The sequence below is a fragment of the Aggregatibacter sp. 2125159857 genome, from assembly GCF_017798005.1.
Lineage (GTDB): Bacteria > Pseudomonadota > Gammaproteobacteria > Enterobacterales > Pasteurellaceae > Aggregatibacter.
This window is the reverse complement of the sequence record NZ_CP072548.1, coordinates 288358-346028: the sequence shown is the minus strand read 5'-3', so window position 1 is coordinate 346028 and position 57671 is coordinate 288358. Positions and strand designations below refer to the sequence as shown.

The window sequence follows — 57671 nt, the reverse complement described above, 5'->3', positions numbered from 1 at the left end:
ACATCTAAGAAAGCTAGATTACTAACTTGCCGTGATGTTCGTTGTAAGCGATGGGCTAATTGTGCGGTCAGATACATTAAAATATCGGGGCTAACTTGAATTAATTGACGAAATTTCCGATAGGAAATTTCAGCAACCTCACAAGCGGTCTTTGCTTTAACCCATGCAGAACGCAGTTGACCATCTTCAAATAGTCCTGCCTCACCAAAGAACTCGCCCTTGCCTAAATAGGTCAAAATCATTTCCCTGCCGTCTTCATCCTTTACCATGACGGAAACCGAACCGCTAATGATGTAATACAACGTATCCGCTTCTTCTCCGGCGTTAATCAGTATGCTTTTCGCTGCATATTTTTTGATGTGACAATGTGATAAAAACCACTCCAGCATCGGATCCGTCGGTTGTGTGGCTTGTGCGTCCTGTTCCTGCACGTAAAACCTCCATCTAATTATGAAAAACTAAAAAGTTTATCTAACAAAGTCCGTTTTATTTTTTATATCGATAGATTCATGTAGTTCAGACCAAACAATCACCGCACTTCCTTGGCGGATTTTGTTCAGTAGCGCTTTCTTTTTTTGTTCGAAAGTCTGTTCATGTGAACCATAATCGGTTCCTTCACGTAAAATGACGCTTTCCACAATGTTAATTAAGGTGTCTTCCGCCAGTTCTTGCCAAGGAATAATCACGACATATTACCTAAATAAATAAATTATGCAAATAAGCTTTCAATGAGCTGCCATTGCTGGCTAAACCCTTGATTTGGTGTGTGTCGGAAGTTGGAACGCACATAGCGCATAAACTGCCCTTCACAGAGGGTAACGAGGTGTGCGGCGATAATGCGTTCGTCTACGTTAAATCCGCGTCCTTCGCGCAATTTTCGCATTTGCAGAATATTCACAAACTGCAATTCCAGCCTGTCAAAAAAGGTGGCAACGCGGGCTTGTAGTTTGGCATCTTCAAACATCAACGCATGGCCGGTTAACACACGGGTTAAACCGGGATTTTTTCGGGCAAAATCCAAGATCATCTGTAGGATGTCTTTTACCCGTTGCATGGTGTTGGTTTCATTTTTGATAGATTGTGAAATGCGATTCAGCAATGTGCTTTCGATATTCTCAATTAAGGCTTCAAAAATCTTGGTTTTGCTCGGGTAATAACGGTACAACGCCGCTTCTGATACGCCCACTTCTGCGGCTAAACGCGCTGTTGTCATACGCTCCATGCCGCGTTCGGAATGCAACATGTGTGTGAGCACCGTCAACACTTGTTGGCGGCGTTCTTTAATACTGCGTTTATTGGTTTGTTCCATTAGTGTTTACCTGAATGACCGAAACCGCCTTCGCCACGTTCTGTGGCATCAAATTCGTTGACGATATTAAATTCCGCTTGCACAACGGGCACGAAGACTAATTGCGCGATGCGATCGCCTACTTCAATTTTGAACGGTTCATTGCCACGATTCCACACGGAAACCATGAGCGGACCTTGATAATCAGAATCGATTAAGCCGACTAAATTGCCCAACACGATGCCGTGTTTATGGCCTAAACCGGAGCGAGGTAAAATGACGGCGGCTAAATTCGGATCGGCAATATAAATAGAAATCCCGGTGGGAATTAATTTGGTTTCACCCGGTTGAATTTCAATGCCATTGTCTAGGAGCGCACGTAAATCCAATCCTGCGGAGCCTTCGGTGGCATACGTTGGCAGGGGAAATTCGCTGCCAAGACGGCTATCTAAAATTTTAACGTCAATTTTTTTCATTGTGATCTTTTCCTTTCACAAAATCTGTCATGTTTTTAATAAAGTGCGGTAGTTTTTTGAGATGTTTTTTATTGACGGTAACGCGCCATAATTTCACTGACTAAGGCGTCTGCCAAGGTATTTTTATCCGCCTGCGGCAAGGCTTTTTCGCCATGCTTCCAAAAGAGGTGCAGCGCATTGTGATCTTGTCCGAACACTTGCCCGCCGGAAACGTCATTGGCACAAATCATATCCAAATTTTTGCGCGTCAATTTATCTTTCGCGTAATCGGCAACATTCTGCGTTTCAGCCGCAAATCCCACCGTGAACGGGCGCTTTTCCGTAAGATGCGCTACATCCGCGATGATGTCCGGGTTTTTAACGAGCTTTAACATCATTTCTTCAGCTGATTTCTTGATTTTCTGTTCAGCAACGTCTGCGATGCGGTAATCCGCCACCGCGGCACAACCAATAAAAATGTGATTTTTGACCGCACTTTTTAAGGCGGTTTTCCACATTTCTTGCGCGGAAGTGACATCAATACGATGAATATTGGGTGAGGCGGTGAGATTCACCGGGCCGGCAATTAGTGTCACCTGTGCACCACGTTTGGCAAAAGCCTCTGCAATGGCAAAGCCCATTTTACCGGAGCTGTGATTGGAAATGTAACGCACCGGATCGATGGCTTCACGCGTTGGGCCTGCCGTAATGGCAACGTGGATGCCGAGTAAATCTTGCTGCACGGAAAAATGACGGCAAAGTGCGGTGATAATTTCAGAAGGTTCGGACATCCGCCCGGCACCCACATCGCCACATGCCTGTTCGCCACTGTTCGGGCCAATAAGTTGTATGCCACGGCTTAAAAGTGCAGTCAGATTTTGCTGTGTTATTGCTTGACGATACATTTGCTGATTCATCGCCGGCGCAAGAAAAATCGGTGCACTGGTAGCAAGACAAATCGTAGAAAGTAAATCGTTCGCGATGCCGACAGTTAAGCGCGCAATAAAATCTGCGCTGGCTGGCGCGATTAATACGACATCCGCCCATTTCGCCAATTCAATATGTCCCATTGCCAGTTCTGCTTGCGGATCCAATAACGATTGCGCCACGGCATTGCCGGAAATCGCTTGCAAGGTGAGTGGGGTCACAAATTCTGCGGCAGCAGGCGTGAGCACCACGCGAACCTGCGCATTGGCTTTGCGTAATAAACGAATTAATTCGATGGTTTTGTACGCGGCAATGCCGCCGGTAATGCCCACAACAATGCGTTTATTTTCTAGATTAATCATGCTTGAATCCCATGAATTGACTGACTCGGAGATGAATCCGTTTATTCTACTTGAATTATGATTTAATCAAAAATCTTATTTTGCGATCCCAATCCCATCTTTTGAATGTACTTTTTGGATTTTACGACGCCCTGTGAATGAATAGCGAATCTATTATTTTTTGCGAGGTTAAAGAAATGGATGAAGCCCTAATGCCTAGGGAAAAACTCTTAAAATATGGCGCTGCGGCATTGACGGATGCTGAACTTTTGGCCATTTTCTTGCGTACGGGGATTAAAGATTGTCCGGTGATGCAGCTATCGAAAAATGTGTTGCAACATTTTGGTTCGTTGCGCGGGCTTATTAGTGCTAATCAAAAACAGTTTTGTGCCGTGAAAGGTATCGGTATTACGCAGTTTATTCAGTTGCAAGCTTGCACGGAAATGACCCGTCGTTATTTATTGGCGGAACTCAAAGAAGGGTATTGTTTTAGCTCGTCAGAGACGGTAAAAATGTACTTACAAACAGAGTTGGAAAATACGGAACGAGAAATTTTTTTAGTGCTTTTCTTGGATAACCAGCACCGATTGATTAAGCAGGAGCGCTTGTTTCTCGGCACAATTAATAAAGCGATGGTGTATCCGCGCGAAGTCATCAAAGAAGCCTTGGCGTGCAATGCGGCGGCGATTATTCTGGCGCATAATCACCCTTCCGGCGTGGCGGAACCCAGTTTTTCCGACCGACAAATTACGGAGGCGATCAAACAGGTGGCGGAGTTGGTGGAAATTCGAGTGCTGGATCATTTTGTGATTGGCAAAGGCGATTATTTTTCCTTTGCGGAACAAAATCTTCTCTAAAACGCACCGCACTTTGGGATAAATTTTCGTTTTAATGTCAGCAAATTCAGGATTTAGGCTTGAGAATGCAATATAAAGTGAGTATAATGCACGACCTTTAATATAGTATGCGGGTCGGGTTATACGACCTGACGAGGTCATTCAAAAGTTATTTTTGAAGTATTCCGAACCGTAAGCTCGAGCTTAAATTTCATTATTGGAGATTAATATGTCTAGAGTCTGTCAAGTAACAGGCAAGCGTCCGGCAGTGGGTAACAACCGCTCTCACGCAATGAACGCGACTCGTCGTCGTTTTCTTCCTAACCTTCACACTCACCGTTTCTGGGTTGAAAGTGAAAACCGTTTCGTAACATTACGCTTAACTGCAAAAGGTATGCGTATTATTGATAAAAAAGGCATTGATGCAGTTTTAGCTGAAATCCGTGCTCGTGGCGAGAAAATCTAAGGAGCTAACAAATGGCAGCAAAAGGTGCTCGTGAGAAAATCCGTTTAGTTTCTACCGCAGAAACTGGTCATTTCTACACAACTGACAAAAACAAACGTAATATGCCTGAAAAAATGGAAATCAAAAAATTTGATCCAGTTGTGCGTAAACACGTTATTTATAAAGAAGCAAAAATCAAATAATTTTGCATGAATTGAAAAACCCGACATTGTTCGGGTTTTTTTGTATCCATTGCCTATCGAAGAAAGAGAATGCCTGAACTACCTGAAGTCGAAACCGCACTGCGTGGTGTGAGCCCTTATTTGAAAGATTACGTGATTGAAAAAATCGAGGTACGTCAGCCGAAACTCCGCTGGGCAGTATCACCGGAATTAGCGACATTGCATCAAGTAAAAATTCTGGATCTGAGCCGCCGCGCCAAATACCTCATTATTCACACTGAAAAAGGCTATATCATCGGGCACTTAGGGATGTCGGGAACCGTAAGAATCATACCGCATGACTGCCCGATTGATAAACACGATCATTTAGATATTGTGCTAAACAATGGTCGATTATTGCGTTATAACGATCCGCGCCGTTTTGGCGCTTGGTTGTGGACGGAAAAATTAGATGAGTTTCATTTGTTTTTAAAACTGGGGCCGGAACCGCTATCAGAGGAATTCAACGCAGACTATCTTTTCAAAAAATCACGTAAAAAAACGACCGCACTTAAAACCTTTTTAATGGATAACACCGTGGTTGTTGGCGTCGGCAACATTTATGCCAATGAAAGTTTGTTTTTATGCGGATTGCACCCATTAAAACTTGCCGCGAATCTCACCCGAAAACAGTGTGAACGTTTGGTCGAAACCATTAAATCGGTGCTTGCCAAAGCCATTGAACAAGGCGGAACGACACTCAAAGATTTCTTACAACCTGATGGCCGGCCAGGTTATTTTGCGCAAGAATTACTGGTTTATGGCAACAAAGGTAAACCTTGTCCAAAATGCGGTACAAAAATTGAAAGTTTAATCATCGGACAACGGAATAGCTTTTATTGCCCGATGTGTCAGAGGAAAGGATAGGAACAACTAAATATATTAAATTATTATGAGCGATATAAAATATCTAGCAGTTCTTCTACATGAGCAGATAAACAGGGATTATAAGTTATACAATCAAGTGGGGTGCTTATCCTATTCTTAAGAGAACTGAATTGTCTAACAGAATTTTGAATAACTTTGTCTAAAGTGTCTATATTATTTCGGCAGAATGTATAACCAAAATCATTTTCTAAAACTTCTAAACACCCCATATTATCTGAAAATATAACTGGTGTTCCGGATAAAATAGATTCAATTCCTACAAGTCCAAATGGTTCATATATTGATGCCATAATTGTATAATCTACTGCTTGATACAGTTCAGACATATTTTTGCAATAACCTAATGATGTAATATTTTTACTTTCCGTAACTGGTGAGCCTGCAACAACAAGGCGAATAGGAAGATCTGATTGATTAAAATAATTTTTAAGGATATTGAAACCTTTTCTTTCATGTCCAGTAGAGGGAAATAAGAAGATAATTTCATGATCTTGAAAATTAAATTTTTTTCTTAAACTTATACGCTCGTCATCATTAACAGGTTTAAAACACTCAGAATTTACTGGTGGATAAATTACTTCTATTTTATTTTCTGGTACTTGATATAGAGTAATTAATTCATTTTTCATTAATTTAGAATGAGCAATAATAGTCTTAGCATAGTCAAAGCATCTTTTTTCATTTTTAATTTTTATTAGATCTAAAAAAGTTGGTTTTTTATTTAATGCTCGTAAATATCCTATATGGTTCCCTCCACATATAACTATATCTGATTTTGTATATGTCGTTGTGATAGAAATTTCTCTCTCTTTTGAGCGAGACTTTATCCTATTTGAAAAATAAGATAGGAAATAATTTCTAAGAGGCTTAGGGATAAGAGACAGGTTAATTTCTATAGGATTTATAAAGCTATATTCTAATATATCTTTATCAAACTTGGCAGAATAAACATTTGGGAGAATATTTTTTTCGTGAAAACCGTTTACCAGATCAATTAGATAACGTTCTATACCACCGCCATATCTGAATTTTGAGCAGACAAGAGAAATTTTCATTATATTTACTCTAATTTATTTTTAATTATAGAAATCCCCCCGTAATATCGAGGGCTGAAATTAAAATTACTTTATACCTGGAATTTTGAAATAGCTCTTAAAGCGTTCAACACGACCACCTGTGTCAATAACACGTTGTTTACCTGTATAAAACGAATGGCAGTTACCCATCAAGGTTGATGTCTTTGCCTAAGGTTAAACGGGTTTTGATCACCTTACTGCAAGAACATTATATTCAGGATAAATACCTTGTTTTATAGAAAACCTCAAATTTGAAGCTATGCCGCTATCAAGCTAATTGCATAAGCAATCCCTGACACCGCACAAGATCAATATTACGCCATTATAAAATAACACGTTTGTGTGTAAGCTTACGGAGTTTACAGAAAGAGAAAATGATATTCAAGCTAATCCAGCCCCCAAATACACAACAATCCTCTCAGATACTATACTCCTAGTCCATTTTATTCAACCCAGATTATCTCTTCAAAAAATCACGCAAAAAAACGACCGCACTAAAAACCTTTTTAATGAATAACGCTGTGGTGGTGGGCGTTGGCAACATTTATGCCAATGAAAGTTTATTTTTATGTGGTCTGCATCCTATGAAACTTGCCGCCAATCTCACTCGAAAACAGTGCGAACGTTTGGTAGATACCATCAAATCCGTGTTAGCCAAAGCCATTGAACAAGGCGGAACGACACTCAAAGATTTCTTACAACCTGATGGCAGACAGGGTTATTTTGCGCAAGAATTACTGGTTTATGGCAACAAAGGCAAACCTTGTCCAAGGTGCGGTACAAAAATTGAAAGTTTAATCATCGGGCAACGAAACAGCTTTTATTGCCCGACGTGCCAGAAGAAAAGTTAACGATGTGATCACTTCAACTGTTGCTCGATGATACCACCGCCAAGGCACACCTCATCCAAATAGAACACCGCAGATTGTCCCGGCGTAACCGCAATTTGTGGTTCATCAAAAATGACTTTAATGCTTTCGTCATCAATAGGCTCAATGATACAAGGCACATCCGTTTGGCGATAACGGGTTTTCACCGTACAACGCAACGATTCACGAATCGGTTGACGATCGACCCAATGCAATTGTTGCGCGATTAAGCCGGTAGAAAGTAACGCAGAATGATCATGACCTTGTGCGACAATTAACTCGTTATTGACAAGATCCTTTTCCACCACATACCACGCTTCTTCACTGGCACCCTTCACGCCACCAATGCCCAAGCCTTTGCGTTGCCCCAATGTGTGATACATCAAACCATCGTGGCGACCAATAATGTCGCCCTCGACTGTGCGAATATTGCCCGGTTGCGCCGGCAAGTAACGGGCTAAGAAATCTTTAAATTTACGCTCACCAATAAAACAAATACCGGTAGAATCTTTTTTCTTCGCCGTGATCAAACCTAAATCTTCGGCAATCGCACGTACAATCGGTTTTTCAATGTCGCCCACCGGAAACAGACTCTGACCTACTTGTTTTTTACTTAACGTGTAGAGGAAATAACTTTGGTCTTTGTTGGCATCCAAACCGCGCAACAATTGCGCGTTATCATCAGTACCGCGACGACGGACATAATGTCCGGTAGCGATATAATTCGCGCCTAAATCTTCCGCAGCGTATTCTAAAAAGGCTTTAAATTTAATTTCTTTGTTACACAGAATATCCGGATTCGGAGTACGACCAGCCTTGTATTCGCTAAGGAAATGCTCAAACACATTATCCCAATATTCCGCCGCGAAATTGATTTTATGTAGCTTAATACCAAGCTTGTCGCACACAGCCTGAGCGTCAGCTAAATCTGCGGCGGCTGTACAATAATCGGTGTCGTCATCCTCCTCCCAATTCTTCATAAACAAGCCCTCCACTTGGTAGCCTTGTTGTTGAAGAATAAAAGCAGACACGGAGGAATCCACTCCGCCGGACATGCCACAAATCACTTTTTTCATTGCATTTTGGGCAAGTTGTTCAGCACTTAATTTTGCAAAGTGTTGATTATAGGTATTTGAAATTAACATAAGTCTCCCGTAACTTCGGTTAAGGCGAAGCACATTGGTGATAATGATGAAACATCGCAGAATGGCTTCCGCGCCATAAATTAAAATCGCCGCACATTAAAATCACTATATAAAGTGCGGTGGATTTTCAGTGAATTATTTCACTTCGTAAAATTGAGCTTTCTCTTTTTGCGCAAATTTTTGTTCATATTCTGCCTTGGCGTTTTCATCGCCTGCATCCAATTTTTCTTGGAGCGTATCGCAAGGCTTGTCACAGTCGCAAGCCTTTGCAATGCCTAGGGAAGATAAACCGCCGCAACTGCCTTTGAGGGCTTGACGCTTAACAATGTACCCCAATGCCATGGCGAAAATAATTAGGATGAAAATCCCAAAAGTGACTAAAAATAATTTCATATTCGCTCCATAAAACGATAAAAATAGACACCGCACTTTGGTCTTTCCTGAACCGCATTATAGAATACGTCCTGTGCAGCGTATCTTAAGTGTCATTCTACAATGACTGACACAGATTAGACTAGGTTTTATACCTATTCAAGCAATAAGGAAGCAATTATGTTACCCCAAAAACGGTTAGAACAAATTCAAGAAATGGAAACCCTTCTAGGTCAATCGGAAGCCTTCTTACTTGAGGCGGAACAATTTTTAGAAAAATGGCAACAGATGTTACCAACGATAACTCGGCTGGAACATTATTATTTTGACGGCGACTGGCGACAAGATTATCAAGCCTATGAGCAAGGTGAAATCCCGGAGGAGATGCCTTGTGGCGTATTAACCGAAGATGCGATATTCGATGTGGGTGTGACACAACGCTCATTAGCCATCAGCTACTTAAAACTGGTGGCACAAATTTTAGATACGCCAAAATAAACAACCCTAATCGCTGCGATGTAGCCTCGCACGCTTAAGCGATATACCGTAGCACCTTAAAAACCGACCGGCGCAGTGAATTCCATCGTTTCCCCGGTAATCGGATGTTGAATCTGCAGGCTTTCTGCGTGCAAGCAGAGGCGAGGCGATAACGCTTTGGCTTGCGGATGTGCGTAGAATTTATCACCTAAAATCGGATGCCCAAGCGCCAGCATGTGCAAGCGTAATTGATGGGAACGCCCTGTAATCGGCGTAAGTTTTACGCGTGTGGTGTTATTGGGATAACGTTGTAAAACATCGCAAAACGTAACCGCTCTTTTGCCTCGTTCAAAGCAAATTTTTTGGCGAGGGCGATTTTCCCAGTCGCAAATCAGTGGCAACTCCACAACCCCATGATCTTGTTCCAGATGTCCCCAAACCAACGCCTGATAATACTTTTTCGGTTCACGCTCACGAAATTGGCGTTTTAACTCGCGATCCGCTGCTTTGCTCAACGCAAACAACAAAATCCCGCTAGTAGCCATGTCCAGCCGATGCGCAGGCTCGCAAAAGCCGTATTTTTCTTTCACTCGCGACATGGCGCTGTCGTAATATTGTGGTTGATTGCCCGGCACGGAAAGCAAACCGCTCGGTTTATTTACCACGGCGATATAGTCATCGCGATACACCAAATCCAACCAAGGTTCCTGTGGCGGGTTATAGTCAATGAGAGCCATATTTATTCCTTATTGGTCACAATCACGCGTAGGCAATCCAAGCGCCATGTGGCTTGCTGTAAGCATTGTCGCATTTGTTGTCGTTGCATCTGCAAGGTGTCAATTTCATCCTGACGGATATTTTTATTCACTTTTCGTAAGGCGATGAGACGAGTTAATTCTTCGTCAAGGTGTTGCAGTGCCTGTTGTTCGGCATTCGCGATAATCTGCTTGCTTTGCTGTGCCATCACCTTTTCGCCTTGCGTAATGAGTCTTTCGATATTCGGTCGCAACATTTTCGCCACTTTATTCGCCATGTTGCGGTCCATCGGTTTGAGCTTACGTTGTAAATGATCAAACGCCACCTGTTGCGCTAAGTCATTACCTTTGCTATCTAATAATAAACGTATCGGTGTAGGTGGCAGGAAGCGCGTTAATTGTAACCCTTGCGGCGCTTGGGTTTCCACCACATACACTAATTCTAATAACAATGTGCCCGCCGGCAGATGTTTATTCAGTAACAACGCCACGGCACTTTTGCCGATGTCGCCGGAGGTGATTAAATCTATGCCGTGGTAAATCATCGGGTGGTCCCACGTGAGAAATTCCAACTCTTCGCGCGCTAACGCCAGTTGACGGTCGAACGTGACGGTGACGCCTTCTTCTTTTAAGCCCGGGAATTCCGGTACCAACATGGTGCCTGTTGGCGTAATCACAATGGATTTTTCCCCTAAATCTTCTTGCTCCACCCCAATGACATCAAACAGATTTAAGGCAAAATCGACCAATTCCGAGCTACCATCTTGTGCGGCAATCTCTTGTGCCAGCTGCTTCGCCGGCTCGCCACCATTAGAATTCAGTTCTAGCAACAGATCTCGGCCTTGTTCTAACTGCTGTTTTAAACGTAACCGTTCCTGTTGGGTATGTTCGATTAATGCCTTTTGAGCTTCAAGTGCGGTCGTATTTTCCAATGTTTTTTGTAATGCTTCACCGAACTGCTCGAATAACAACGCGCCCATCGGACAGGTTTCGTTGAAGGCATTTAATCCCAAGTGATACCAATCCGCCAACACCGCTTGTGCGCTGTCAATAAAATAAGGTAAATAAATCTGAATATCGTTGATTTGCCCAATACGATCCAAGCGGCCGATACATTGTTCCAACAAGTCAGGGTTTTCCGGCAAATTGAATAACACTAAACGGCTGGCAAATTGAAAGTTTCGCCCTTCGGAACCAATATTGGAACTGAGCAACACCTGAGCACCGTTTTCTTGTTGAGTAAAATACGCCGCCGCACGATCGCGTTCCACAATAGCCATTTTTTCATGGAATACGGCGCTGCGAATACCTTCTTTTTCACGCAGAATCTGCTCCAACTGAATCGCCGTTCCGGCATAACGACAAATGACGAACACTTTTTCTTGCCGATGTTGTTTTAAAAAATCGATCAACCATTGCACACGCGGGTCAAATTCCCACCATGCCGTATTGGCATTAAGTTCGCGCATGAAATGTTCGGGGTAAAGGGCGCATTGCACAAGATGTTCACCAAATGCTCTGAGGGTTTTAACGGCGTTTTCGTATTGTTTCGGCTGCGGTAGCGCGATCGGATGATAAACCCGTTTCGGAAAACCTTGTACGCTTTGGCGGGTGTTGCGAAATAGCAAACGCCCCGTACCGTGGCGGTCAATAAGTTGTTTAATGAGCGTTTCATTATTCGTCGAATTGAAATTGATGTCTTCACCCAACAAGGCAGAAATAGTATTTTTTTCCACCGCACTTAAAGGCTTATCCGCCAATAAGGATTGTGCGGCTTCAGCAATCGGTTGGTAATGCTGTTGTTCTTCCAAAAAAGCGTGGTAATTGTGGAAGCGGTGCGGGTCGAGTAAATTCAGACGGGCAAAATGACTTTGCTGACCAAGCTGCTCCGGTGTGGCGGTGAGTAATAACACGGCGGGAATTTGTTGCGTGAGTTGTTGCACGAGTTGATATTCCAAACTCGGATTGATTTCGTCATACACCAAATGATGCACTTCATCGGCAATTAACATATCAAATTCCGCCGCCAAGAGTTGTTGTACTCGCTGCGGATGCTGTACCAACCAATCCAAGGCACAAATAATCAGTGATTCGGTGGTAAACGAATTCACTTCTTTCTGCTCTTCTGTCGCGGCAAAATCAGCGCAACGTTCTTCATCAAACAGCGAAAAATGCAAATTGAAACGACGCAGCATTTCCACCAACCATTGATGTTGCAACGTTTCCGGCACAATAACCAGCACGCGGCGTACTTTTTCGGCAAATAATTGCTGCTGCAAAATCATGCCGGCTTCAATCGTTTTACCTAAACCCACTTCATCCGCCAACAACACGCGTGGCGCAATACGCTGCCCCGCTTCTTTTGCAATGTGTAATTGATGAGGAATCAACCCGGCGCGGATACCACGTAAGCCCCACAAGGGCGATTGAAATTGCGCTTTTTGGTATTGCAACGCTTGGTAACGCAACACGAAATGGTCGTTACGATCAATCTGTGCGGAAAACAGGCGTTCTTGCGGTCGGCAAAAAGAAATGCGATGAGCCAGGTCCATTTCACTGACGACACGGTCTTCCTTGCCCTCTTGTTGTACCAAATAGAACAGCAAGCCATTATTTTCCGCCACATTGAGCACTTCACCATGCCAACCTTCTACATGTTGAATCAAATCACCGATACGAAATTGCACACGATTTAACGGCGCGTTTTGCACCGAATAAATACGTTGTTCTTGTGCCGCAGGGAAATCAATTGTCACTTGCCGAAAATCCACAGCGCGAATGACACCCAAGCCTAAATTATTTTCTGTTTCGCTGATCCAACGCTGCCCAACCGCAAAAGTCATAATGCTCTCTCTACTGATAAAAAAGGCGCTATTTTAGCGGTGTTATTATGAAAAATAAACGATAAGAAAAACAACGATTGAACATAAAAGGCAAATTTATGTGATCCACTCCTCAAAAAATGTAGCAAATAATTTACATTTTGGAAAATGCTACCTAAAATGACCGCACTTTATCCATTCGTGAGGTCACTATGAATCTACAACCGTATTTACATCAACTAAAAAAAGAACTTTTTTCCGATTGGAAACCTTTTGAAGTGTTTTGGCTATTTCTCTTTATTGCCGCGCAAATTGTTGCTTTTGTATTAGATCCGCAATCGCCTTTAGCCATGATTTCCGGTATTGCCGGCGTGATTTGCGTGGTGTTCGTCAGTAAAGGGAAAATCAGTAATTATCTGTTCGGGCTAATTTTTGCCTATACTTACTTCTATGTAGCATGGGGCGAGAATTTCATCGGCGAAATGAATACCGTCTTGTATGTTTATATTCCAGCGCAATTTATCGGTTATTTCATGTGGAAAACCCATATGCAACAAGAAAAGAGCGGTGCAGAAAGCGTTATTGCGAAATCACTGACGCTGCAAGGCTGGCTCATCCTTGCCACTACCGTGATTGTCGGTACGTTATTGTTCGTGCAAGCTCTTAATGCAGCAGGTGGCAGCTCCACAGGATTAGACGGTTTAACCACCGTGATTACTGTTTCAGCCCAATTATTGATGATTTTACGCTACCGGGAACAATGGCTTTTATGGATTTTGTTAAATATTCTTTCCATTGCCTTATGGGCGGAAACCCCAGCCATGTATTTAATGTATAGTGCCTATTTATTGAACTCATTATACGGTTATTACAACTGGACGAAATTAATGAAACAAAAATAATCGTCTATGACTTGTAGCATACTAATGATTTATGCATAAAAAAATGTCGCAATATACTCTATCTATTGCGACATTTTTTTCTTCTGCTTACCACTAAAAATCACTGTAATTTTTGACCGCACTTTGGGTGAAATAGCGCTTATCTTCCCAGCGCAACAGGGTGAGGCGATTATTCCAAACACAGCCGGTATCGAGGGCATAAATATTCGGTGGCGTAGTTTCATCCACTAAGCTCGCCCAGTGACCAAAAACAATATTTTCGGTTTGATACAGCGGATTGTCTAAAGCAAACCAAGGGACAAGGTTCTCCGGTGCTTCCTTGAGTGGCAATTTACATGCAAAATCCAAGCGATGATCCCGATAGCAAAAACGCATACGGGTAAACGCATTAATAATGTAGCGCAGACGATCTAGCCCTTGTAACTGCGGTAACCAGCGATCAGGCTGTTCCGAATACATGTTTTCAATGAGGTGGCGATAATTGCCATGGCGAAGCACATTCTCCACTTCATTGGCACAGGCTTTGGCAGTGGCTAAATCCCAATCGGGCGAAATACCGGCGTGTGCCATAACGAAATTCAACTGTTCATGATGGATAAGTAAAGGCTGCTCACGTAACCAATGGATCAATTCAAAAAAATCCGGTGCAGCAAAAATCGATGCAACGCGATCGCGCGGTTTGATTTTCTTAATCCCAAGTGCGGTGGAAATTAAATGTAAATCATGATTGCCCAACACCGTGTAAGCGGCACACCCCAAGGATTTAACAAAACGCAGACATTCCAAGGATTTATCACCGCGTGCCACCAAATCGCCGGTTAAATAAAGGGTATCTTGTGTTGAATCGAATTTCACTCGATCCAATAACATCTGCAATTCGTCATAACAACCTTGTAGGTCGCCTACTAAATATGTCGCCATTTTTGACCGCTCTTTTTATTCTTCTGAATCCACCACATCCGCTTTGCTCACCTCTGCCGGTGGGTTATCTGCCAACCAATTCGCTAAACGGGCATAATCCGCAATGCTAAGATTTTCCGCACGTGCGTTTAAATCAATGTTAAGTGCGGTCAGATTTTCAGGTAAAAATAAGCCGGACAAGGCATTACGTAGCGTTTTACGACGCTGGTTAAACGCTTGCGAACAAACGCGATTAAGCCAATATAAATCTTTCACCGGATGCGGCAATGTGGCATGCGGGATTAAACGAACCACCGCAGAATCTACTTTCGGCGCAGGCTTGAAGGCACTTGGTGGCACTTCCAACACCGGCATGACTTGGCAGAAATATTGCGCCATGATAGTCAATCTTCCGTACGCCTTGCTGTTCGGGGCTGCACACAAGCGTTTCACCACTTCTTTTTGCAACATGAAATGCATGTCTTGAATGATGTGATGGTAGTTAAACAAATGGAACATTAACGGCGTAGAAATGTTATACGGCAAATTACCGAACACGCGCAGTTTTTGCTCTTTTTCTGCCAAATGCTCTTGTTCATAAAGGGAGGAAAAATCAAACTGCATGGCATCGGTTTCGATGACATTGAGTTTTTGATGTAAAAATGGATGATGGCGTAAGCGTTCCGCCAAATCGCGGTCAAGCTCTAATATGGTCAAATGCTCCACTTGCTCCGCAACCGGCTCTGTCAATGCGCCCAACCCGGGACCGATTTCCACTAAAAATTGATTGGCTTGCGGATAAATTGCTGCCACGATATTTTGAATCACATTGTTGTCGTGCAAGAAATTTTGCCCGAACCGTTTACGCGCCGTATGACCTAAATGCTTTTTTGAATTCATTGAATAAGATCTTATAAAAATAACGAAAAGTGCGGTGTATTATAAAGCAAAATCCCGACCATTGGGTCGGGATGATGATTAATTTAAGTATTTAATGTCGGCACGTTTACGCAAGGCTTGCACCCAATCACGGGCAGAATCTTGTAATTGTTGATTCACAATTTGCTCATAGGCCTTTTGACGATATGCTTCTTCCGTACGATCCCCTTGACGAGTATTCGTCACCTCTAAAATATGCCAACCGAATTCGGTTTTAAACGGCGCACTGATCACCCCTTTCTTAGCGCTACGAATCGCTTGACTGAATGGACCTACATACGCTTCCGGAAAGGCATAACCTAGGTTTCCGCCGTTAGCGCCAGATAGATAATCTTTAGAATATTTCAGAGCTGCCTCAGCAAATGTCATTTTGCCGGAAACAATATCCGCTCGAATTTGTGTTAATTGCTTTTTCGCTTGCGCATCATTTAATAATGGATTTAGTTTCAATAAAATATGACGGACTTCATATTGTGTTCCCTTCACATTTTCCATTTTTCCTTTCGCTTTTGCTTCTTTTTGCATTTTCTCCGCCAGTTCTTCCACTTGCTCACGCGTTACATCAACGCTTTGGCTAATAGCATGGTTACGAACCTCTGCCATTAACACTTGTTGAGCAATCTGTTGGCGATATGCGTGGTAGTTAATCCCTTGATAATCAAGGGCATCCAACAACTGACCAAACGTTAATCCGTTTTGCGCAGCAATGCCTTCGATAATCTGATCAATTTTCGCTTCATTGACTTTAACACCGGACTCTTTTACCGCTTGATTGACCAGCATATCATTAATCACTTTATCAATGGCCGCTTGACGACTGGTTCTCTTATTGAGTATCGGCTTAATTTGACTTTCCAATACCGGCACACCATTAACAGTTGCCACCACTTTTTCTTCGGCTTGCACCTGTGTCGCCATAGTAAAGAAAGCCAGCGCAACAGAAAAAATAGACTTAAAATTCATAGAGTAATATTCCTTAATCAGATTAAATGATGCTGTTTAGAGTATTAATTGACTTAAAGGTTCACGAAGGTTATTTAGACAATAATGCGACTTCGTAACATTGATCAAACTGTTTTGTACGAACTTGAATATTTTCATTACGGCTGGTAGGGACATTTTTGCCCACATAATCCGCCCGAATAGGCAATTCACGGTGACCACGATCCACAAAGATGACTAACTCAATCCGAGATGCTCGTCCAAAATCTGTCAGTGCATCCAATGCCGCACGAATAGTACGACCGGTAAAAAGCACGTCATCTACAAGAATAATCTCTTTATTCTGAATATTCATTTGCATTGATGCACCTTTATAAATTGGAGACATTTCCTCTTCTATCAGGCTAAGATCATCACGATAAAAGGTAATATCTAAATCAAACGATGGCACATCCACTTGTGTTAACGCCATAATCTTTTGCCGGATCAATTCGGCAATTTCGGCACCACGGCGTTTAATCCCAACAATCACTAAATTATCCAGCGTTTGATGCTTCTCAATAATCTCATGAGAAATCCGTGAAATCGTTCTTAAAAACTGATTTTCATCAACAATAATTTTTTCCATAAGTTGTTACATAAAAAGCGTAGTTAAAACGGGCGCTATCTTAACATTTTTCAATAAAGTGCGGGCAAAAAATATCCTCATTTTTAACCGCACTTCATATGCTTTAAGTTTAATGATCAATGATAAGTCTACCTTAATCAGACACCTTCTTGTACAATGCGAAGAATCTTTAACTTTTCATTACGTTGTTTGGCTAAAATGAGCTAAACATCATCAACTCGAGGATTACGATGCAACTTACCCCTATTATGTATGGATTATTCGCCGCAATGACTATCACGTTAACGGCTTGCGATAAACCACAAACACCGGTAGAAAACACATCACTATCAACCCCAAAAGCTGAACAAATTGTTGCCCTTGCCGGGAAAACCATGGGAAGTACCTACCATATCAAATACTTAGAAAAAAATAATTTTCCGGCTTCGCCTAAACAAGTCCATGAAGATATTGAAAAAATTCTTGGGGATGTTAATGCTAAAATGTCTACTTATATCAAGACCTCTGAGCTAAGCCAATTTAACCAAAATATACAAACCCAAACACCAATCGAAATCTCTTCTGATTTAGCCAAAGTGATCAAGGAAGCAATTCGGCTTAATAAGCTCACACAAGGGGCTTTAGATGTTACCGTTGGACCGGTTGTCAATCTTTGGGGATTTGGCCCAGAAAAACGCATAGAAAAACAACCCACAGAAGAACAACTTGCAGCACGTCAGGCTTGGGTGGGTATCGACAAGTTAACACTTACTGAAAAGGCCGGAAAATTTTACCTTACTAAAGCCATTCCAGAACTGTACGTTGATCTTTCTTCCATCGCTAAAGGATTTGGTGTTGATCAGGTTGCAGATTATTTGGAAAGTCTTCAGATAGAAAATTATATGGTCGAAATCGGTGGGGAAATTCGTGCCAAAGGACATAACAGTGAAGGTAAGCCATGGCAAATTGCAATTGAGCGACCAAGTTTCGATGGATCACAAATTGCTCAGCAAATTATTGGCATAAAAGATTTAGCTATGGCAACTTCCGGTAATTATCGTAACTATTTTGAACAAGATGGTATTCGCTTTTCCCATGAAATAGATCCGCATACCGGTCGTCCAATTCAACACGCGCTCGCCTCAATAACTGTTTTAGCTCCTAGCTCCATGACCGCAGATGGTCTTTCTACGGGGTTATTTGTTCTTGGAGAAAAAAAAGCCATGGAGATTGCTGAACAAGAAAATTTGGCAATATTTATGATCATTAAAGAAGGTAAAGGCTACCGCACAGAAATGTCGAGTGCATTTAAGACGTTATTAGAACAATAGTAAAAACAAAATCAATCTTGACCTCAACATCATCTTTCTTATCAGAGGATGATGTTGATTGATTCCCTCTCCAAATCGTTCTACATCCCCCAGTTTCCCCGAAAAATCAAAAACCCCCGACGCTCTCACATCAGGGGTTAATATTAGGCTTGGCGGTGACCTACTCTCACATGGGAACATCCCACACTACCATCGGCATAACAGCGTTTCACTTCTGAGTTCGGTATGGAATCAGGTGGGTCCACCGCATTATCGCCGCCAAAAATCGGTCGATGATATTCTTCTCTTTCTCTCTTATCTCTTTCTTTTTATTTCTCTGTCTTCTTCAAACTAAAACAAGCTGACTCTCCACTTTCTCTTCTTCGTCTCGTCTCTTAACTGTTACCTTCTACTTCGCTCCATGCTCCAGGTCTCCCCAAAACACTTGAGCGTTGTATGGCTAAGCCTCTCGGGCAATTAGTATGCGTTAGCTCAATGTATCACTACACTTACACACCGCACCTATCTACGTCTTAGTCTTAAACAACCCTTACACACTTGATGTGTGGGAGAACTCATCTCTTGGCAAGTTTCGTGCTTAGATGCTTTCAGCACTTATCTCTTCCGCATGTAGCTACCCGGCAATGCGTCTGGCGACACAACCGGAACACCAGTGATGCGTCCACTCCGGTCCTCTCGTACTAGGAGCAGCCCCAATCAATTCTCCAACGCCCACGGCAGATAGGGACCGAACTGTCTCACGACGTTCTAAACCCAGCTCGCGTACCACTTTAAATGGCGAACAGCCATACCCTTGGGACCTACTTCAGCCCCAGGATGTGATGAGCCGACATCGAGGTGCCAAACACCGCCGTCGATATGAACTCTTGGGCGGTATCAGCCTGTTATCCCCGGAGTACCTTTTATCCGTTGAGCGATGGCCCTTCCATGCAGAACCACCGGATCACTATGACCTACTTTCGTACCTGCTCGACTTGTCTGTCTCGCAGTTAAGCTTGCTTATACCATTGCACTAACCTCACGATGTCCGACCGTGATTAGCAAACCTTCGTGCTCCTCCGTTACGCTTTGGGAGGAGACCGCCCCAGTCAAACTACCCACCAGACACTGTCCGAGACCACGTTTCGCAATCTTCGTTAGAACATCAAACGTTAAAGGGTGGTATTTCAAGGACGACTCCATAATCACTGGCGTGACTACTTCAAAGTCTCCCACCTATCCTACACATCAAAATTCAATGTTCAGTGTCAAGCTATAGTAAAGGTTCACGGGGTCTTTCCGTCTAGCCGCGGGTACACCGCATCTTCACGGCGATTTCAATTTCACTGAGTCTCGGGTGGAGACAGCCTGGCCATCATTATGCCATTCGTGCAGGTCGGAACTTACCCGACAAGGAATTTCGCTACCTTAGGACCGTTATAGTTACGGCCGCCGTTTACTGGGGCTTCGATCAGGAGCTTCTCTTTCGATTACACCATCAATTAACCTTCCAGCACCGGGCAGGCATCACACCCTATACGTCCACTTTCGTGTTTGCAGAGTGCTGTGTTTTTAATAAACAGTTGCAGCCAGCTGGTATCTTCGACCGGTTCAACCTTCGCCCGCAAGGGACTACAATCTACGCCGGCGCACCTTCTCCCGAAGTTACGGTGCTATTTTGCCTAGTTCCTTCACCCGAGTTCTCTCAAGCGCCTGAGTATTCTCTACCTGACCACCTGTGTCGGTTTTCAGTACGGTTTAGTAAAGCCTTTCGCTTAGTGGCTTTTCCTGGAAGTGTGGTATCAGTTACTTCAGCTCCGTAGAGCCTCGTCATCATCTCTCAGTGTTAAGGAAGTCCGGATTTGCCTAAACTTCCCACCTACCAACTTAAACGTACATATCCAACAGTACGCTAACCTAACCTGCTCCGTCCCCACATCGCAGCTTTACCAAGTACGGGAATATTAACCCGTTTCCCATCGACTACGCTTTTCAGCCTCGCCTTAGGGGCCGACTCACCCTGCCCCGATTAACGTTGGACAGGAACCCTTGGTCTTCCGGCGAACGGGTTTTTCACCCGTTTTATCGTTACTTATGTCAGCATTCGCACTTGTGATACGTCCAACAGCCCTCTCGAACCATCTTCATCCGCTTACACAACGCTCCCCTACCCAACAGACTTTCGTCTGATGCCGCAGCTTCGGTGCTATATTTGAGCCCCGTTACATCTTCCGCGCAGGCCGACTCGACTAGTGAGCTATTACGCTTTCTTTAAATGATGGCTGCTTCTAAGCCAACATCCTAGCTGTCTAAGCCTTCCCACTTCGTTTCCCACTTAATATAGACTTTGGGACCTTAGCTGGCGGTCTGGGTTGTTTCCCTCTCCACGACGGACGTTAGCACCCGCCGTGTGTCTCCTGAGTATCACTCTTCGGTATTCGTAGTTTGCATCGGGTTGGTAATCCGGGATGGACCCCTAGCCGAAACAGTGCTCTACCCCCGAAGGTGTCCGCTCAAGGCTCTACCTAAATAGATTTCGGGGAGAACCAGCTATCTCCCGGTTTGATTGGCCTTTCACCCCCAGCCACAAGTCATCCGCTAATTTTTCAACATTAGTCGGTTCGGTCCTCCAGTTAGTGTTACCCAACCTTCAACCTGCCCATGGCTAGATCACCGGGTTTCGGGTCTATACCTTGCAACTCAACGCCCAGTTAAGACTCGGTTTCCCTTCGGCTCCCCTATTCGGTTAACCTCGCTACAAAATATAAGTCGCTGACCCATTATACAAAAGGTACGCAGTCACCCTTGCGGGCTCCCACTGCTTGTACGTACAAGGTTTCAGGTTCTATTTCACTCCCCTCACCGGGGTTCTTTTCGCCTTTCCTTCACAGTACTGGTTCACTATCGGTCAATCAGGAGTATTTAGCCTTGGAGGATGGTCCCCCCATCTTCAAACAGGATATCACGTGTCCCGCCCTACTTCTCGTTAGCTTAGTACCACGACCTGGACTTCGAGTACGGGGCTATCACCCTGTGTCGCCAAGCTTCCCAGCTTGTTCCTCTGTCTCTATCGCTATCACTAACAGGCTCTTTCGCTTTCGCTCGCCGCTACTCACAAAATCTCGGTTGATTTCTTTTCCTCGGGGTACTTAGATGTTTCAGTTCTCCCGGTTCGCCTCACTTACCTATGAATTCAGTAAGTGATAGTAGATTCTTCATCTACTGGGTTTCCCCATTCGGACATCTTGGATTAAACGCCTCTTATCGACTCATCCAAGCTTTTCGCAGATTAGCACGTCCTTCTTCGCCTCTGATTGCCAAGGCATCCACCTTGTACGCTTTGTCACTTAGCCATACAACCTCAAGTATTCTTAGGATGAACAATCTGATGAAGATAAAATGGAATTTAAAGTTAAAATTCACTTTACATCATAGATTGATGCTAAAAACACGTTAGGTTTGTCAGCCGTAACAGTTAATTTATTCAGAATCATTGCCTTTTATCAATGACCCTTACTCAGACTTTCTTGAAAGTCTCGTTTTCAGCTTGTTTCTAGTTTGTTAAAGAACAGTTTATAAAGAAAGTTATCTCTTTATATCATCATAGTTAAATCAACTTTATCGTTCACTTATGATTTATCGTAATAAACTTAACTATGATGATATTGGTGGAGATAAGCGGGATCGAACCGCTGACCTCCTGCGTGCAAGGCAGGCGCTCTCCCAGCTGAGCTATATCCCCAATCACATCCTTTGGTTTTCACTCATACACAGTGTGTTTGATATTTTCGTTGTCAACGTTAATTTACTAACATAATTTATCAAATCACCGGTCTAAGTGGTGGGTCTGAGTGGACTTGAACCACCGACCTCACCCTTATCAGGGGTGCGCTCTAACCACCTGAGCTACAGACCCAATAGGATTTATTTTCGATACGTTTATTCTTCTTTTGTTTACAATCATCAGCCAAACTGTGTGGACACTTAAAGTCAATTCTATCTTTGGTAAGGAGGTGATCCAACCGCAGGTTCCCCTACGGTTACCTTGTTACGACTTCACCCCAGTCATGAATCATACCGTGGTAAACGCCCTCCCGAAGGTTAAGCTATCTACTTCTGGTACAACCCACTCCCATGGTGTGACGGGCGGTGTGTACAAGGCCCGGGAACGTATTCACCGCGACATTCTGATTCGCGATTACTAGCGATTCCGACTTCATGGAGTCGAGTTGCAGACTCCAATCCGGACTTAGACGTACTTTCTGAGATTCACTCCACCTCGCGGCTTCGTCACCCTCTGTATACGCCATTGTAGCACGTGTGTAGCCCTACTCGTAAGGGCCATGATGACTTGACGTCATCCCCACCTTCCTCCGGTTTATCACCGGCAGTCTCCTTTGAGTTCCCGACCGAATCGCTGGCAACAAAGGATAAGGGTTGCGCTCGTTGCGGGACTTAACCCAACATTTCACAACACGAGCTGACGACAGCCATGCAGCACCTGTCTCATGGTTCCCGAAGGCACTCCCGTATCTCTACAAGATTCCATGGATGTCAAGAGTAGGTAAGGTTCTTCGCGTTGCATCGAATTAAACCACATGCTCCACCGCTTGTGCGGGCCCCCGTCAATTCATTTGAGTTTTAACCTTGCGGCCGTACTCCCCAGGCGGTCGATTTATCACGTTAGCTACGGGCACCAAGCTTAAAGCTCAATCCCCAAATCGACAGCGTTTACAGCGTGGACTACCAGGGTATCTAATCCTGTTTGCTCCCCACGCTTTCGCACATGAGCGTCAGTACATTCCCAAGGGGCTGCCTTCGCCTTCGGTATTCCTCCACATCTCTACGCATTTCACCGCTACACGTGGAATTCTACCCCTCCCTAAAGTACTCTAGCTACCCAGTCTGAAATGCAATTCCCAGGTTAAGCCCGGGGATTTCACACCTCACTTAAATAGCCGCCTGCGTGCCCTTTACGCCCAGTTATTCCGATTAACGCTCGCACCCTCCGTATTACCGCGGCTGCTGGCACGGAGTTAGCCGGTGCTTCTTCTGTGATTAACGTCAATTTGTTGCGCTATTAACACAACAACCTTCCTCGTCACCGAAAGAACTTTACAACCCGAAGGCCTTCTTCATTCACGCGGCATGGCTGCGTCAGGGTTGCCCCCATTGCGCAATATTCCCCACTGCTGCCTCCCGTAGGAGTCCGGGCCGTGTCTCAGTCCCGGTGTGGCTGGTCATCCTCTCAGACCAGCTAGAGATCGTCGGCTTGGTAGGCCTTTACCCCACCAACTACCTAATCCCACTTGGGCTCATCTCATGGCATGTGGCCTTGCGGTCCCACACTTTCATCTCTCGATTCTACGCGGTATTAGCGACAGTTTCCCGTCGTTATCCCCCTCCATAAGCCAGATTCCCAAGCATTACTCACCCGTCCGCCACTCGTCAGCAAGAAAGCAAGCTTTCTCCTGTTACCGTTCGACTTGCATGTGTTAAGCCTGCCGCCAGCGTTCAATCTGAGCCATGATCAAACTCTTCAATTCAAAAAGTTTAATCGCTCAATACTGCTGACTTAATTAATCATCTATATAAATAAACGAATCTTCGTAGCACTATTCAGTTCAATTTTAAAATTCTTTAATGATAAAAATGAATCTTCAAGTGCCCACACAGTTTGTCTGATTGATTGTTAAAGAACAAAAAACGACGCGCTGCTTAATGCTTTACAACGGCGCGTCGTTGTGGTGGCGTATTATAGGCATTTTTTATCACCACGCAACCCCTTTTTAGCTTTTTTTTCATTTTTTGTTTTGATTGAAGATAATTTAATCAAATTAACAACATTCTTTACTTCAGCGATCCTTAGTATCCAACCTGTTCTTAAAGACGAAACCTATTGATTTCATTATTATGAACACGCTTTTTAAGAGTTGCTTTCTATAACAAGTGCGGTTATATTTTTTAACGATTTCTGCTATGAATAAAACATAGCTCTCTTAACGATTCAACTCGTTTCCCATCCTCCAATTAAAGGAATACATAAGGAATACATTATGACTAACCAGTTAGATTCTCTTCGCGAACTTACCGTTGTTGTTGCCGATACCGGTGACATTGATGCCATTCGTCAATATAAACCTGAAGATGCCACGACGAATCCATCTTTGATTCTGAGTGCAGCGGCGCTACCACAATATGCGGCGTTGATTGATGAAGCAATTGCTTATGGTAAACAACAAAGTCAGGAAAAAGCACAGCAACTTGTTGATGCGGAAGATAAATTGGCGGTCAACATTGGTTTGGAAATCTTAAAATTAGTGCCGGGCCGTGTTTCTACGGAAGTGGATGCTCGTCTTTCTTATGACACCGAGGCGACCGTTGCAAAAGCAAGAAAATTGATTGCGTTGTATGAAGCGGCAGGCATTAATAAAAATCGTATTTTGATTAAAATCGCCTCTACATGGCAAGGTATCCGTGCTGCGGAAATCCTAGAAAAAGAAGGTATCAACTGTAACCTCACCTTATTATTCTCCGAAGCGCAAGCACGCGCTTGTGCAGAAGCCGGTGTTTATTTGATCTCGCCATTTGTAGGCCGTATTTTAGACTGGTATAAAGCCAACACCGATAAAAAAGAATATGCGCCGGCAGAAGATCCGGGCGTGATTTCTGTGACCAAAATTTACAATTACTACAAACAATATGGCTATAAAACCGTGGTGATGGGCGCCAGTTTCCGTAACGTGGGCGAAATCATTGAATTAGCCGGTTGCGACCGTTTAACCATTGCTCCGCCACTATTAAAAACCCTACATGAAACACCAAATGCGGTAGTGAGAAAACTGGGTTTCCAAGGCGAAGTGCAAGCCAAACCGCAACCATTAACCGAAGCTGAATTCTATTGGCAACATAACAGTGATGCCATGGCCGTGGAAAAACTGGCCGAGGGTATTCGTAAATTTGCCGTTGACCAAGGCAAGTTAGAAGAGATGTTACTGTCTAAATGGTAATGGTTTATTAGTTATGTATTAAGCAAAAGTGCGGTGGACATTTTCCGTGTTTAAAAACGCTGAAAAATCTGACCGCACTTTTTTATGAGCACACCCTATTTTGTCAATTTATCTCAATCAGGAGGCACAATGTCAACTCGTCAACAACTCGCCAATGCCATTCGCTTTTTAAGTATGGATGCGGTGCAAAAAGCCAAATCCGGTCACCCGGGTGCACCGATGGGCATGGCGGATATCGCCGAAGTCTTATGGCGTGATTTTTTACATCACAACCCAACCAACCCACAATGGGCTAACCGCGACCGTTTCGTGCTATCTAACGGCCACGGTTCTATGCTGATTTACAGCTTGTTGCATTTAAGCGGTTACGATGTATCCATTGAAGATTTAAAACAATTCCGTCAATTACATTCCAAAACACCGGGTCACCCAGAGTTTGGTTATACTCCGGGTGTTGAAACCACCACCGGTCCGTTAGGTCAAGGTATTACTAACGCGGTAGGTATGGCGATTGCAGAGAAAACCCTTGCGGGTCAATTTAACCGTGAAGGTCATAGCATCGTGGATCACCACACCTATGTTTTCTTGGGCGATGGCTGTTTAATGGAAGGGATTTCCCACGAGGCTTGCTCTTTAGCGGGAACTTTAGGCTTAGGTAAATTAATTGCGTTCTACGATGACAATAACATTTCTATCGACGGTCATGTTGACGGTTGGTTTACTGATGACACACAAAAACGCTTTGAAGCTTATGGCTGGCAAGTGATTCCGGCAATCGATGGTCACAACCCGGCACAAATTATTGAGGCGATCAAACAAGCACAAGCTGAAACCAATAAACCGACCTTAATTATTTGTAAAACGATTATCGGTTTCGGTTCCCCGAATAAATCTAACTCTCACGATTGCCACGGCGCACCATTAGGTGATGAAGAAATCGCATTAACCCGTAAAGCATTAAACTGGGATTATGCACCGTTTGAGATCCCGGCCGATATTTATGCACAATGGGATGCAAAAGCGAAAGGCGCAGAGCTAGAAAAAGCATGGCATGAGAAATTTGCCGCGTATGCGAAAGCTTATCCGGAATTAGCCGCTGAATTTACCCGTCGTATAGAGAAAAAATTGCCGGCTGATTGGGCAAAAGAATCTCAAGCCTTCATTGACCATTTACAAGCTAACCCGGCAAGCATTGCAAGCCGTAAAGCATCACAAAATGCTATCGAAGCTTATGCGAAAGTGTTACCGGAATTACTCGGCGGTTCTGCCGACTTGGCAAGCTCCAACCTCACCCTTTGGTCCGGATCCAAACCAATCCGCGCGACTCAAAACGTGGATGGTAACTACCTCAACTACGGCGTACGTGAGTTCGGTATGGCAGCAATCATGAACGGTATTGCGCTCCACGGCGGTTTCATTCCTTATGGCGCAACCTTCTTAATGTTTATGGAATATGCCCACAACGCGATTCGCATGGCGGCATTAATGAAACAACGCAGCTTATTCGTGTTCACCCATGATTCCATCGGTTTAGGCGAAGACGGTCCAACCCACCAACCGGTTGAACAAACCTCCGCATTACGCTTAATCCCAAACTTGAACACATGGCGCCCTTGCGACCAAGTCGAATCTGCCATTGCTTGGAAAGCGGCGATTGAAAGAACCGATGGCCCAAGCGCATTAATTTTCACCCGTCAAAACTTGGCACAAATGGACCGCACTTCTGAGCAATTAGCTAACGTAGCGCGTGGTGCTTATGTATTAAAAGACTGCGCCGGCACGCCGGATCTGATTTTCATTGCGACCGGTTCTGAAGTGGAATTGGCAGTGAAAGCGGCAGAACAATTAACCGCAGAAGGCAAAAAAATCCGTGTGGTTTCTATGCCAAGTACGAACGTATTCGACAAACAAGATGAAGCTTATCGCGAAGCGGTATTGCCAAGCGCAGTGACTAAACGCGTTGCTGTTGAAGCAGGCATTGCCGACTTCTGGTACAAATACGTCGGTTTCAACGGTCGTATCGTTGGTATGCACAGTTTCGGTGAATCCGCACCGGCAGACCAATTGTTCAAACTCTTTGGTTTCACGGTGGATAACGTGGTCGCTAAAGCGAAAGAAATTCTTTAATTTCTGACCGCACTTTAAAACAACAGGTCGAACAGCAAAATCACTGTTCGGCCTTTTCTGTTGTTTCTTGGCATTTTAAATCCATCATAGAAAGCACAAAGGCAGGTTACCCTGCCTTTTTTCTTATGTTTTAAAAAGCCACTAATCAGATTTTTTCTGATTCTCTTTTGCCGCTTTCACAAAGCCTTCGAATAATGGATGCCCATCACGTGGCGTAGAGGTGAATTCCGGGTGGAATTGGCAAGCGACAAACCAAGGGTGGTTCGGCACTTCAATGATTTCCACCAGTTTTTTATCAGCAGATAAACCGGTTACTTTCAAGCCGGCTTTTTCAATTTGTGGAAGTAAGACATTATTGACTTCGTAACGGTGACGATGACGTTCTTCGATAGTTTCGGCACCATATAATTTGCGTGCTAAACTGCCTTCCACTAAATGGCATTTTTGTGCGCCAAGACGCATGGTGCCGCCTAAATCCGATTTATCGCTGCGAACCTCAGTCTTGCCGTCGGCATCTTGCCATTCGGTGATTAACCCGACTACCGGTTGTTCACAAGTGCGGTCAAATTCGGAAGAGTTTGCATGGCTCATGCCGGCAACATTACGGGCAAATTCGATTAACGCCACTTGCATCCCTAAGCAAATACCTAAATACGGAATGTTGTTTTCACGCGCATATTGGGCAGTCAGAATTTTGCCTTCGACACCGCGATAGCCGAAGCCGCCCGGTACTAAAATACCGTCTAAGCCTTTTAAGATATCAACACCTTTGGTTTCTACATCTTGTGAGTCGATGTATTTGATATTTACACTCAAACGATTTTTCAAACCGGCATGTTTTAACGCTTCGTTTACGGATTTATAGGCATCCGGCAATTCGGTGTATTTACCCACCATACCGATAGTGACTTCGCCCGTCGGGTTGGCTTGTTGATACAACACTTGTTCCCATTCGGATAAATCGGCTTCCGGGCAAGTTAAGTGGAAACGATTGCAAATGAAATCATCCAATCCTTGAGATTTCAAGAGTGCCGGAATTTGGTAAATGGAAGACACATCTTTTAACGAAATCACCGCGCGTTCCGGCACGTTGCAGAATAACGCAATTTTGGCGCGTTCATTTGGCGGAATCATGCGGTCGGAACGGCAAATCAGCACGTCCGGTTGAATTCCGATGGACAACAATTCTTTCACAGAATGTTGCGTCGGTTTGGTTTTGACTTCGCCGGCAGTCGGAATATAAGGCACAAGCGTTAAGTGCATGAAAATAGTGCGTTCACGTCCTACTTGTACGGCAAGTTGGCGCAAGGCTTCCAAGAACGGGAGCGATTCAATATCGCCCACGGTGCCACCCACTTCTACGATGGCTACATCATGCCCTGCGGCGCCATCAATCACGCGCGCTTTGATTTCGTTGGTAATGTGTGGGATCACTTGAATGGTCGCGCCAAGATAGTCACCGCGACGCTCTTTGCGTAACACTTCGGAATAGATTTTACCGGTGGTGAAGTTATTACGCTTGGTCATTTTGGTGCGAATAAAACGCTCATAGTGACCTAAATCCAAATCGGTTTCTGCACCGTCTTGGGTCACGAAAACTTCACCGTGCTGGGTTGGGCTCATGGTGCCCGGATCGACGTTGATATAAGGGTCAAGTTTCATGATCGTGACGTTCAAGCCGCGCGCTTCTAAAATCGCGGCAAGTGATGCTGCTGCAATGCCTTTACCAAGCGAAGAAACTACGCCGCCTGTGACGAAAATATAATTGGTAGCCATAAGAAACCTATTTGTTGCTATTGGGATGGATGGAAAATTAGGATAAATATAATCTATCAAGACGGGAGCGTAGTTTACAACAAAGGCAGAATGAACTCAATTGCCGAACAGAGAATTACAGGAAAAGTGCGGTCAAATAATACAATGTTTTTTATGTGTTTTTCATCGTTTCGTTACGAATAATCAGGCTTTTATAGTAGAATCCGAAATGCGTCTTTATTTTATTACCGAAGAGAAACGACTATGTTTTCACGCAAAGATATTCTTGTTTTAGGCATGATGATTTTCGCCCTGTTTTTAGGCGCAGGAAACATTATTTTTCCGCCGATGGAAGGCTACACGGCAGGGCAACATTGGGCAACAGCCGCCTTGGGATTTGTGCTCACCGGCGTATTAATGCCGTTTATCACGCTGGTTGTGGTGTCTGTGTTAGGTCGTGGCGAAGAACTCACCCGCGACCTTCCCAAATGGGCAGAGGTCTTATTTTTAGCCACCTTGTATTTGGTCATTGGTTCTACGTTTGCGATGCCACGCATTACCAACGTGGCATACGAAATGGCATTTGTACCACTTGATATAGTGGCAGACACGTCAGTAAATCACCTGATTTTTGCGGTAGTCTTTAACATTATTGCCATGTTGTTTATGTTAAAACCAAACACCATTATTTCCAGCGTGGGCAAATTTATGACCCCTGCCTTATTGGTATTATTGGTCGTGGTCACAGTGACAGTCTTTATGTCTCCGTTGTCTGAGATTGCCGCGCCAAGTAAAAGCTATGCGGACAGTTCAGCATTGACCACCGGTTTAATTAGCGGTTATCAAACCATGGATGTCTTGGCAGCGATTGCTTTCGGCGGCATCGTAGCTCGTGCGTTAAGCGCAAAAAATATCACCGAACCGAAAAAAATCATGCGTTACACCATATCCGCCGGTGGCATTTCAGTGGTTTTATTAGCCGCACTTTATTTCTCCCTTTTCTATCTTGGCGCAACCAGTGACCAAGTGGCGCAAGGCGTCAGCAACGGCGGTCAAATTTTTTCTCGTTATGTAAACGTGTTATTTGGCAAAGAAGGCTCTTGGCTCATGTCCGGTATCATCTTCTTGGCAAGTTTAACCACCTTAGTGGGCGTGACCAGTGCTTGTGCTTACTATTTCGCTAAATTCTCTAACCGCTTGCCATATTCTTTCTGGGTGGTGGTGTTTACTGTCATGACGACCATCATTTCCGAAAACGGTTTAACGAAATTATTACAAGTCACCATTCCGGCGTTGTTATTAATTTATCCGGTAGCAATCATGTTGGTCGTGTTGCAATTCGTCCGCGCTAAATTACCTTGTGTGAAATTAACCTATCGTGCCACCATTGCGATAACGGTGTGTTTTAGTCTGTGCGATAGCCTAAATAACGTAGGGTTATTATCTGATGGCATGAAACAATTCCTTAGCCATTTCCCTTTATATAATAATGGCTTAGCATGGTTAGTGCCGGCATTAGCGGTGATGTTCTTGACTATGTTGGTGGGCAAAAAACGTGCTGCGTAATTCTTTTTTCAGCAAGCATAAATAAAGAAAACAGGCAAAAGATGACTCACAATCGAATCCAGTTCGATTGTTCGCACCAGTGGCGCCGTTGGCAAAGCCAACGTTAAAAATCCATCGGATTTTTTGACCGCACTTTTTTTAGTCAACAAAAGAACTTTTAGGCTAAAAATAGGTCATACTAACCGTGAAATGATCGAATTCAATCGTCCAAACCGATTGAAATTCTGATGAATTATGTTATAACTGAGCTTAATCAAGCTTGGTGATGTCAGTAAGAAGGAAGATGATGGATAAAGAAACTCAAACTATGGTGTTAGTTCCCCAAGGAAGCTTAGAAGCCTATATTCGCGCAGCGAATGAATACCCGATGTTAACGGCGGAAGAGGAAAAGGAACTTGCGGAACGTTTGTATTACCACGAAGATATTGAAGCGGCAAAAAAACTCGTGTTATCTCACTTGCGCTTCGTTATCCATGTTGCCCGTGGCTATTCCGGTTATGGCTTGCCACAAGCGGATTTAATTCAAGAAGGCAATATCGGTTTAATGAAAGCGGTTAAGCGTTTTAACCCGGAGGTCGGTGTTCGCTTAGTGTCTTTCGCCGTGCATTGGATCAAAGCGGAAATTCACGAATACGTTTTGCGTAATTGGCGCATTGTGAAAGTCGCGACGACCAAAGCGCAACGTAAGTTGTTCTTTAATCTACGTAAAACCAAACAACGCTTAGGTTGGTTTAATGAAAACGAAGTGGACATGGTGGCGAATGAGTTAGGCGTTTCTCCGCAAGATGTGGTGGAAATGGAATCGCGCATGACCGGAGCGGATGTCACCTTTGATTTACCAACCGATGATCATGATGAAGAAACCTATGCACCGGCATTATACTTGGAAGATAAAAGCTCCAATTTTGCAGCGGAATTAGAAAATGAAAACTACGAAGCACAAGCTACCGACCGACTTGCTGTCGCTTTGGATAACTTGGATGCCCGTAGCCAAGACATTATCAAAGCCCGTTGGTTAGATGAAACCAAAGCTACGTTGCAAGATTTGGCAGCAAAATACAATATTTCTGCCGAACGCGTTCGTCAGCTCGAAACCAACGCACTGAAAAAATTAAAAACCGCAATAAGTGTCTAATTTACCGATATCAAAAAACCGACAGCCATGTCGGTTTTTTTATTGGATTCTCAATGAAAAATGTCTCAGAAATCAATCACAATCGAATTGAGTTCGACAGTTCGCTATAATGGAGCCGTTGGCAAAACCAACGCTCAAAATCCGTTGGATTTTGTGACCGCACTTTAAGATGAAAATGACCGATTTATTCGAAAATCACTAATATCACCCTTTCACCATTTTCTTTAACTGATACAAATAGGCCAATGCCTGTTTTGGACTTAATTCATCTGGATCTAATTCTTGTAACATATTCAATAACATCGCCTTATTTTCATCTTCCGCCTGATCAAATGCTAATTCACCTTGGCGTTGATTTAATAAACGCAGATCCTGAATCTGTTGATTGGTGTTTTGCTGTGACAGTTTTTCTAATTGTGCCAGTTTTTGTTTAGCGAGCTTGATGACTTGTTGTGGCACACCTGCCAAGGCAGCGACGGCAAGACCATAGCTTTTGCTGGCAGCACCTTTCTGCACGGCGTGCATAAAAGCGATGGTGTCATTATGCTCAATGGCATCTAAATGAATATTACCGATGCCTTGTACCTGTTCCGGCAGTACCGTGAGCTCAAAATAGTGGGTAGCGAATAAGGTTAAAGAGCGAATTTTCTTCGCCAACCACTCAGCACAAGCCCAAGCGAGGGACAAACCGTCGTAAGTGGAGGTTCCACGGCCGATTTCATCAATTAACACCAAACTTTTGTCTGTTGCTTGGTGCAGAATATTTGCCATTTCTGTCATTTCTACCATGAAGGTTGAGCGTCCGGAAGCGAGATCATCAGAAGCACCGATACGGGTAAAAATACGATCAACAGGGCCAATTATCGCACTGTCTGCCGGTACGAAACTGCCCATGTACGCCATTAAGGTAATCAGCGCTGTTTGGCGCATATAGGTACTTTTACCGCCCATATTTGGGCCGGTGATAATGAGGAAATGTTGCTGTTCCGTAAGCTCTGTTGGGTTGGCAATAAACGGTTCCTTCAACACTTGTTCCACCACAGGGTGACGGCCGTTTTGAATATGAATGCCCGTTTGTGCCGATAAGGTCGGCGCCACATAATTCAGGCTTTCCGCCCGCTCCGCTAAATTGGTGAGCACATCCAATTCAGCTAATGCCAAACCAGCGAGCTGTAAGTCACCCAAGTGCGGTAATAATTGGTCGAAAATTTCATCGTATAGCTGCTTTTCCAGCGCCAAAGAAGCGCCTTTTGCTTTCAGCACCTTATCTTCATAGGTTTTCAATTCAGGAATGATATAACGTTCGGCATTTTTTAAGGTTTGACGACGTACATAATGAATCGGCGCTTTATGGGCTTGCCCTTGGCTAATTTGAATGTAATAACCGTGCACCGCATTGAAACCTATTTTTAAGGTATCAATACCGGTGCTTTCCCGTTCCCGCTGTTCCAGATCTTCCAAATAACGGGTGGCCCCGTCGGCTAATTCACGCCATTCATCCAATTCTGCATTGTAACCTGCCGCAATAACGCCACCATCACGAATTAACACCGGTGGGCTGTCAATAATCGCTCGTTGTAACAGATCAAATTGTGCCGAAAAATCACCTAGCTGCTGATAAAGTGCGGTCATTTTGGCGGATGTTTTTTCAGCCAACCGATTTTTTATATAAGGAATCTGCTCTAAAGCGGTACGCAATCGGGTTAAATCACGCGGACGGGCGGTGCGTAACGCCACGCGGGCCAAAATGCGCTCCATGTCACCCACTTGTTGCAAATAAGGTTGCAAATCCGCCACTACATCCTGTTCTAAAATCGCCCCAATGGCTTGTTGGCGTTGTTTGAGTTTTGCCACATCACAAATCGGCTGATGAATCCATCGTTTGAGTAAGCGACTACCCATTGGGGTGACGCATTTATCCAATACCGCCGCCAACGTGTTTTCCGTACCGCCCGCCAGATTTTGAGTGAGCTCCAAATTGCGACGGGTTGCCGCGTCCAACTGAATATTTTCGCTGTGGTGAATGAGATGAATGCTTTGAATATGCGGCAAGGCGGTGCGTTGCGTTTCGCGTGCGTATTGCAATAAACAACCGGCGGCACATAAACCCAGAATCGCTTTTTCAACACCGAATCCGCGCAAGTCTTTGGTATTAAATTGATGGCAAAGCTGCTGAATGGCGGTTTTTAGCTCGAATTCCCAAATAGGGCGACGACGCAAACCTTTAGCGTGTTCGATTAGGTGAAAATCAGCGAAATCCTCACAATAAAGCAATTCTACCGGCGCGATGCGTTGTAATTCCGTTTGCAAATCCGCTTTGGATTGCGGTTCGCATAGCTGAAAACGACCGGACGTCATGTCTAAGGTCGCCAAACCGAAGTGATCGTTTTCCTGATACACCGCGGCAATGAGGTTGTCTTGCCGTTCCGGTAACAACGCTTCATCGCTCACCGTGCCCGGCGTGACAATGCGCACAATTTGGCGTTCAACAGGGCCTTTCGCCGTATTCGGATCACCGATTTGTTCGCAAATGGCGACAGACTCCCCTAACTGCACCAACTTCGCTAAATAGCCTTCCACCGCGTGATAAGGCACGCCTGCCATAGGAATTGGCTGCCCTGCAGATTGTCCGCGTTTAGTCAACGAAATATCCAACAGTGCGGAGGCGCGTTTCGCATCGTCATAAAACAGCTCGTAAAAATCGCCCATGCGATAAAATAACAAAATATCCGGATTCTCCGCTTTGAGTTGCAGATATTGTTTCATCATTGGTGTATGCTGTTCGAAATTCTCTTTTGACATCATAATGTTAGCACTATTATTGGATTAATTAGGAAGAAATCGCCTGACATCACGGGTTATCAGCGGAATCGCATATAATGCTTTGCGATAAGCGTATGAAAACAAAACACCCGCAGAATCAAGCCTCTGCGAGCGTTTCTTAACATTCGGCAAACGCCATTGAATCGGCAACGCTGCCATAAAGCACAGGCGTTATTGCAACAACGAAATATCCGCCACCTGTAAGAATAACCCTTGCAACGTGTTCAAAATAGCTAGGCGGTTTTGACGCAATTTGGCATCCTCCGCATTCACCATCACATTATCAAAGAAGTTATCCACCGGTTGACGCAAGCCGGCGAGTTTATCCAACACTGCCGTATATTCTCCTTGTGCGATTAATGGCTGAACCTCTTTCGCCAAACTTAACACGCTTTGCGCAAGCACTTGTTCTGCCGGTTCAACGCATAGCGCCACATCAATTGCGCCAATGTCGCCTTCCGCTTTCGCCAAAATATTCGCTACGCGTTTATTGGCGGCTGCCAAAGCTTCCGCAGAATCAAGTGTACGGAAATGTGAAACCGCACGCACGCGTGCATCAAAGTCAGCCGGACGGGTTGGACGACGCGCCAATACCGCTTGAATCACATCCACCGCGATGCCTTCATCTTGATACCACGCACGGAAACGACCGAGCATGAAGTCCACCACATCGGAAACCACGTTTTGATTCGTGAGTTTATCACCGAAAAGTGCGGCTGATTTTTTCACTAAATCTTCTAAATCCAGTGGTAAGTTTTTCTCAACGATAATACGCAATGCACCTAATGCTGCACGACGTAATGCAAATGGGTCTGCGCTGCCTTTAGGTGCTTGTCCGATACCAAAGATACCCGTCAAAGTGTCAAATTTATCCGCCAAAGCGACTGCACTTGCCACTAAGGATTTCGGTAACTCATCTCCCGCAAAGCGTGGCATATATTGTTCGTTTAACGCCACCGCCACTTCTTCGTCTTCACCATCGTGACGAGCATAGTGCATGCCCATTACACCTTGCGTATCGGTGAATTCGAACACCATGTTGGTCATTAAGTCACATTTTGACAGTAAGCCGGCACGTTTTGCTTTCGCTTCATCTGCACCGATTTGTTTTGCAATTTCGCCTGCAAGTTGCTCAATACGGTCAGTTTTGTCTTTCAATGTACCCAATTGTTGTTGGAATAACACGGTTTCTAAACGTGGTAAACGATCAACCAGTTTTTGTTTTAAGTCAGTTTTGAAGAAGAATTCCGCATCGGTTAAACGTGGGCGAACCACTTTTTCGTTCCCTTCGATAATCGCGGTTGGATCTTCAGGGTTGATGTTAGAGACAAAAATAAAGTGCGGTAATAATTTGCCGTCTTTATCATAAATTGGGAAATATTTTTGGTCGCCTTTCATAGTGTAAACCAAGGCTTCCGCAGGCACTGCTAAGAAACGTTCTTCAAATTTAGCCGCTAAAACGTTTGGATATTCCACCAACGAAGTCACTTCCTCAAGCAAGCTTTCTTCAATGTCCGCTACGCCGCCAAGTGCGGTCGCTTTTGCTTGAGATTTTGCCAAAATTTCTGCTTTACGTTCGTTGAAGTCCGCTACCACAGACCCTTTTTCACGCAATAATTGCGGATATTGGTCGGCATGTTGAATTTCAAATTCTTTCTCGCCTAAGAAACGGTGGCCGCGAATGGTGCGCGCACTAGCCACACCTAAAATTTCGCCATCGATTAACTCATCGCCTAATAACATAGTCACCGTGTGAACCGGACGGATAAATTGCACGGTTTTGTCAGCCCAACGCATTGGTTTTGGAATTGGCAATTTCGCCAACGCATTAGCCACAATGCCGTTCAGTAAGTTTTTAGTCGGCTGACCTTCAATTTTTGCACGGTGAACAAGCCATTCACCTTTATCGGTTGCAATGCGTTCTGCTTGCTCCACAGTAATGCCACAACCACGCGCCCAACCTTCTGCCGCTTTAGTCGGTTTGCCTTCCGCATCAAAAGCAGCTGACACTGCCGGCCCACGTTTTTCGATTTCTTTGCTCGGTTGTTGTGTGGCTAAGTTCAACACTTTCACCGCCAAACGACGCGGTGCCGCAAACCATTCGATTTTATCAAATGATAAACCCGCTTGGTTTAATTCCACTTCGACGTTATCCGCAAAAGAGGTTGCTAATGTTTTGAGAGCTTTTGGTGGCAGCTCTTCTGTGCCGATTTCTACTAGGAAGTTTTGGGTTGTCATTTTGTTTTCTCTGGTAAGGTGCAATTTGGCACCATTTTATTTTAATTTAATCTTTTTCAATAATAGCTTCACATTTCACTGGAAAATTAAGTGAATTTGCAATAAAACACGCGTGATGTGCATTTTCATGTAATGCCAATGCCTTAACAGCATCCGACTCGCTTGAAATTCTCACACGAGGTTTTAATGTTGCCGAAATAAAGCGTCCTGCATGCTCAGAACTGCCTTCATCCATAATCGCTATTGCTTCATCACGGTATTCTTGCACAATAATGTTATTAACGGCACAAAAATGTAAATACCATAATTTATGACAGGCAGAAATGGAGGCTAATAACATATCTTCTGGGTTCCAACGTGTTTTATCACCACGAAAAGCTGGATCAGCAGAACCTAAAATATTGGGTTTATTCAATGCCGAAGCAATAAAATCCCGCTCATACGCAGTATAAGAAGAAGTGCCCCGCCCTAAATTTCCAACCCACTCTACGGTAGTTTGATAAATATGTTGCTTCATTATATTTTCCGTTATCTCTTATAGCGTATGTAAATTAAGAAATTCATGTCTTATTTGATTATTTTCTTCGTTTTCACTTCTGCCAAATCTCCCCTACCCCTCTTTGCTAAAGAGGGGATTGGATCTTTGCAGAGTTAAATATCTATGTTCTACTTTAATGTTTTTTGAAAGCAGATAATTTAATCTCTATTGAAATTAAAATGTAAATGAGCCCGATACTATCAATTTACTAAAGAATTTCCCCTCTTTAGCAAAGAGGGGTAGGGGAGATTTACTCGCTTCGCTCGCACTTCGTGCCGTTGCTAAAGCAACGTTCAAACGCAAGCGTTTGTGGCAGATATTAATCCAACCTCATACTCAATCAGCCCTCATATTCTAAAATATAAATAGCCCACTACTATCAATTTACTCAAGAAATCCCCCTCTTTAACAAAGAGGGGTGGGGGAGATTTACTCGCTTCGCTCGCACTTCGTGCCGTTGCTAAAGCAACGTTCAAACGCAAGCGTTTGTGGCAGACGTTAATCCAACCTCTATACCTCAATCCGTCATCACATTCTCAAAATATAAATAGCCCACTATTATCAATTTACTAAAGATTTCCCCTTCTTTAGCAAAGAGGGGTAGGGGAGATTTGGCAGCGCTACTTAACGCTCATACTCAATCAACCCTTACATTCTCTAAAAACAAATAAATCTGCTCTACTACCGCTTCAATTTCACGCATGACTTCATCATTGCTAAATCGCATCACCATAAAACCAAGTGAATTTAATTCTGCATCTCGCAATGCATCCTTTTCCTGATAATCAGGTTCATAATGCTGACTACCATCTAATTCGATAATCAGCTTTGCTTTCGCACAATAAAAATCAACGATATAACTTAAAAGTGGCTTTTGTCGATTAAATCGAAAACCTAATAATTGATCTCGATTGATGCGTTGCCATAGCTTTCTTTCCGCATCCGTTTGATCCACTCGCAATTTCTGCGAATTCTCTTTTAAGTATTTTTCATAGGGTTGCATGAAAGCTACTTCTTGCCGTTCTCAATCCCTTCACTCAACACCTGTTGAAACCGCTCATAATCACAAAAGCCATTTTCATCTTTTTCACAGCCTTTGAGGGTTAATGCTGTTTGGTTTGGTGGTGTCGCTAAGCTTAATGGCGTGATGTTAATCAGTTGTTCGGTGGTTTGATAAACATAATCCAACTTAAATTTGAGCTTGCCACTTGGTTTGTGCTTCCACACTTCAAACAGCAACTTGCCACCGATTGGGATATTTTCCAATGAATCATCCAACTCATAAGGCTCAACGCCTAGTGCCGCAAGCAACGCAACAATATTCGAATCGTGTCCAACTAATAAGTTAATTTTGTTTTCACTGTTTAACTGTTGCTGAATAAATGCCAATAATGGATACGAGACATTTTGTGCTAACGCTTCGTTGTTTTTAAATAACGTGCGGTAATATTCGTTTTTAATTTCGTTAATTGCACGCCATTTTTCTTGGCTATCCACGCGGCCGTTTGCGATTTCTGCATCAGGTTTGCCCACATAATGGGCGAGCAATAATGCGCTGACAATTTTCTTCCCAGTGCTGATAGAACCAGTAATCTTGACCGACTTGCCGTCTTTAATACTATACTCACCGATTTTTCCACCTAAATCACATTCGCCTTTTTGCAAGCAGTTTGGTGAGTTTTTGTAATCGATGATCTCACTTAATAGCGCATAATTCGGCGCTAATTTTTGCTGTAAAGCGGTTAAATCAACGTTATTTTTTGCCGATTCAATCAAGGCTTGACTTGGATTGTGCACTTGGGTGTTAAAAATCGGATCTTTTTCTGAACCAATTTTACCGTGATGTTGCAATTGAACATTACAGCCCGCAAATGCACTAGAAACAATCGCTTGCCCTGTTGCAATGGTGCGTTGCACACCATTTGCATAAGCAAAAATGCCTTCGCCCGATGCACAACGTTCTGTTGTTAGTAACCCTTTATCTGCAAGCCATTGACCTAAATACTGTCCGAAATAGGTTTCTAACACCGTCCCTTTTGCCGTGAGATGGCCGGATGGCACATCCCATTTCGCCCACGTATAGGGGGAATATTTTGCCATTTCCTGTGGATCTTTTTCCACCGGCGAGCGCAATCCATGACGACTAAAAATCAAGACTTTCTCAAGTTCATACTCTGCACTCGGTGTATTTGGGCGATGTTCCTCGGCAAATACACTGCCCGCCAAGGCAGAACCAAGCAAAAGTGCGGTCAGAATTTGAGGTGTTTTTTTCATCTTTTTTACCTTCCTAAATAAGAATAATTCGATAACCGCACAATGCTATCATCTTTCGTGCTTGTTTCTGTCGGGTTCGATTGCTTTACCAACGATACCCTACTTTCAAACCAAACTGATGTTGTTTATCCAACTGTTTGCCGCGAGATTGGGCAGCATAACCGCCGACCTGCCAACCGCCGAAACCGGCACTTAAACCGATTTCTTGCTGCCAATAACGGTCAAAACGTTGCATCAACGGTATTTGATTCACCTGTACGGCAAGCTTGGAATCGGAGGCATCCACATAATTGACGCTCACGGACGGACGAAGCATGACACCCGCCCATGGGCCAAAGGTGTAATCCACCGTAACACCCGCTTGGTAAACATTAAAATTCGCTGACGGCGTATGAATTCGAGATTGATCGTATTGATAATCCTCACTTGAAATATGGTAACGATGTACGCTTGCATTCGGTTTAAACGCCAATTTGCCTAATTTCAGTTGGTAACCTACCCCTGCACCAAATGCCACAATATGGCGTTGGATATCTGCGTCTTGCAATTCACCACGAATTTCACCCGCACTTGAACCATAGCTCATATCGGCAAAGACATTCAAGCCGTTAGCAAAATCGTATTTACCGAAAGCCGATAGCATGGTCAGACGATTTTTGCTGCCGATATTGTCATCAAAAGTATTGTTTGCTCGAGCATGAGAGAACAACAGTCCAAGACGATAATTATCGTCAATGTGTTGTGCGCCCAGTTGGGTTAAATGAGTTTCTTGTTTGTAGCTACGAAAATCATCTGAGCCATAACGACGAGAGCGGTTCGCCGTATTGACCCATACAGACGCGGTATCATTTGACACCAGTTGTTTATTCAATTCATCCAGTACAAACAAGACATTATTTGCCGTTGCTGAGAGTTCGGACAATGCGCTGTTGGAATAACGGCTGATCATGTCTTTTTGCTTAACGGCACGCGCAGCTTCCTCTGCTTTACGTTTTGCTTCGGCTAGACGTGCGGCTTCTTCGGCTTTGCGTTTTTCTTCCGCTAAGCGTGCCGCTTCGTCCGCTTTACGTTTTTCTTCCTCTAAACGTGCTGCCTCTTCGGCTTTGCGTTTTTCTTCCGCTAGACGGGCGGCTTCTTCCGCTTTACGTTTTTCTTCGGCTAAACGAGCGGCCTCTTCGGCTTTGCGTTTTTCTTCCGCTAAGCGTGCCGCTTCATCGGCTTTGCGTTTTTCTTCCGCTAAGCGTGCCGCTTCATCGGCTTTGCGTTTTTCTTCCGCTAAACGCGCGGCTTCTTCCGCTTTGCGTTTTTCTTCGGCTAAACGAGCCGCTTCTTCCGCTTTACGTTTTTCTTCGGCTAAACGAGCGGCCTCTTCGGCTTTGCGTTTTTCTTCCGCTAAGCGTGCCGCTTCATCGGCTTTGCGTTTTTCTTCCGCTAAACGCGCGGCTTCTTCCGCTTTGCGTTTTTCTTCCGCTAAACGTGCGGCTTCTTCTTGCTTACGTTTTTCTTCTGCTAAACGTGCTGCTTCTTCCGCTTTACGTTTTTCTTCCGCTAAACGTGCCGCTTCTTCAGCTTTACGTTTTTCTTCGGCTAAGCGTGCGGCTTCTTCGGCTTTGCGTTTTTCTTCCGCTAAACGAGCAGCGTCTTCCGCTTTACGTTTCTCTTCGGCTAAACGTGCAGCTTCATCGGCTTTGCGTTTTTCTTCGGCTAAACGTGCAGCTTCATCAGCTTTACGTTTCTCTTCCGCTAAGCGTGCGGCTTCTTCGGCTTTACGTTTCTCTTCGGCTAAACGTGCAGCTTCATCGGCTTTGCGTTTTTCTTCCGCTAAACGTGCGGCTTCTTCTTGCTTACGTTTTTCTTCGGCTAAGCGAGCTGCTTCATCGGCTTTGCGTTTTTCTTCCGCTAAGCGTGCCGCTTCGTCTGCTTTACGTTTTTCTTCCGCAATGCGTTCTTGATCAGCGAGCTCTTTTTCTTTTTTAGGATTGTAGAGTCGATAATCAAAATCGTCATTTCTGAGTTCATAACGATATGCCCCGGCATCCACACTGCCATTGGCTAAAGAAACATTGACATCGTCAGATTGCGCAGGATTATTTAATTCCAATAAGCTAAGCTGTGCCAAGTTTTGTGGTTCTGCACCGGTGTTACGCACATTTAATACGAAATTCCCTGCCGCTTTGCCTCGTACAATGACGTGGTCGCCTTTATTTTCCTGCAAATAAGTGCGGTAATTAATGGTGCCATTTCCGTCAAGATCTCCCAACACTTCTAACGTGTTAAACGTCTGATTATCCTTTTGTGTCGTAAAATCCGGATTTAACGTAATTTGGCTGTTATCAAGGCTTAAATTACCTACCCTTGTGCTCTCCGGCAACGTCCAGTGCGCATTGTCTGACAACGACACCGATGTGTGTTTAGGATTTTTCCCCCGAATTTGGTGAGTAAAGCGGGTGTTCACAAGGTTGAAAGTGCTCATATCCGAAAGCCATACATCTCCCGCCAAGGTGGCGTTGTCCACTGTTGCTACCGCGCGATCATTAACATGAAGCATACCGGTTTGGGTGGCATTATGGGTTAAATGATATCGGCTGAATCCACTTATCGTGACGCTACCAACCACATCGGCCAGCCCTTGAACGAGTAAAGTCGCACTATCAGACGCACTGAGCGATCCCTTGATTTTCGTCCGTTCAATGCTACGAAAAGCTTTATCCGACAAGGTTTGATTATCGCATTTTGTGAGCCCCGTCCAGTCAGAGCGCGCGCAAATGAAATTCGCCTGTTTGTCGGTCACGCCGAATGTCGCCTTGGCATCTTTGCTTAATTGCCAATTACCACTTATCTCAGAAACATTCCGAGAAACGACCGCACTTCCATCATTAATGATGAAATTATCGGCTTTGAATGTGCGATTTAACCAATCATCATCTTGCACCACTTCGCCTTGTGGTCGCCCAGTGAGCGCAGGTTGATTCAAGTGGTTATAGGCGTGAGGCGTTGGGCGACCGCTAAAAACTAACGTACCTTTTCTCTGTGTAATATCGCCGTTTAAATTAGTGCCACCCGACAATAAAAAGACGCTGTCTTCGTGTGTAGGTTGATAGTTGAGATTTAATCGGCCGTTATGAAGCGCCGCATTGGTTTCACCAAACCAACCGTTAAACGCTGTCGCTTTGGATTGGTTAATGTTTTTCTCATCAGCAATTTGTGCATTACCCAAAATTTTAACGGTAGATTCAGCGTCTTTGTTATGATTAACAATTTGTGCGCCTTCATCGGTATTTTGAATGCGGTTAAAGGTAAGTGAATGACCGTTAAGATCTAAACGTCCACCACGGAAGCCGAAATAAATATTGTTCGGATTGACTTGGTCGTCACTTTCTAATTTCACCGTTGGGCGACCGCTCACAATGCCTAATTGATTAAAGGCTTGTTTTTTGTTTTGCTCGTCTGCTTGTTGATTCAAGACAACAAGGCCATCTCCCACGCTAATATCGCCAAGGTTTTCACCTTTGCCATTGACCAATAACGTGCCTTGTCCAATTTTAGACAAGCGATCGCCTGCCGGATTTTTGATCTTCCATGTAACGGTACTGCCTTCACTCACTGAAACACCGGCACCGTTCCAAGTTATATCTGGGAGTGTTGTTTCAATAAGATAATTGCCTCCCTCAAAATATAAACCACCGGCGCCCTGGTTGATAGAATTTGTCAATTGAATGATTGTTGATGTGCTAGTCTTATTGGAAAAAACAAGGTTCTTGCCATGAGAAAGTGATGGTTCTTCCATATTTTGGTTCGGCAAGTATGATGCAAAAAGCGGAGTCGTTGCAACGGGAGTATTATTTAAAGTAATATTTCCAGTGTCACCTTTTGATGTCCAGAGGTAACGATTCCCTTGTTGGCTTATGATAGGTGAAACGCGATCATTTTGGGCAATTCGTTGATAATAATCATAGCGCGCAGTAAGATATCCGTTCCCACCAAAACCGTCTGGTTGCTGATAATCACCTGAAGAATATACACCATAAACTAGCACGCCGTTGAGCAACCATTTCCCTTTTTCTTTGTCGTACACAAATAATGGTGAGCCACTATCTCCACTACTACCTATAATAGGCATTGGCCCATAGGCGTTCTTTTGCATAAGCTCACCACCTAAATTCATCAAGCCATTTTCTGTTCCCTGACCTATAAAAGCATTTCCGCCAGTTAAATAGTTGTACGCATAAACCCCTGACATAGCAACATTTGAGCCGTCTTGATTTCGAGTAAATTGAAGCCCAGCGCCCATCCGAACGCGCATAGGGTATTTATTTACATCAGAATACACATCACCATTTAAATCTTTTACCATTTCAATCGGCGCCGTCTCCGTTACGAATTTATTCAAGCGCGGTGTGTGATAATCTGCATTATATTTTGTACCTTCCGGGTAGTTATTACGCTGAACTAACCGATAAGAATAACGATGTGCATCTGGATTATGTCCTTCACTGCCAAAATCAACATCTTGATATCTGCCATTATGCGCAACACTCACCACATACTGATCCCCAACCAAAGTCGCAACACCCCAACGGTGGCTTACTGGTGAAAAGTCAATCATTGGAATGCCATTTTGCATCATCGTTCCTATGCTTTGGCCAGCTTTATTACGAATATCAATATCATGATTGCCAATAAAAAATTGGCCTTTATTTTCAGCAAAATCACGAAAATATTGATAATCAATGTCGTTTCTGACTATACCTGCAAGTGATGGAAAATGGAGACCGAGTAGGGTGAGAACAGTGAGATAGCTAGGTTTAAGGTGTTGATTTTTCATAATGACAGCTAATAAGTACAGTTATTTTCTATAATAATTTACATATAATGGGTTATTTTCAGTCTAAGACGATGTAGTAGCTTATTCATAATATTAAAATTAGATAACAAACAACTGCACTTCGAATAAAAGTGCAGTTGTTTTTTCTATATTCTTAAGCAAAGGTATCACACAGCTCACTTTCGGTCAAAATCACTCGGCCGTCCGCCAACAACAACGCCGGCAAGCCTGCATAACCTTTGGCTTTCGCCTCATCAAACACCGCCTCATTATCACGCAAGCGTAAAAAGCGTTTTAAATTCGGCAAGGTGGATTGCACTTCAATTTCTTCATAATCCACATTTAACGCCTTTAATTCCGCCACAAAAGAGGGGGTATCAGGACATTCAGCGCTATAAAACAACACAGGTTTAGACATTTTTGCCTCCTTATTTTTGGGCAGCGGCCGCAAGTGCGGTCGGATTTGGTGTCGGTTCGCCGATTTTGGTTAGGCGGTTACGATCACGATGCTCAAATGGTTCGTCGTAATTTGGGATGATCATTGTGGTAATTTGATCGTAAGACCACGTGCCATCCTCATGAATTTTTACCGTAATCTCATAGCTTTCTGTGGTGAAAGATTGTTCAATAAACGGATTCGAGATAATGCCATTCGTTAGAGAGCCACGCACAGCTTTTAGCGTAAATTCTTTCGCATCCGGTGTGGCATGACCGGTGGCAATCAGGCTTTGTCCACGTGGAATACTTAACGACAAAGAAATCGAGCCGGTTGCAGGTTCCCATAACCAATAGCCCACTTGATCGTGAAAGGTTTCCACTTCATCCGGCTGCACAATCCGCGTGTGATAACGTAAGCCGTAATACAGTTGTGGACCATTCGTTTGTGCATCAATCGGTTGCAACTCGTAATGTTCGATATAAGGATCTTTCTCCGGCCCTTCCGCCTTTGGATTGATATCCAAACCGCGCTTGCCCTCCCAAATTCCCGCCATCGGCGCTAAAGGTCCTAAATTTGCCAGCGTGTTTACATCCGGTTCCGCTTCGGTGTAAATATCTTCCGGATATTGAAAATCGGTCATGATGCTCTCCTTATATCGTTGTGTTGAAACATAAAGTGCGGTGACTTTTCGCTTTATTTTTTACAGCCCGGGAAACCTAAGGCTTCACGGCTGGCATAATAGGCTTCCGCCACACCTTTAGTTAACGCACGAATGCGTAAAATGTAGCGTTGGCGTTCAGTAACGGAAATGGCTTTGCGTGCGTCTAACAAGTTAAAGCTGTGAGCTGCTTTTAGAATGCGCTCGTAAGCCGGCAACGGTAACGGACGTTCTAATTCCAATAAACTTTTCGCTTCTTTTTCATATTGATCGAAGCAATAGAATAAGAAATCGGTGTCGGCATATTCAAAGTTATAGGTGGATTGTTCCACTTCGTTTTGATGGAACACATCGCCATAAGTGGTTTTGCCAAGCGGGCCGTCAGACCAAACTAAGTCATATACAGAATCCACGCCTTGAATGTACATTGCCAAACGCTCTAAACCGTAGGTCACTTCGCCGGTAACCGGTTTACATTCTAAGCCGCCCACTTGTTGGAAATAGGTAAATTGGGTCACTTCCATGCCGTTTAACCATACTTCCCAGCCCAAGCCCCAAGCACCTAAGGTTGGGTTTTCCCAGTTATCTTCCACAAAACGAATATCGTTTTTGGTCGGGTCAAAACCAAGCATTTCAAGGGAACCTAAATACAATTCTTGAATATTGTCCGGAGAGGGTTTAATCACCACTTGGAATTGGTAGTAATGCTGTAAACGGTTTGGGTTTTCACCATAGCGACCATCGGTCGGACGACGGGAAGGTTGCACATAAGCAAATGCCATCGGCTCCGGGCCTAACGCGCGCAATGCGGTCATCGGGTGAGAGGTACCTGCGCCCACTTCCATATCAAAGGGTTGCACAATGGTGCAGCCTTGGTTCGCCCAGTATTCTTGTAAGGCAAGAATCATGCCTTGGAAAGTTTTTACATTAAATTTTGTCATAATTGATTCTATAAATTGAAAGGTTAAAAATACGCCTCATTATACTGAAAACACAAGGCAGGATAAAGAAAAGGCAGAAAATTTTGAACAATGGCGAAATCAGAAAAATGCATGAAACAAATAATACAAACTCAAGGAGTTTATAGGATTGGATAGGAATGCTTAGGATATAAAAAAAAGCCCTTGAAGTTAGTGCGGAATCACCTGTCATTTAAGAAATATAAAAAGCGGTAAAAGCCTTGTAACATAAGACTCTTAATGCTTGTAGTAACATCGGCTTAAGTTGTTTTATCATAGTGTTACTATCAGTGTTACTAAAACTCAATGTATCGATAAGTTTTAAAGGATAATAAAAAAGCCTTGAAATGAATATTTTCAAGGCTTTAACGTCTTTCATAGGACTTGATAGGTTTGTTTTGTGGTGGAGCTGGGGAAAGCTGATCTAGATAGGTATTACTTTGTTTTTAAAAGATATATTAAATAGATAAAATTTTCTTACTACTAAGCTTACTACAATAAAAAACAGGACGCTAATTCAGATGTTCTTTCGCCTAATTTTGAGCGAGTTATAGCATCAAAATTTGCATTTGTTTGCGTTGCTTTGCGTTAAAGGATCTGAATAAAAGGATCTCAAAGGCGCTATATCTGAAAAGACTTTAGCGAAGATCGCATTTTGCGTTGAAATCCACACCTTTAGTGCGCAGGCGAGGCGAGGATTTGACTGCGATTTTTTGTAGGCGATTTGTGGCAAAAAACAGGGAAAATCAATAGGTTTTTATTTCTTGGGCATTACTATTTGATAAAATATCATGGGGTAATATTAGTGCTATACAGCACAAAACACAGCTTTTATGGCAACAAAAAGCCCATGCAATAACACGGGCAATTTTTATCTGAAAGGATCTCTATTTTTCTTCTAGCAATTTGTATTCGCTAAAAGTGATTACTTCAATGCCTAAACGTTCATTAATTTCTTTTAGCCGTTCTTGAAGTGGAATGATTTCATTCACAAAAAAAACTTTAGTGGCTTTTTCTACATCACCAAATCCACCGGTATTATTTGGCACAATCCCCATTAATTGAGGTGGAACCCTATGCGCGGCCAACACATCATCACGGCTTGCATTCTTAATATTTAAGAAGTCGTCTTTCGATACGGCATCTGAAAGCGGAATCACCTGAAAGCCGTCTTTCTTGCCGTTTGGAATATAAACGAACAGATTCTTAAAGTTGCCGGTGCCTTTAGTTTGTTTGATTTGGTCCTTGATGGATTGAATATCATCCTTATTCTGCGTTGGGTCCGTCATATAAATAATAGACCCTGCGTGCGCACCATTCAGATAATATTTACGGCGGAACAGGGTTGCACTCTCGTTAAGAAATGCGGATTGTAATGCAGCTAAATATTCCGGTACACCATAAATTTCTTGGTTAATGTCAGGATTGATAAGTTGCAGCACGGAACCTTTTTTAAATTCATATTCTTCATAGCCAGTCACGATTTGGAAGAATTGACCTTCATCAACACCAACACGCATATATTTTGCTAAAGGCGATCTAAGTGCAATCACATCACCGAACGCATTCTTCACGACTTCAATGAACGCATTGCCAAACACCAAATAATCCTGAACCAGTTTTTCAAGTTGTGTTCTGGGTAAAAGTGCGGTCGTTTTACAGGTGGAAAGTAAGATATTTTTCTTCACTGTGATTGCACTTTGATGGTGTGGGGAAGCGCCAAGGGCTTTAGCTAAATAGCCCAAATTAATCGGCGGATTATAATATTTTTCATAAACCAGTACAGATTCAAAATAATTCAGAATTTCGGCACGGTCTAGCACCGGAATCGGATCACCAAAACTAAAGGCTTGTGCTGTGGCATTGCCGGAAAGTGCGGTGGTTTTTTTCTTTGATTTGCTCATTGATTCATCCTATTCAAAGGTAAAAATAGCGGATTGGCTTTGTGCGACGACATCACCGCCCAAGCCATAAGGAACGTTAAGAATGCAGTTCATAATCGCCCACGACAAATCGCCATGTGAGGCATCTTCCGAACGGTCAGAAACATAAGTAATCTTCCCAGTTCCCGTAATGCGTTTTTTCACGGTCATGAAACTGGTCACAATATCATTGTCTCCACTGTCGAATTTCAAACGACGTTTTTGAATTAGGTTCTGAGTTTTGAGAACCATCTCATTTTTCAGATCGGCGTTATAGTCCAAACCCTGAACAGTCGGATAAAACTTCTTAACTTCTTGGAACACCCCAGAACCCATCCCTGTTTTATCAATCACAATGCGCGACACATTGTAATCGTCACAAAACTGTTTGATTCGGCTTGCCTGTGTTTCGTAATCCATGCCATGAAAAGTTTGTTTGTGCAACACACGATAATCGCCGCCCTCCACGCGTGGCGGAGCAACAATAGCAAGTGCCGCACGGTCGCCAGTAAACGCCGGGTCATAACCCAACCAAACTTCCCTATTGCCAAAAGGCCGTTGATAAAATGGCTTGAAATCATGCCATTCTTCAAAACTATCCACTTGGCAAAGTTGTAAGTCGGCAAATTTAAAGGCGGAACTGTTATCATCAGCAAATTGGCACAGAAAAAGTTGTTCAAACTCTTCCTTGCTGTTTTCGGCCAATAAATCTTCAAGGTTGAACAGGTTGCAACCGCCTTCCAACGCATCATGAATTGTCACAATCTGTTTCCACTGACGGTCGGCACAGAGTTTGCCCGTTCTCAGGTTTTCGTGTGAAATATCAATTTCCACTTTGTCCGCTTTTGCTCGCCCACGATTGAACGCTTTTCCGGAAAAGAACGCATAGGCAGGGTGAGCAATTGTAGTCGGCGTAGAAAAATAGGTTTGACGATACATCTTTTGCGCCGCCATGCCACTGGCAACTTTCCGCATCACATCGAATTTTGGCACCCAAAAGATTTCGTCGAAGTAAAGATTTCCATGGTAACTTTGCGCTGTGGCGGAATTAGTCCCCAAGAAAATCAATTCAGCCCCATTTGGCAATTTGATGGTTTCACCTTTTAAATCTACGTCCGCCGTTTGTTTGGCATAGCTCACAATATACGATCGAAACTGCAGGTCTTGTTTCTTACTGGCAGAAAGAAAAATTTGGTTATGGCCCGTCGTCAGCGCATCAATAAACGCTTCATGGGCGAAATAATAAGTCGCCCCAATTTGACGACTTTTAAGAATATTGCGAATGCGATGTTTCTTAGCGTCATGCCAAATCCGTTGATATTGAAACATCCCACCTAAAAAACCATTAATCAGCAATTCTTCTTGTTCTTGGCTAATGGCATTTTGTTCAGGTTTTCTGCGCTCACCGGTATTGCGGTTTTTCAGTTTCGGGTTAAGGTCCGTTTCATTGCCATCACCAAAGGAATATTTTTTCACCCTCGCCATACGTTCCATTTGGCGACTAAGTAAATCAATTTCTTTGTAATCCGAACCGCTTTTATTGTCTTTTAAAATCAGCAAATTCAGACGACTTTCAAGGGTGCGTTCAACCCGCCCAACTGGGGCTAAATCATCCCACTTTTCCCGTTCTTTCCAGCTGGCAATTGTTGAAGCCGGAATATTTAACTGACGTGAAATTTCAGCAATCTTATAGCCACTAAAATACATCACCTGCGCCTGTCGCTTACTGTCTGCCGACACTTCCGGCAAAGCCTGTTCAATTGTTTGTTCTTCCATTCATTATCCTTTCTATTTATGAACGCATAATAGAAAGGCTAAGTGCGGTCGTCTTTCGCCCTGCTTTGTGAGAACTAAAGCAACAACCGAAAGCAATAGACCGGCTAAAAAAAGCCTTTCAGAATAATGGCAATCATTGAACCCACTCACTGAAAGGAATAGCCAATGGCAAAACAATCAAAATGGTTTGTGGTTGCAACAGAAGGCGCAACAACAGACGGTCGCACAATCAATCGCACTTGGATTGAGCAAATGGCGGCAAATTACGACCAGAAAAAATACGGTGCACGCATTAATCTTGAACACATTAAATGGCGTTATATGTGGAACGATGATCCGCACTCAAAATGCTATGGTGATGTGATTGGTTTAAAAGCCGAAGAAAACGCTGAAGGTAAATTGCAGTTATTGGCGCAAATCGACCCAACGGACGATTTAGTGAAACTCAACAAAGACCGCCAAAAAATCTACACCTCTATTGAGTGCGACCCGAATTTTGCCGACACCGGTGAAGCCTACTTGGTGGGTTTAGCGGTAACGGACAATCCGGCAAGTCTTGGCACGGAAATGTTGGTATTTTCTGCCGGTGCAAGTGCGAATCCACTTAACAACCGCAAAGAAAAAGCCGAAAACCTTTTCACCGCCGCAATTGAAACCAAATTAGAGTTTGCGGAAGAGCAGGAACCAGTACCATCCATCCTTGAAAAAATCAAAGGCTTGTTTGCGAAAAAAGCCAAAACTGACGATGAACGCTTTGCCGACCAAGCGCAAGCAATTGAGCTTTTAGCGGAACAAACCAAAGAAACATTGGAAAAATTAACCGCACTTTCCGCCGATTTGGCAAAACAACAAGCCGAATTCGCAGAAATGAAAGCCACCAATGAAAGCATTCAAGCCAAATTCACCACGCTTGAAAAAGCACCGTCCGCCGACTTCGGCAAACGTCCAATCGTTGCCGGTGAAGGTAAATCCGAATTTTTAACCGATTGCTAAAGGAACAACCATGCGCAACGAAACTAAACAGAAATTTAATGCCTATGTGGCGCGTGTCGCCGAATTAAACGGTGTAACCAGTAATGATGTGGCTGAAACATTTACCGTCACCCCAAGCGTAGAACAAAAACTGATTGAAAAAGTGATGTTAAGTTCGAACTTCTTACAGTGGATTAATGTCGTTCGTGATCCGTTAATGGAAGCGGAATTGGTCGGTCTTGAAGTGGCTTCCGCGATTGCAAGCACCACAGACACCAACACCAAAGAGCGCGAAACCAAAGACGTTTCCAAAATGACCGGTCGCAAATATAAATGCGAACAAGTCAATTTCGACACGCATATTCCATGGCCGAAACTGGACCAATGGGCAAAACATCCTGACTTCCAGAAAAAATTGGCGAATTTAACGCAAAAAACCATCGCCTTAAACCTCATTATGATGGGGCTAAACGGCACAAGTCGCAGTGAAACCTCCGATTTGTCTTCAAATCCGAAACTGCAAGACGTGAAAAAAGGTTGGTTACAACAAATGCGTGATGATATGCCGTCTCATGTAATGAACGGTGCAAGTACGCAAAACAAAATCAAAGTGGGTAAAGGTCAATCTAAAGACCACGGCTATGAAAACATTGATGCCTTAGTGCTTGATGCCGTCAACACTTTAATTGATGAAGTTTATGCCGATGACACTGAATTAGTGGTTATCTGCGGTCGTGAAATCTTAAACGATAAATACTTCAACATTGTTAACACGGATTTAAAACCGACGGATGACCTTGCAAGCCAAGTGATCATCTCACAAAAACAAATCGGCGGATTAAAAGCGATTCGCGTGCCGTTCTTCCCGAAAAACTCAATCCTGATCACCCGGTTGGATAATTTATCCATCTACATTCAGGAAGGCTCAATGCGCCGTTTCATTAAGAACAATCCGAAACGCAACCGCGTAGAAGATTACTTATCGCAAAACATCGACTACAAAGTCGAAGAATACGGTTGTGCGGCATTAATCGAAAACATCACATTCGAAGATAAAGAATAATGGCTGAACGTCTCTCACCCGCACAAATCCATCTTCGTACCGTCTCCGCTGCAGTGGCTCATGCAGCGGAAACCGAAGACCTAAGCGATTTCACAGAATACGAAAAAATGCTCCGCCTCCTTGCTCGCCATCGAAAGGATTTAAAACAAATCCAATCCACCGAACGCAAAGCGGACTTTAAAAAGAAAATTCTGCCGGACTATCTGCCTTGGATTGAAGGAGCATTGTCTGCCGGCACAGGCAAACAGGACAACGTTTTAATGACGTGGTGCGTTTGGGCGATTGACTGCAAAGAATATCACCTTGCATTAAACATCGCTGAATATGCGGTTTTCCACGATTTGCAACTGCCTGACCCGTTCACTCGAACCTTATGCACACTGATTGCAGAAGAATTTGCCGACCAAGCCAAAGCGGCGGCAGCGGCAAATCAACCTTTCGAAGTGGCTTATTTGGAACAAGTGCAACGCATCACTGCCGATTGTGATATGCCGGATGAAAGCCGAGCCCGATTATTGCGTGAATTAGGCTTGCTTTTAACCGACAAAAACCCGGAACAGGCGCTGGCATATTTAGAACGCGCCTTGGGCTTAAATCAGTCCATCGGCGTGAAAGGCGATATTAAAAAGCTACGCAAACAATTAAACAACGCCGATGAATAAACGGCGTTGAAACCGAGCAAATCACGCAGCCGCGGGGCGGATTAAAAGTGCGGTGGAAATTCCTAGAATTTTTAACCGCACATCATTAATCCTCACCCCGCTTTTTTTATAGGTGTTTTTATTTTTTATGTCAGACGGTTCCATCTCTATCAAACTCGCCCCGGATTACGAAATGGGGGCAGTGCAAAAACAAGTTGAAGACTACGGGCAAGGCGAAGACCTTGTATTGAACGACCTCTTTTTTCCACCGCTTAAAATCTCCGATTTTCGCAATCAAGCACGACTGGACGGCACTGTCACAACGGCTCGCTTAAAAGATGCCTTAATTGAAGCTATTGCCGCAGTCAATGATGAACTAAATGAGTTCAAACAGCATAGCTCATTGGAATTTTTTGCCGACATTCCCTGCCCAAAAATCAACAATGAAAGCGTATTGGTGTATCGCTATCGCCGCGCCGTCACCTGCTTGGCATTAGCAAATCTGTACGAACGCTACACAAGCTATGACACCACCAATGACGGCGAGAAAAAGGCGGAATTGCTCAAAGATAGCATTGACCAATTGCGACGTGATGCCCGCTTTGCCATCAGTGACATACTCAAACGCCCGAGAGTCGATGCGGAGCTAATCTAATGGAAGTTTACGCGCAACAAAACGACAACTTAGATGCAATCCTGTATCGCTATTTCGGGCATAGCGAAGGTTTGCTTGAAATCGCCTGCGAACTGAATCCGCACTTAATGGATAAGCCCGTTATTCCACTTGGCACACTGGTTCTCTTACCTGAAGCAGACAGTGAAAAGATCAGCGTGGCAAGCGATACCATTCAACTTTGGAGCTGATATGCACGACACGCCAACGAAAGCGTCTTACACATCAGGAATTTTAGCCTTTTTTATTGGACGCATTGCCGATATGTTTTCAAACGTCAATTGGGCGGACGTCGCCTCAATCACCGGTATTGTGATCGGTGTCGCCACATTCCTGGTGAATTGGTATTACAAGAAAAAAGATTTTGAATTAAAAGAAAAAGAATTAAACCAACGGAGCCATCACCATGATTAAGCGAACAGCAAAATACATTTGTGCCGTCTCGGCGGTTGTTGGACTTGTTATTGCCACGCATGGTAATGAAATTCGTACATCAGAAAAAGGACTATTACTGATTGGCAATGCAGAAGGTTGCCAACAAAAACCTTATCAATGCCCGGCAGATATTTTAACTGTCGGTATCGGCACAACGGGATCCGTTGAAAAAATAGAAACCAATAAAATTTACACACTGCAAGAAATTGCCGACTTGTATGCCAAAGGCATTAAGCAAGCCGAAAAGTGCGTGAATACCTATGCCAACGGTCAAGCTATGCCACAAGGGGGATTTGATGCGTTGACATCAATCACATTCAATGTTGGTTGTGGTCGATTAAAAAACAGCACCCTTTTTAAAATGGCTCGACAAGGTTACAGCAAAACTATGTGCGGCCAGTTTGAACGTTGGATTTACGCAGGCGGAAAACCACTGAAAGGCTTAATTGAAAGACGACAAAAGGAGAAAGCATTATGTTTGGGTTCTTAACGAAAAAAGAAAAATACATTTTATTGGTTGGCCCACTCATGCTTGTGGCGATTATCCTGTTTCAAGGGTGGCAAGCTAACCACTGGCGAGCAGAAGCCGCCAAAGAAGAACAATTAAAATTGCAGTGGGAGGCATCCTACATAGCATTGAATGAAAGCGTGGATAAATTCAATGAGCAACAAAAAGCACTCACAGAAGCCGTCAATCAGTTAAAAATCTCTCAAACCAAGCAAACACAGGATTTAAAAAATGCACTTAAAAAACACCAAGATTGGGCTAATACTCTTGTGCCTGATGATGTTATCGGCGTGTTCAAGCGCCCCGAAAATCATTAAACAACCGATACTTTGCCCAACGGCGGCAGAGTGCGGTCAAATTTCGCCTCAAATTCGCACCAATGGCGAACTGGCAGAAGCCTATCAACAAACACAACATCGACTGAACCTATGCGTCATTGAAAACGACAGCCTGAAAAAGTGCATAGAAGAATTTAATAAGGAAACCGCCAAATGACCGACCAATTTGACCGAGCGCAACAACTGGAAGAAATGGCGCGTGAAATTGCCATCAAAAAACACCGCACTTTCAAAGCGATCAGCCGTGTTTATTGTGAAGATTGCGATGCCCCCATTCCCGAAAAACGCAGACAATTGATTCCGGGTGTTAGCCGTTGCGTTGCTTGCCAAGAAATTGAAGAAAAACGCCAACAACAATTTAGAAAGTAGGTTAATCATGTTGTTCACAATTTACAGTAAAAAAGAATTGAAAGAGGAATTTACGCATTACGGTCGCTTTTACGGCGTGCCGGTTTACGTAAATATGAATCTTGAGGCACCTAAAATTGTTACTCAAAATTTTATTCCTGAATTTTGCTTAGATATTGTTGAGGCTTTTCTAAGTTTGGCAGTAACAACTATGCAAATGATGAATATTAGTTATGAGCCACTTTATAAAATTGAACTAACAAAGCCGATTGATAAATGAAAAAACCCAACCAACTGCGCAAAATCCTTGAACAAAGCATTCCCGACTTTGTAAAAAATCCCGACCGCTTGCAGCTTTATGTGGACGGCGGTCAAATCGTTGCCACTGGTGCAGAATCATTCAGTTTTGAATATCGCTACACTATCAACATCATCGTAACGGATTTTGCCCAAGACATCGCCGGTCTGATTGTCCCAGTCATTGCCTACCTGCGCACCAATCAGCCCGAAATCTTTGAAAATCCACAACGCCGCGAAAATGCGTTCAAGTTCCAAGTTGATTACAACAATAACAACACTGCCGACATCTCCTTTGAAATCATGCTGACCGAACGTGTCGTGGCAAAACAAACCGCCGATGAAGTCAAAATGCACTATGCCAAAGAGCCGGTTTGGGATAACCCGAAGGTGAAAGTTTACCTCGAGAATGAAAACAACCTGATTTTTGATGGTGAAAAATGGCAACCGTAGAACAAGTGCAGGCAAAACTGACCGCCCTGATTAACAACCTGTCGCCACAGGCACGCCGACAACTGGCGCGCAATATTGGGCAAGCCCTACGCAAAAGCCAACAGGCGAGAATCGCACGGCAACAAAACCCCGACGGCACCGCCTTTGAACCACGCAAACCACAAAAACAATTTGGCAAAAAGAAAGGCAGAATCAAACGCAAAGCCATGTTCGCCAAGTTGCGTACCGCTAAATATTTAAAAGTGTGGTCAAATGGTAATGAGGTTTCAGTAGGCTTTAATGGGTCAAACGCAACCATTGCAAACGTGCATCAATACGGGTTGAAAGGCACGGTTAATAAAAACAAAGGTGTTAAGGTGCAATATGCCCAGCGTGAATTGCTGGGCTTTTCGGAAAGTGATGTGGAATTAATTGAAAACTTAATTATTGAGCAACTAAGTCTTTAGATTTTGATTTGATGTGCTTGCGAATAATGTGCGCCCAATAGCAATAGACTACGAGTGCAGCAACACCAAGGAAAAAGTTGATTTCAACAAGCCAAAGCACAGAACCTAGCATTAACATGTAAAGAAATAATGCAGGAGCGGCAATAATGCCGGACACAACCCAAGGCAATGCAATAAAGCCAAAACCGACAGCGAGACCCAATAAGCCAACTGCGAGAATAAATAAAGAAAGTATTGCGATCATATCCCCCTCCTTTTGTTTGGTTAATTATTAAGCCAAGAAAAGAACCTTGTCAATAAAAGCGAGTAATTAAGAATGAATAATTTACAACTCACTGTTTTATTAAATGCCATTGATAAAATAAGCGCTCCGATGAAAAACGCTTCGAAAAGTATAGGCGTACTTTCTGAACAGCTTAAAACAAGCAAAATGGCGTTAAAAGATCTTGAAAAGTTACAAAATAAAATGAGTTCGTTCTCCCGTCAAAACGAACAAATAAAAAAAAGTTCTGATGTAATTTCTAAACATACTCAAAAGTTAGAAAACTTACGCCGTAAAGCATCAGAAATGAAACATACCCGGATTAATTTAAAAACCGACATTAGCGATCATGAGCGTTATTATCAATCCTTATTAGCTAAAGGAAAACACACTGAAGCAACGGCAATTCGTTTCAAGATTATGTCTCTTAGTAAAGAATACGAGAGTTTAAAAGAGAGTATCAAGAAAAATAGCAAATCTCTCAATACCGAACATAATAGTTTAAAAGCAAGTCGCCGAGAAAAGGCTAAACAGCTATTACAGCTACGCAATTTAAGAAAAGAATTAAAAGAGAGTGGAATTAACACTAAAGAATTTACAAAATATCAAGGAAATCTTGCAGAAAAAATAAAACTGGCTAACACAACAATAGAAAAACAACAAGCACAACTAG

51 protein-coding genes, 2 tRNA genes, 3 rRNA genes and 3 pseudogenes (2 of these 59 only partly in view) are annotated in these 57671 nt (G+C 43.6%); 26 read left to right on the top strand and 33 right to left on the bottom strand.

The annotated features are described in order from the left end of the window. The 5 genes from crp to coaBC form a co-directional block, all read right to left on the bottom strand. On the bottom strand, nucleotides 1–431 hold the 5' portion of the coding sequence (crp, locus tag J5X96_RS01735; RefSeq protein WP_021615125.1) for a cAMP-activated global transcriptional regulator CRP. Its footprint begins 214 nt before the window's first position; the window shows 431 of its 645 coding nt (coding positions 1–431); it begins with the start codon at nucleotides 429–431; its stop codon lies off the left edge, out of view. A 36-nt stretch (nucleotides 432–467) separates the two neighbouring features. After that, nucleotides 468–686 carry a YheU family protein gene (locus J5X96_RS01730; protein WP_021615126.1) on the bottom strand — a complete coding sequence of 73 codons (219 nt, stop codon included), beginning with the start codon at nucleotides 684–686 and terminating at the stop codon, nucleotides 468–470. 23 nt (nucleotides 687–709) lie between these two features. Beyond that, a complete protein-coding gene (gene slmA, locus J5X96_RS01725; RefSeq protein WP_006716723.1) occupies nucleotides 710–1309 on the bottom strand; it encodes a nucleoid occlusion factor SlmA in 600 nt (199 codons plus the stop codon). Further along, on the bottom strand, nucleotides 1309–1764 hold the full coding sequence (gene dut / locus J5X96_RS01720) for a dUTP diphosphatase (protein WP_209363978.1): 456 nt from the start codon (nucleotides 1762–1764) through the stop codon (nucleotides 1309–1311). The genes slmA and dut overlap by 1 nt, the downstream gene beginning before the upstream one ends. Before the next feature lie 68 nt (nucleotides 1765–1832). After that, on the bottom strand, nucleotides 1833–3032 hold the full coding sequence (gene coaBC / locus J5X96_RS01715) for a bifunctional phosphopantothenoylcysteine decarboxylase/phosphopantothenate--cysteine ligase CoaBC (RefSeq protein ID WP_209363977.1): 1200 nt from the start codon (nucleotides 3030–3032) through the stop codon (nucleotides 1833–1835). A gap of 176 nt (nucleotides 3033–3208) precedes the next feature. On the opposite strand from coaBC, the gene radC reads away from it, so the two are divergent. The 4 genes from radC (at nucleotide 3209) to mutM (ending at nucleotide 5380) form a co-directional block, all read left to right on the top strand. Then, a complete protein-coding gene (gene radC, locus J5X96_RS01710) occupies nucleotides 3209–3868 on the top strand; it encodes a DNA repair protein RadC (RefSeq protein ID WP_209363975.1) in 660 nt (219 codons plus the stop codon). 208 nt (nucleotides 3869–4076) lie between these two features. Continuing rightward, nucleotides 4077–4313 (top strand): 50S ribosomal protein L28, encoded by a 237-nt coding sequence (rpmB, locus tag J5X96_RS01705; RefSeq protein ID WP_005542826.1) that lies wholly within the window; start codon nucleotides 4077–4079, stop codon nucleotides 4311–4313. 11 nt (nucleotides 4314–4324) lie between these two features. Further along, entirely contained in the window at nucleotides 4325–4495 is a 171-nt protein-coding gene (gene rpmG, locus J5X96_RS01700) for a 50S ribosomal protein L33 (protein ID WP_005613503.1), read from the top strand. 69 nt (nucleotides 4496–4564) lie between these two features. Then, nucleotides 4565–5380 (top strand): DNA-formamidopyrimidine glycosylase, encoded by an 816-nt coding sequence (mutM, locus tag J5X96_RS01695; protein WP_209363973.1) that lies wholly within the window; start codon nucleotides 4565–4567, stop codon nucleotides 5378–5380. A gap of 23 nt (nucleotides 5381–5403) precedes the next feature. Here the strand turns inward: mutM and J5X96_RS01690 are convergent, their stop codons facing one another. Together J5X96_RS01690 and rpmE are read right to left on the bottom strand one after the other, a co-directional pair. Further along, nucleotides 5404–6456 carry a glycosyltransferase family 4 protein gene (locus J5X96_RS01690; RefSeq protein ID WP_209363971.1) on the bottom strand — a complete coding sequence of 351 codons (1053 nt, stop codon included), beginning with the start codon at nucleotides 6454–6456 and terminating at the stop codon, nucleotides 5404–5406. A gap of 66 nt (nucleotides 6457–6522) precedes the next feature. Next, nucleotides 6523–6714: pseudogene (gene rpmE / locus J5X96_RS01685) on the bottom strand (50S ribosomal protein L31). A 209-nt stretch (nucleotides 6715–6923) separates the two neighbouring features. Here rpmE and J5X96_RS01680 point away from each other — a divergent pair. Then, nucleotides 6924–7328: pseudogene (locus tag J5X96_RS01680) on the top strand (zinc finger domain-containing protein); the annotation flags it as partial. 8 nt (nucleotides 7329–7336) lie between these two features. Here J5X96_RS01680 and mnmA read toward each other — a convergent pair. Together mnmA and nqrM are read right to left on the bottom strand one after the other, a co-directional pair. Next, the gene (gene mnmA / locus J5X96_RS01675; RefSeq protein ID WP_209363969.1) at nucleotides 7337–8491 is read right to left on the bottom strand and encodes a tRNA 2-thiouridine(34) synthase MnmA; all 1155 of its coding nucleotides are present in this window, start codon (nucleotides 8489–8491) and stop codon (nucleotides 7337–7339) included. 135 nt (nucleotides 8492–8626) lie between these two features. Next, the gene (nqrM, locus tag J5X96_RS01670; RefSeq protein WP_209363967.1) at nucleotides 8627–8884 is read right to left on the bottom strand and encodes a (Na+)-NQR maturation NqrM; all 258 of its coding nucleotides are present in this window, start codon (nucleotides 8882–8884) and stop codon (nucleotides 8627–8629) included. A gap of 159 nt (nucleotides 8885–9043) precedes the next feature. Between nqrM and J5X96_RS01665 the strand changes: the two genes are divergently transcribed. After that, nucleotides 9044–9361, top strand: a complete 318-nt coding sequence (locus J5X96_RS01665; protein WP_209363958.1) for a DUF4298 domain-containing protein — start codon at nucleotides 9044–9046, stop codon at nucleotides 9359–9361. Nucleotides 9362–9417: 56 nt separating this feature from the next. On the opposite strand, the gene rluA is transcribed toward J5X96_RS01665, so the two are convergent. Next, nucleotides 9418–10077, bottom strand: coding sequence for a bifunctional tRNA pseudouridine(32) synthase/23S rRNA pseudouridine(746) synthase RluA (gene rluA, locus J5X96_RS01660; protein WP_209363956.1), 660 nt, complete (start codon nucleotides 10075–10077; stop codon nucleotides 9418–9420). Nucleotides 10078–10079: 2 nt separating this feature from the next. Next, a complete protein-coding gene (rapA, locus tag J5X96_RS01655) occupies nucleotides 10080–12938 on the bottom strand; it encodes an RNA polymerase-associated protein RapA (RefSeq protein WP_209363954.1) in 2859 nt (952 codons plus the stop codon). A gap of 191 nt (nucleotides 12939–13129) precedes the next feature. On the opposite strand from rapA, the gene pnuC reads away from it, so the two are divergent. Then, complete coding sequence (pnuC, locus tag J5X96_RS01650; protein ID WP_209363952.1) at nucleotides 13130–13819, top strand: nicotinamide riboside transporter PnuC; 690 nt, start codon at nucleotides 13130–13132, stop codon at nucleotides 13817–13819. Between the two features lie 93 nt (nucleotides 13820–13912). On the opposite strand, the gene apaH is transcribed toward pnuC, so the two are convergent. The 4 genes from apaH to pyrR all read right to left on the bottom strand — a co-directional run bounded on the left by apaH (nucleotide 13913) and on the right by pyrR (nucleotide 17228). Next, nucleotides 13913–14740, bottom strand: coding sequence for a bis(5'-nucleosyl)-tetraphosphatase (symmetrical) ApaH (gene apaH / locus J5X96_RS01645; protein WP_209363950.1), 828 nt, complete (start codon nucleotides 14738–14740; stop codon nucleotides 13913–13915). Nucleotides 14741–14755: 15 nt separating this feature from the next. Then, nucleotides 14756–15619, bottom strand: coding sequence for a 16S rRNA (adenine(1518)-N(6)/adenine(1519)-N(6))-dimethyltransferase RsmA (gene rsmA, locus J5X96_RS01640; protein WP_209363948.1), 864 nt, complete (start codon nucleotides 15617–15619; stop codon nucleotides 14756–14758). A 78-nt stretch (nucleotides 15620–15697) separates the two neighbouring features. Continuing rightward, a complete protein-coding gene (locus tag J5X96_RS01635; protein ID WP_209363946.1) occupies nucleotides 15698–16621 on the bottom strand; it encodes a peptidylprolyl isomerase in 924 nt (307 codons plus the stop codon). A 70-nt stretch (nucleotides 16622–16691) separates the two neighbouring features. After that, a complete protein-coding gene (gene pyrR, locus J5X96_RS01630) occupies nucleotides 16692–17228 on the bottom strand; it encodes a bifunctional pyr operon transcriptional regulator/uracil phosphoribosyltransferase PyrR (RefSeq protein ID WP_021615144.1) in 537 nt (178 codons plus the stop codon). A 230-nt stretch (nucleotides 17229–17458) separates the two neighbouring features. Here pyrR and J5X96_RS01625 point away from each other — a divergent pair, with 230 nt between their 5' ends. Next, a complete protein-coding gene (locus J5X96_RS01625) occupies nucleotides 17459–18538 on the top strand; it encodes an FAD:protein FMN transferase (RefSeq protein ID WP_209363944.1) in 1080 nt (359 codons plus the stop codon). A 147-nt stretch (nucleotides 18539–18685) separates the two neighbouring features. Here the strand turns inward: J5X96_RS01625 and rrf are convergent. The 5 genes from rrf to J5X96_RS01600 all read right to left on the bottom strand — a co-directional run bounded on the left by rrf (nucleotide 18686) and on the right by J5X96_RS01600 (nucleotide 24063). After that, nucleotides 18686–18801 (bottom strand): 5S ribosomal RNA (gene rrf, locus J5X96_RS01620). 172 nt (nucleotides 18802–18973) lie between these two features. Beyond that, nucleotides 18974–21870: ribosomal RNA gene (locus tag J5X96_RS01615) — 23S ribosomal RNA — on the bottom strand. 313 nt (nucleotides 21871–22183) lie between these two features. Then, nucleotides 22184–22259 (bottom strand) — tRNA-Ala (locus J5X96_RS01610). Between the two features lie 97 nt (nucleotides 22260–22356). Continuing rightward, nucleotides 22357–22433 (bottom strand) — tRNA-Ile (locus tag J5X96_RS01605). A 90-nt stretch (nucleotides 22434–22523) separates the two neighbouring features. Continuing rightward, nucleotides 22524–24063: ribosomal RNA gene (locus J5X96_RS01600) — 16S ribosomal RNA — on the bottom strand. Together the 16S, 23S and 5S rRNA genes with 2 tRNA genes alongside form the textbook arrangement of a ribosomal RNA operon. Nucleotides 24064–24573: 510 nt before the next feature. Here J5X96_RS01600 and tal point away from each other — a divergent pair. Further along, a complete protein-coding gene (gene tal / locus J5X96_RS01595; protein WP_209363942.1) occupies nucleotides 24574–25527 on the top strand; it encodes a transaldolase in 954 nt (317 codons plus the stop codon). Nucleotides 25528–25656: 129 nt separating this feature from the next. Beyond that, nucleotides 25657–27654: a transketolase gene (gene tkt, locus J5X96_RS01590; RefSeq protein ID WP_209363940.1), complete on the top strand. Its 1998-nt coding sequence runs from the start codon at nucleotides 25657–25659 to the stop codon at nucleotides 27652–27654. 141 nt (nucleotides 27655–27795) lie between these two features. On the opposite strand, the gene pyrG is transcribed toward tkt, so the two are convergent. Next, on the bottom strand, nucleotides 27796–29430 hold the full coding sequence (gene pyrG, locus J5X96_RS01585; RefSeq protein ID WP_021616990.1) for a glutamine hydrolyzing CTP synthase: 1635 nt from the start codon (nucleotides 29428–29430) through the stop codon (nucleotides 27796–27798). 90 nt (nucleotides 29431–29520) lie between these two features. Between pyrG and brnQ the strand changes: the two are divergent. After that, nucleotides 29521–30975 (top strand): annotated as a pseudogene (gene brnQ, locus J5X96_RS01580) (branched-chain amino acid transport system II carrier protein). Between the two features lie 286 nt (nucleotides 30976–31261). Continuing rightward, nucleotides 31262–32110, top strand: a complete 849-nt coding sequence (gene rpoH, locus J5X96_RS01575; protein WP_209363936.1) for an RNA polymerase sigma factor RpoH — start codon at nucleotides 31262–31264, stop codon at nucleotides 32108–32110. A gap of 204 nt (nucleotides 32111–32314) precedes the next feature. Here the strand turns inward: rpoH and mutS are convergent, their stop codons facing one another. The 11 genes from mutS to J5X96_RS01520 all read right to left on the bottom strand — a co-directional run bounded on the left by mutS (nucleotide 32315) and on the right by J5X96_RS01520 (nucleotide 50562). Continuing rightward, nucleotides 32315–34915, bottom strand: a complete 2601-nt coding sequence (gene mutS / locus J5X96_RS01570; protein WP_209363934.1) for a DNA mismatch repair protein MutS — start codon at nucleotides 34913–34915, stop codon at nucleotides 32315–32317. A 189-nt stretch (nucleotides 34916–35104) separates the two neighbouring features. Further along, nucleotides 35105–37171: a glycine--tRNA ligase subunit beta gene (glyS, locus tag J5X96_RS01565; protein ID WP_209363932.1), complete on the bottom strand. Its 2067-nt coding sequence runs from the start codon at nucleotides 37169–37171 to the stop codon at nucleotides 35105–35107. 46 nt (nucleotides 37172–37217) lie between these two features. Continuing rightward, complete coding sequence (locus J5X96_RS01560; protein WP_209363930.1) at nucleotides 37218–37688, bottom strand: OsmC family protein; 471 nt, start codon at nucleotides 37686–37688, stop codon at nucleotides 37218–37220. A 658-nt stretch (nucleotides 37689–38346) separates the two neighbouring features. Then, on the bottom strand, nucleotides 38347–38712 hold the full coding sequence (locus J5X96_RS01555) for an endonuclease domain-containing protein (protein WP_209363928.1): 366 nt from the start codon (nucleotides 38710–38712) through the stop codon (nucleotides 38347–38349). Between the two features lie 5 nt (nucleotides 38713–38717). Next, nucleotides 38718–39983 carry a histidine-type phosphatase gene (locus tag J5X96_RS01550; protein ID WP_209363927.1) on the bottom strand — a complete coding sequence of 422 codons (1266 nt, stop codon included), beginning with the start codon at nucleotides 39981–39983 and terminating at the stop codon, nucleotides 38718–38720. A gap of 85 nt (nucleotides 39984–40068) precedes the next feature. Further along, nucleotides 40069–44808 carry a S6 family peptidase gene (locus J5X96_RS01545; RefSeq protein ID WP_209363925.1) on the bottom strand — a complete coding sequence of 1580 codons (4740 nt, stop codon included), beginning with the start codon at nucleotides 44806–44808 and terminating at the stop codon, nucleotides 40069–40071. A gap of 154 nt (nucleotides 44809–44962) precedes the next feature. Continuing rightward, nucleotides 44963–45226 (bottom strand): hypothetical protein, encoded by a 264-nt coding sequence (locus tag J5X96_RS01540; protein WP_209363923.1) that lies wholly within the window; start codon nucleotides 45224–45226, stop codon nucleotides 44963–44965. Between the two features lie 10 nt (nucleotides 45227–45236). Next, complete coding sequence (locus J5X96_RS01535; RefSeq protein ID WP_209363921.1) at nucleotides 45237–45887, bottom strand: FABP family protein; 651 nt, start codon at nucleotides 45885–45887, stop codon at nucleotides 45237–45239. Nucleotides 45888–45940: 53 nt separating this feature from the next. Beyond that, nucleotides 45941–46846 carry a glycine--tRNA ligase subunit alpha gene (gene glyQ, locus J5X96_RS01530; protein WP_209363919.1) on the bottom strand — a complete coding sequence of 302 codons (906 nt, stop codon included), beginning with the start codon at nucleotides 46844–46846 and terminating at the stop codon, nucleotides 45941–45943. 905 nt (nucleotides 46847–47751) lie between these two features. After that, nucleotides 47752–48768, bottom strand: a complete 1017-nt coding sequence (locus tag J5X96_RS01525; protein ID WP_209363917.1) for a phage portal protein — start codon at nucleotides 48766–48768, stop codon at nucleotides 47752–47754. Between the two features lie 9 nt (nucleotides 48769–48777). Continuing rightward, complete coding sequence (locus J5X96_RS01520) at nucleotides 48778–50562, bottom strand: terminase large subunit domain-containing protein (RefSeq protein WP_209363915.1); 1785 nt, start codon at nucleotides 50560–50562, stop codon at nucleotides 48778–48780. A gap of 165 nt (nucleotides 50563–50727) precedes the next feature. Here J5X96_RS01520 and J5X96_RS01515 point away from each other — a divergent pair, with 165 nt between their 5' ends. From J5X96_RS01515 to J5X96_RS01455, 13 genes are all read left to right on the top strand, one after another. Beyond that, on the top strand, nucleotides 50728–51555 hold the full coding sequence (locus tag J5X96_RS01515; protein ID WP_209363913.1) for a GPO family capsid scaffolding protein: 828 nt from the start codon (nucleotides 50728–50730) through the stop codon (nucleotides 51553–51555). A gap of 10 nt (nucleotides 51556–51565) precedes the next feature. Continuing rightward, nucleotides 51566–52597, top strand: a complete 1032-nt coding sequence (locus J5X96_RS01510; RefSeq protein ID WP_209363911.1) for a phage major capsid protein, P2 family — start codon at nucleotides 51566–51568, stop codon at nucleotides 52595–52597. Beyond that, nucleotides 52597–53259 (top strand): phage terminase small subunit, encoded by a 663-nt coding sequence (gene gpM, locus J5X96_RS01505; protein WP_209363910.1) that lies wholly within the window; start codon nucleotides 52597–52599, stop codon nucleotides 53257–53259. The genes J5X96_RS01510 and gpM overlap by 1 nt, the downstream gene beginning before the upstream one ends. A 127-nt stretch (nucleotides 53260–53386) precedes the next feature. After that, the gene (locus J5X96_RS01500) at nucleotides 53387–53893 is read left to right on the top strand and encodes a head completion/stabilization protein (RefSeq protein WP_209363908.1); all 507 of its coding nucleotides are present in this window, start codon (nucleotides 53387–53389) and stop codon (nucleotides 53891–53893) included. Next, nucleotides 53893–54102 carry a tail protein X gene (locus tag J5X96_RS01495; RefSeq protein ID WP_209363906.1) on the top strand — a complete coding sequence of 70 codons (210 nt, stop codon included), beginning with the start codon at nucleotides 53893–53895 and terminating at the stop codon, nucleotides 54100–54102. Before J5X96_RS01500 ends, J5X96_RS01495 begins: the two co-directional genes overlap by 1 nt. Before the next feature lies 1 nt (nucleotide 54103). Continuing rightward, the gene (locus J5X96_RS01490; RefSeq protein ID WP_209363904.1) at nucleotides 54104–54325 is read left to right on the top strand and encodes a phage holin; all 222 of its coding nucleotides are present in this window, start codon (nucleotides 54104–54106) and stop codon (nucleotides 54323–54325) included. Next, nucleotides 54318–54836 (top strand): lysozyme, encoded by a 519-nt coding sequence (locus J5X96_RS01485; RefSeq protein WP_209363902.1) that lies wholly within the window; start codon nucleotides 54318–54320, stop codon nucleotides 54834–54836. Before J5X96_RS01490 ends, J5X96_RS01485 begins: the two co-directional genes overlap by 8 nt. Next, nucleotides 54821–55171: a chemotaxis protein gene (locus J5X96_RS01480; protein WP_209363901.1), complete on the top strand. Its 351-nt coding sequence runs from the start codon at nucleotides 54821–54823 to the stop codon at nucleotides 55169–55171. Before J5X96_RS01485 ends, J5X96_RS01480 begins: the two co-directional genes overlap by 16 nt. Continuing rightward, nucleotides 55086–55349, top strand: coding sequence for an Rz1-like lysis system protein LysC (lysC, locus tag J5X96_RS01475; RefSeq protein ID WP_209363899.1), 264 nt, complete (start codon nucleotides 55086–55088; stop codon nucleotides 55347–55349). Before J5X96_RS01480 ends, lysC begins: the two co-directional genes overlap by 86 nt. After that, on the top strand, nucleotides 55346–55561 hold the full coding sequence (locus J5X96_RS01470) for a TraR/DksA C4-type zinc finger protein (RefSeq protein WP_209363897.1): 216 nt from the start codon (nucleotides 55346–55348) through the stop codon (nucleotides 55559–55561). Before lysC ends, J5X96_RS01470 begins: the two co-directional genes overlap by 4 nt. Before the next feature lie 7 nt (nucleotides 55562–55568). After that, the gene (locus J5X96_RS01465) at nucleotides 55569–55820 is read left to right on the top strand and encodes a hypothetical protein (RefSeq protein WP_209363895.1); all 252 of its coding nucleotides are present in this window, start codon (nucleotides 55569–55571) and stop codon (nucleotides 55818–55820) included. Beyond that, nucleotides 55817–56290, top strand: coding sequence for a phage tail protein (locus J5X96_RS01460; protein ID WP_209363886.1), 474 nt, complete (start codon nucleotides 55817–55819; stop codon nucleotides 56288–56290). The genes J5X96_RS01465 and J5X96_RS01460 overlap by 4 nt, the downstream gene beginning before the upstream one ends. Further along, entirely contained in the window at nucleotides 56278–56736 is a 459-nt protein-coding gene (locus J5X96_RS01455; protein WP_209363884.1) for a phage virion morphogenesis protein, read from the top strand. The genes J5X96_RS01460 and J5X96_RS01455 overlap by 13 nt, the downstream gene beginning before the upstream one ends. Here the strand turns inward: J5X96_RS01455 and J5X96_RS01450 are convergent. After that, nucleotides 56714–56980, bottom strand: coding sequence for a hypothetical protein (locus J5X96_RS01450; protein ID WP_209363882.1), 267 nt, complete (start codon nucleotides 56978–56980; stop codon nucleotides 56714–56716). The two genes, J5X96_RS01455 and J5X96_RS01450, sit on opposite strands and share 23 nt — an antisense overlap. Nucleotides 56981–57052: 72 nt before the next feature. Here J5X96_RS01450 and J5X96_RS01445 point away from each other — a divergent pair, with 72 nt between their 5' ends. Next, nucleotides 57053–57671, top strand: the 5' portion of a protein-coding gene (locus tag J5X96_RS01445; RefSeq protein ID WP_209363880.1) for a phage tail tape measure protein. Its footprint extends 2186 nt past the window's final position; only the first 619 of its 2805 coding nucleotides appear in the window; the start codon lies at nucleotides 57053–57055; the stop codon falls past the right edge of the window.

Coding starts and splice junctions, on each gene's coding strand:
- glyS (WP_209363932.1), bottom strand. CDS start 37,171: ATGACAACCCAAAACTTCCTAGTAGAAATCGGCACAGAAGAGCTGCCA.
- J5X96_RS01550 (WP_209363927.1), bottom strand. CDS start 39,983: ATGAAAAAAACACCTCAAATTCTGACCGCACTTTTGCTTGGTTCTGCC.
- J5X96_RS01525 (WP_209363917.1), bottom strand. CDS start 48,768: ATGAGCAAATCAAAGAAAAAAACCACCGCACTTTCCGGCAATGCCACA.
- gpM (WP_209363910.1), top strand. CDS start 52,597: ATGGCTGAACGTCTCTCACCCGCACAAATCCATCTTCGTACCGTCTCC.
- J5X96_RS01480 (WP_209363901.1), top strand. CDS start 54,821: ATGTTTGGGTTCTTAACGAAAAAAGAAAAATACATTTTATTGGTTGGC.
- rpoH (WP_209363936.1), top strand. CDS start 31,262: ATGGATAAAGAAACTCAAACTATGGTGTTAGTTCCCCAAGGAAGCTTA.
- radC (WP_209363975.1), top strand. CDS start 3,209: ATGGATGAAGCCCTAATGCCTAGGGAAAAACTCTTAAAATATGGCGCT.
- glyQ (WP_209363919.1), bottom strand. CDS start 46,846: ATGACAAAATTTAATGTAAAAACTTTCCAAGGCATGATTCTTGCCTTA.
- J5X96_RS01520 (WP_209363915.1), bottom strand. CDS start 50,562: ATGGAAGAACAAACAATTGAACAGGCTTTGCCGGAAGTGTCGGCAGAC.
- J5X96_RS01665 (WP_209363958.1), top strand. CDS start 9,044: ATGTTACCCCAAAAACGGTTAGAACAAATTCAAGAAATGGAAACCCTT.
- J5X96_RS01495 (WP_209363906.1), top strand. CDS start 53,893: ATGGAAGTTTACGCGCAACAAAACGACAACTTAGATGCAATCCTGTAT.
- rpmB (WP_005542826.1), top strand. CDS start 4,077: ATGTCTAGAGTCTGTCAAGTAACAGGCAAGCGTCCGGCAGTGGGTAAC.
- J5X96_RS01485 (WP_209363902.1), top strand. CDS start 54,318: ATGATTAAGCGAACAGCAAAATACATTTGTGCCGTCTCGGCGGTTGTT.
- slmA (WP_006716723.1), bottom strand. CDS start 1,309: ATGGAACAAACCAATAAACGCAGTATTAAAGAACGCCGCCAACAAGTG.
- rluA (WP_209363956.1), bottom strand. CDS start 10,077: ATGGCTCTCATTGACTATAACCCGCCACAGGAACCTTGGTTGGATTTG.
- nqrM (WP_209363967.1), bottom strand. CDS start 8,884: ATGAAATTATTTTTAGTCACTTTTGGGATTTTCATCCTAATTATTTTC.
- J5X96_RS01545 (WP_209363925.1), bottom strand. CDS start 44,808: ATGAAAAATCAACACCTTAAACCTAGCTATCTCACTGTTCTCACCCTA.
- J5X96_RS01515 (WP_209363913.1), top strand. CDS start 50,728: ATGGCAAAACAATCAAAATGGTTTGTGGTTGCAACAGAAGGCGCAACA.
- J5X96_RS01625 (WP_209363944.1), top strand. CDS start 17,459: ATGCAACTTACCCCTATTATGTATGGATTATTCGCCGCAATGACTATC.
- tal (WP_209363942.1), top strand. CDS start 24,574: ATGACTAACCAGTTAGATTCTCTTCGCGAACTTACCGTTGTTGTTGCC.
- mutS (WP_209363934.1), bottom strand. CDS start 34,915: ATGATGTCAAAAGAGAATTTCGAACAGCATACACCAATGATGAAACAA.
- J5X96_RS01500 (WP_209363908.1), top strand. CDS start 53,387: ATGTCAGACGGTTCCATCTCTATCAAACTCGCCCCGGATTACGAAATG.
- J5X96_RS01690 (WP_209363971.1), bottom strand. CDS start 6,456: ATGAAAATTTCTCTTGTCTGCTCAAAATTCAGATATGGCGGTGGTATA.
- J5X96_RS01465 (WP_209363895.1), top strand. CDS start 55,569: ATGTTGTTCACAATTTACAGTAAAAAAGAATTGAAAGAGGAATTTACG.
- J5X96_RS01450 (WP_209363882.1), bottom strand. CDS start 56,980: ATGATCGCAATACTTTCTTTATTTATTCTCGCAGTTGGCTTATTGGGT.
- pyrR (WP_021615144.1), bottom strand. CDS start 17,228: ATGGAAAAAATTATTGTTGATGAAAATCAGTTTTTAAGAACGATTTCA.
- J5X96_RS01535 (WP_209363921.1), bottom strand. CDS start 45,887: ATGACCGATTTTCAATATCCGGAAGATATTTACACCGAAGCGGAACCG.
- rsmA (WP_209363948.1), bottom strand. CDS start 15,619: ATGAATTCAAAAAAGCATTTAGGTCATACGGCGCGTAAACGGTTCGGG.
- J5X96_RS01510 (WP_209363911.1), top strand. CDS start 51,566: ATGCGCAACGAAACTAAACAGAAATTTAATGCCTATGTGGCGCGTGTC.
- tkt (WP_209363940.1), top strand. CDS start 25,657: ATGTCAACTCGTCAACAACTCGCCAATGCCATTCGCTTTTTAAGTATG.
- J5X96_RS01540 (WP_209363923.1), bottom strand. CDS start 45,226: ATGTCTAAACCTGTGTTGTTTTATAGCGCTGAATGTCCTGATACCCCC.
- lysC (WP_209363899.1), top strand. CDS start 55,086: ATGCACTTAAAAAACACCAAGATTGGGCTAATACTCTTGTGCCTGATG.
- J5X96_RS01635 (WP_209363946.1), bottom strand. CDS start 16,621: ATGAATTTTAAGTCTATTTTTTCTGTTGCGCTGGCTTTCTTTACTATG.
- J5X96_RS01555 (WP_209363928.1), bottom strand. CDS start 38,712: ATGCAACCCTATGAAAAATACTTAAAAGAGAATTCGCAGAAATTGCGA.
- mnmA (WP_209363969.1), bottom strand. CDS start 8,491: ATGTTAATTTCAAATACCTATAATCAACACTTTGCAAAATTAAGTGCT.
- J5X96_RS01455 (WP_209363884.1), top strand. CDS start 56,278: ATGGCAACCGTAGAACAAGTGCAGGCAAAACTGACCGCCCTGATTAAC.
- J5X96_RS01460 (WP_209363886.1), top strand. CDS start 55,817: ATGAAAAAACCCAACCAACTGCGCAAAATCCTTGAACAAAGCATTCCC.
- rapA (WP_209363954.1), bottom strand. CDS start 12,938: ATGACTTTTGCGGTTGGGCAGCGTTGGATCAGCGAAACAGAAAATAAT.
- mutM (WP_209363973.1), top strand. CDS start 4,565: ATGCCTGAACTACCTGAAGTCGAAACCGCACTGCGTGGTGTGAGCCCT.
- apaH (WP_209363950.1), bottom strand. CDS start 14,740: ATGGCGACATATTTAGTAGGCGACCTACAAGGTTGTTATGACGAATTG.
- dut (WP_209363978.1), bottom strand. CDS start 1,764: ATGAAAAAAATTGACGTTAAAATTTTAGATAGCCGTCTTGGCAGCGAA.
- coaBC (WP_209363977.1), bottom strand. CDS start 3,032: ATGATTAATCTAGAAAATAAACGCATTGTTGTGGGCATTACCGGCGGC.
- J5X96_RS01470 (WP_209363897.1), top strand. CDS start 55,346: ATGACCGACCAATTTGACCGAGCGCAACAACTGGAAGAAATGGCGCGT.
- J5X96_RS01490 (WP_209363904.1), top strand. CDS start 54,104: ATGCACGACACGCCAACGAAAGCGTCTTACACATCAGGAATTTTAGCC.
- pnuC (WP_209363952.1), top strand. CDS start 13,130: ATGAATCTACAACCGTATTTACATCAACTAAAAAAAGAACTTTTTTCC.
- rpmG (WP_005613503.1), top strand. CDS start 4,325: ATGGCAGCAAAAGGTGCTCGTGAGAAAATCCGTTTAGTTTCTACCGCA.
- J5X96_RS01560 (WP_209363930.1), bottom strand. CDS start 37,688: ATGAAGCAACATATTTATCAAACTACCGTAGAGTGGGTTGGAAATTTA.
- pyrG (WP_021616990.1), bottom strand. CDS start 29,430: ATGGCTACCAATTATATTTTCGTCACAGGCGGCGTAGTTTCTTCGCTT.